The 57,671-nt window shown below is 55.2% G+C and carries 41 protein-coding genes and 1 tRNA gene (2 of these 42 running past the window's edge); 24 read left to right on the top strand and 18 right to left on the bottom strand.

The annotated features are described in order from the left end of the window. From ACVDG4_RS17320 to dnaK, 6 genes are all read right to left on the bottom strand, one after another. A protein-coding gene (locus ACVDG4_RS17320; RefSeq protein WP_447236035.1) for a hypothetical protein crosses the window boundary here: on the bottom strand, window positions 1-300 show its 5' portion. It extends 810 nt beyond the left edge of the window; 300 of the gene's 1,110 nt are visible here — the first part of the coding sequence; it begins with the start codon at window positions 298-300; its stop codon lies off the left edge, out of view. Between the two features lie 167 nt (window positions 301-467). After that, window positions 468-1,028: an ATP-dependent protease subunit HslV gene (gene hslV, locus ACVDG4_RS17315; protein ID WP_055672334.1), complete on the bottom strand. Its 561-nt coding sequence runs from the start codon at window positions 1,026-1,028 to the stop codon at window positions 468-470. Between the two features lie 98 nt (window positions 1,029-1,126). After that, entirely contained in the window at window positions 1,127-1,702 is a 576-nt protein-coding gene (locus ACVDG4_RS17310; protein ID WP_447236034.1) for an NADPH-dependent FMN reductase, read from the bottom strand. A 50-nt stretch (window positions 1,703-1,752) separates the two neighbouring features. Further along, entirely contained in the window at window positions 1,753-2,412 is a 660-nt protein-coding gene (locus ACVDG4_RS17305; protein ID WP_447236033.1) for a class I SAM-dependent methyltransferase, read from the bottom strand. 76 nt (window positions 2,413-2,488) lie between these two features. Beyond that, window positions 2,489-3,619 (bottom strand): molecular chaperone DnaJ, encoded by a 1,131-nt coding sequence (gene dnaJ, locus ACVDG4_RS17300; RefSeq protein WP_133949320.1) that lies wholly within the window; start codon window positions 3,617-3,619, stop codon window positions 2,489-2,491. Between the two features lie 158 nt (window positions 3,620-3,777). Then, the gene (gene dnaK, locus ACVDG4_RS17295; protein WP_447236032.1) at window positions 3,778-5,700 is read right to left on the bottom strand and encodes a molecular chaperone DnaK; all 1,923 of its coding nucleotides are present in this window, start codon (window positions 5,698-5,700) and stop codon (window positions 3,778-3,780) included. Between the two features lie 340 nt (window positions 5,701-6,040). Between dnaK and ACVDG4_RS17290 the strand changes: the two genes are divergently transcribed. Together ACVDG4_RS17290 and ACVDG4_RS17285 are read left to right on the top strand one after the other, a co-directional pair. Beyond that, window positions 6,041-6,853, top strand: coding sequence for a glycine-rich domain-containing protein (locus tag ACVDG4_RS17290; protein WP_447236031.1), 813 nt, complete (start codon window positions 6,041-6,043; stop codon window positions 6,851-6,853). A 23-nt stretch (window positions 6,854-6,876) separates the two neighbouring features. Then, window positions 6,877-7,500 carry an alpha-ketoglutarate-dependent dioxygenase AlkB family protein gene (locus tag ACVDG4_RS17285; RefSeq protein WP_447236030.1) on the top strand — a complete coding sequence of 208 codons (624 nt, stop codon included), beginning with the start codon at window positions 6,877-6,879 and terminating at the stop codon, window positions 7,498-7,500. Window positions 7,501-7,503: 3 nt separating this feature from the next. Here ACVDG4_RS17285 and ACVDG4_RS17280 read toward each other — a convergent pair whose 3' ends face one another. Continuing rightward, window positions 7,504-7,974: an OsmC family protein gene (locus tag ACVDG4_RS17280; RefSeq protein WP_447236029.1), complete on the bottom strand. Its 471-nt coding sequence runs from the start codon at window positions 7,972-7,974 to the stop codon at window positions 7,504-7,506. 97 nt (window positions 7,975-8,071) lie between these two features. Between ACVDG4_RS17280 and ACVDG4_RS17275 the strand changes: the two genes are divergently transcribed. After that, window positions 8,072-8,689 (top strand): GntR family transcriptional regulator, encoded by a 618-nt coding sequence (locus ACVDG4_RS17275; protein WP_447236028.1) that lies wholly within the window; start codon window positions 8,072-8,074, stop codon window positions 8,687-8,689. A 54-nt stretch (window positions 8,690-8,743) separates the two neighbouring features. Here ACVDG4_RS17275 and ACVDG4_RS17270 read toward each other — a convergent pair whose 3' ends face one another. The 3 genes from ACVDG4_RS17270 to ubiE form a co-directional block, all read right to left on the bottom strand. Then, window positions 8,744-9,820 (bottom strand): alcohol dehydrogenase family protein, encoded by a 1,077-nt coding sequence (locus tag ACVDG4_RS17270; protein ID WP_447236027.1) that lies wholly within the window; start codon window positions 9,818-9,820, stop codon window positions 8,744-8,746. A gap of 100 nt (window positions 9,821-9,920) precedes the next feature. Beyond that, window positions 9,921-11,504: a 2-polyprenylphenol 6-hydroxylase gene (gene ubiB / locus ACVDG4_RS17265; RefSeq protein WP_447236026.1), complete on the bottom strand. Its 1,584-nt coding sequence runs from the start codon at window positions 11,502-11,504 to the stop codon at window positions 9,921-9,923. A gap of 3 nt (window positions 11,505-11,507) precedes the next feature. Further along, window positions 11,508-12,299 carry a bifunctional demethylmenaquinone methyltransferase/2-methoxy-6-polyprenyl-1,4-benzoquinol methylase UbiE gene (ubiE, locus tag ACVDG4_RS17260; protein WP_447236025.1) on the bottom strand — a complete coding sequence of 264 codons (792 nt, stop codon included), beginning with the start codon at window positions 12,297-12,299 and terminating at the stop codon, window positions 11,508-11,510. A gap of 143 nt (window positions 12,300-12,442) precedes the next feature. Here ubiE and mutM point away from each other — a divergent pair, with 143 nt between their 5' ends. The 8 genes from mutM to gyrB all read left to right on the top strand — a co-directional run bounded on the left by mutM (window position 12,443) and on the right by gyrB (window position 22,419). Further along, window positions 12,443-13,336, top strand: coding sequence for a bifunctional DNA-formamidopyrimidine glycosylase/DNA-(apurinic or apyrimidinic site) lyase (gene mutM / locus ACVDG4_RS17255; protein ID WP_447236024.1), 894 nt, complete (start codon window positions 12,443-12,445; stop codon window positions 13,334-13,336). Window positions 13,337-13,436: 100 nt separating this feature from the next. After that, a complete protein-coding gene (locus ACVDG4_RS17250; protein ID WP_008193734.1) occupies window positions 13,437-14,210 on the top strand; it encodes an enoyl-CoA hydratase in 774 nt (257 codons plus the stop codon). Between the two features lie 176 nt (window positions 14,211-14,386). Beyond that, entirely contained in the window at window positions 14,387-14,653 is a 267-nt protein-coding gene (gene rpsT / locus ACVDG4_RS17245) for a 30S ribosomal protein S20 (protein ID WP_040451298.1), read from the top strand. A 616-nt stretch (window positions 14,654-15,269) separates the two neighbouring features. After that, on the top strand, window positions 15,270-15,740 hold the full coding sequence (locus tag ACVDG4_RS17240) for a rhodanese-like domain-containing protein (protein WP_306147992.1): 471 nt from the start codon (window positions 15,270-15,272) through the stop codon (window positions 15,738-15,740). Window positions 15,741-15,896: 156 nt separating this feature from the next. Then, the gene (gene dnaA, locus ACVDG4_RS17235) at window positions 15,897-17,375 is read left to right on the top strand and encodes a chromosomal replication initiator protein DnaA (RefSeq protein WP_133949343.1); all 1,479 of its coding nucleotides are present in this window, start codon (window positions 15,897-15,899) and stop codon (window positions 17,373-17,375) included. Between the two features lie 170 nt (window positions 17,376-17,545). Continuing rightward, window positions 17,546-18,664, top strand: coding sequence for a DNA polymerase III subunit beta (dnaN, locus tag ACVDG4_RS17230; RefSeq protein WP_133949345.1), 1,119 nt, complete (start codon window positions 17,546-17,548; stop codon window positions 18,662-18,664). Window positions 18,665-18,685: 21 nt separating this feature from the next. After that, window positions 18,686-19,843 carry a DNA replication/repair protein RecF gene (gene recF, locus ACVDG4_RS17225; protein WP_447236022.1) on the top strand — a complete coding sequence of 386 codons (1,158 nt, stop codon included), beginning with the start codon at window positions 18,686-18,688 and terminating at the stop codon, window positions 19,841-19,843. Window positions 19,844-19,965: 122 nt separating this feature from the next. Then, window positions 19,966-22,419: a DNA topoisomerase (ATP-hydrolyzing) subunit B gene (gyrB, locus tag ACVDG4_RS17220; RefSeq protein ID WP_447236020.1), complete on the top strand. Its 2,454-nt coding sequence runs from the start codon at window positions 19,966-19,968 to the stop codon at window positions 22,417-22,419. 68 nt (window positions 22,420-22,487) lie between these two features. On the opposite strand, the gene ACVDG4_RS17215 is transcribed toward gyrB, so the two are convergent. Beyond that, window positions 22,488-24,560, bottom strand: coding sequence for an EAL domain-containing protein (locus ACVDG4_RS17215; protein WP_447236019.1), 2,073 nt, complete (start codon window positions 24,558-24,560; stop codon window positions 22,488-22,490). Between the two features lie 325 nt (window positions 24,561-24,885). On the opposite strand from ACVDG4_RS17215, the gene ACVDG4_RS17210 reads away from it, so the two are divergent. Continuing rightward, on the top strand, window positions 24,886-25,302 hold the full coding sequence (locus ACVDG4_RS17210; RefSeq protein WP_447236018.1) for a septal ring lytic transglycosylase RlpA family protein: 417 nt from the start codon (window positions 24,886-24,888) through the stop codon (window positions 25,300-25,302). 360 nt (window positions 25,303-25,662) lie between these two features. Here the strand turns inward: ACVDG4_RS17210 and ACVDG4_RS17205 are convergent, their stop codons facing one another. Further along, window positions 25,663-27,216 (bottom strand): cryptochrome/photolyase family protein, encoded by a 1,554-nt coding sequence (locus ACVDG4_RS17205; RefSeq protein ID WP_447236017.1) that lies wholly within the window; start codon window positions 27,214-27,216, stop codon window positions 25,663-25,665. Window positions 27,217-27,433: 217 nt separating this feature from the next. Between ACVDG4_RS17205 and ACVDG4_RS17200 the strand changes: the two genes are divergently transcribed. Further along, window positions 27,434-27,510 (top strand) — tRNA-Arg (locus tag ACVDG4_RS17200). 121 nt (window positions 27,511-27,631) lie between these two features. Here ACVDG4_RS17200 and ACVDG4_RS17195 read toward each other — a convergent pair. Further along, window positions 27,632-28,858, bottom strand: coding sequence for a glycosyltransferase family 2 protein (locus ACVDG4_RS17195; protein WP_447236016.1), 1,227 nt, complete (start codon window positions 28,856-28,858; stop codon window positions 27,632-27,634). 129 nt (window positions 28,859-28,987) lie between these two features. Further along, the gene (locus ACVDG4_RS17190; RefSeq protein WP_447236014.1) at window positions 28,988-31,750 is read right to left on the bottom strand and encodes a glycoside hydrolase family 9 protein; all 2,763 of its coding nucleotides are present in this window, start codon (window positions 31,748-31,750) and stop codon (window positions 28,988-28,990) included. An 86-nt stretch (window positions 31,751-31,836) separates the two neighbouring features. Here ACVDG4_RS17190 and ACVDG4_RS17185 point away from each other — a divergent pair, with 86 nt between their 5' ends. From ACVDG4_RS17185 to ACVDG4_RS17165, 5 genes are all read left to right on the top strand, one after another. Continuing rightward, the gene (locus ACVDG4_RS17185) at window positions 31,837-33,204 is read left to right on the top strand and encodes an O-antigen ligase family protein (protein WP_447236013.1); all 1,368 of its coding nucleotides are present in this window, start codon (window positions 31,837-31,839) and stop codon (window positions 33,202-33,204) included. Between the two features lie 183 nt (window positions 33,205-33,387). Then, window positions 33,388-34,689, top strand: a complete 1,302-nt coding sequence (locus tag ACVDG4_RS17180; protein WP_447236012.1) for a polysaccharide biosynthesis/export family protein — start codon at window positions 33,388-33,390, stop codon at window positions 34,687-34,689. Window positions 34,690-34,773: 84 nt separating this feature from the next. Further along, a complete protein-coding gene (locus ACVDG4_RS17175) occupies window positions 34,774-36,267 on the top strand; it encodes a Wzz/FepE/Etk N-terminal domain-containing protein (protein WP_447236011.1) in 1,494 nt (497 codons plus the stop codon). Then, window positions 36,264-37,535 (top strand): glycosyltransferase family 4 protein, encoded by a 1,272-nt coding sequence (locus tag ACVDG4_RS17170; protein WP_447236010.1) that lies wholly within the window; start codon window positions 36,264-36,266, stop codon window positions 37,533-37,535. Before ACVDG4_RS17175 ends, ACVDG4_RS17170 begins: the two co-directional genes overlap by 4 nt. Before the next feature lie 98 nt (window positions 37,536-37,633). Beyond that, the gene (locus ACVDG4_RS17165) at window positions 37,634-38,563 is read left to right on the top strand and encodes a glycosyltransferase family 8 protein (RefSeq protein WP_447236008.1); all 930 of its coding nucleotides are present in this window, start codon (window positions 37,634-37,636) and stop codon (window positions 38,561-38,563) included. Window positions 38,564-38,651: 88 nt separating this feature from the next. Here ACVDG4_RS17165 and ACVDG4_RS17160 read toward each other — a convergent pair whose 3' ends face one another. The 3 genes from ACVDG4_RS17160 to ACVDG4_RS17150 form a co-directional block, all read right to left on the bottom strand. After that, window positions 38,652-39,299, bottom strand: a complete 648-nt coding sequence (locus ACVDG4_RS17160; RefSeq protein WP_306147979.1) for a class I SAM-dependent methyltransferase — start codon at window positions 39,297-39,299, stop codon at window positions 38,652-38,654. A 132-nt stretch (window positions 39,300-39,431) separates the two neighbouring features. Then, window positions 39,432-40,382 carry a glycosyltransferase family 2 protein gene (locus tag ACVDG4_RS17155; protein WP_306147978.1) on the bottom strand — a complete coding sequence of 317 codons (951 nt, stop codon included), beginning with the start codon at window positions 40,380-40,382 and terminating at the stop codon, window positions 39,432-39,434. Window positions 40,383-40,416: 34 nt separating this feature from the next. Beyond that, the gene (locus ACVDG4_RS17150; RefSeq protein ID WP_447236007.1) at window positions 40,417-41,772 is read right to left on the bottom strand and encodes an oligosaccharide flippase family protein; all 1,356 of its coding nucleotides are present in this window, start codon (window positions 41,770-41,772) and stop codon (window positions 40,417-40,419) included. 294 nt (window positions 41,773-42,066) lie between these two features. Between ACVDG4_RS17150 and ACVDG4_RS17145 the strand changes: the two genes are divergently transcribed. Both ACVDG4_RS17145 and ACVDG4_RS17140 read left to right on the top strand, forming a co-directional pair. Next, the gene (locus ACVDG4_RS17145) at window positions 42,067-42,903 is read left to right on the top strand and encodes a WecB/TagA/CpsF family glycosyltransferase (protein WP_447236006.1); all 837 of its coding nucleotides are present in this window, start codon (window positions 42,067-42,069) and stop codon (window positions 42,901-42,903) included. Window positions 42,904-42,987: 84 nt separating this feature from the next. Continuing rightward, window positions 42,988-44,280: a glycosyltransferase family 4 protein gene (locus tag ACVDG4_RS17140; protein WP_447236005.1), complete on the top strand. Its 1,293-nt coding sequence runs from the start codon at window positions 42,988-42,990 to the stop codon at window positions 44,278-44,280. Between the two features lie 43 nt (window positions 44,281-44,323). On the opposite strand, the gene ACVDG4_RS17135 is transcribed toward ACVDG4_RS17140, so the two are convergent. Then, window positions 44,324-50,752, bottom strand: coding sequence for an SDR family NAD(P)-dependent oxidoreductase (locus ACVDG4_RS17135; RefSeq protein ID WP_447236004.1), 6,429 nt, complete (start codon window positions 50,750-50,752; stop codon window positions 44,324-44,326). Between the two features lie 336 nt (window positions 50,753-51,088). Here ACVDG4_RS17135 and ACVDG4_RS17130 point away from each other — a divergent pair, with 336 nt between their 5' ends. The 4 genes in view from ACVDG4_RS17130 to ACVDG4_RS17115 are tightly spaced (at most 10 nt apart) and all read left to right on the top strand, a layout consistent with a single transcriptional unit that may run on beyond the window. Next, window positions 51,089-55,732, top strand: a complete 4,644-nt coding sequence (locus tag ACVDG4_RS17130; RefSeq protein WP_447236003.1) for a MupA/Atu3671 family FMN-dependent luciferase-like monooxygenase — start codon at window positions 51,089-51,091, stop codon at window positions 55,730-55,732. A gap of 10 nt (window positions 55,733-55,742) precedes the next feature. Continuing rightward, a complete protein-coding gene (locus tag ACVDG4_RS17125) occupies window positions 55,743-56,414 on the top strand; it encodes a 4'-phosphopantetheinyl transferase family protein (RefSeq protein ID WP_447236002.1) in 672 nt (223 codons plus the stop codon). Next, window positions 56,411-57,655 (top strand): glycosyltransferase, encoded by a 1,245-nt coding sequence (locus ACVDG4_RS17120; protein ID WP_447236001.1) that lies wholly within the window; start codon window positions 56,411-56,413, stop codon window positions 57,653-57,655. Before ACVDG4_RS17125 ends, ACVDG4_RS17120 begins: the two co-directional genes overlap by 4 nt. Beyond that, window positions 57,655-57,671 carry the 5' portion of a hypothetical protein gene (locus ACVDG4_RS17115; RefSeq protein WP_447236000.1) on the top strand. 1,108 nt of this gene lie beyond the right edge of the window, so the window shows 17 of its 1,125 coding nt (coding positions 1-17); its start codon is at window positions 57,655-57,657; the stop codon falls past the right edge of the window. Before ACVDG4_RS17120 ends, ACVDG4_RS17115 begins: the two co-directional genes overlap by 1 nt.

The raw sequence follows: 57,671 nt of genomic DNA, 5'->3' as shown, positions 1-57,671 counted from the left end.
AACTGCTGAGATTGCCCAAGCCGGCAACAGATTCTGCAAACCATACACCAGCCCGACCATCAGTATCCCGATCCCAAGACTGATAAAAATGTCATGGAAGCCGCGCACGAACCGCACTTCTTCGATGTCCGCGTGCGGCAATGTTTCAGCCAATGGACTGGTAACGCCGCGGCGGGTCCAGAAATCGGTGAGCCGCTCAGCCTGGTCTTCGGTCAAAATGCCCTCGGAGACGGCGGCCGCCAACCGCGCTGAATCCAGCGGGCTTTCTTTCTTAATCAATTTGTGGCTCGCCTGGCTCAAGGATCCCTCCATCCGGCATGCAAAGAAGTCTATCAATCCGAATTTTTCAAGCTCCCGCCAGCCGGTCAGCAAAGCACGGCGAAAGCACTGCAATCAGTCTTTCGATGTGACCTGATTGCTTGTGCCATGCATTGATCTGGATCGTTCAGGGAGCCTGAAAGACCTGCTTATTCGGCGGTTTCGAGGACTTCCACCGTGATGCTTTCGTTGGTGTAGACGCAGATTTCAGCGGCCACGGCCATCGCCTTGCGAGCGATCGTCTCCGCGTCGAAATCTGTGTCAGCCAAGGCACGTCCAGCTGCAAGCGCATAGTTGCCACCAGAACCGATTCCCATGATCCCGCCTTCCGGCTCCAGGACGTCGCCTGTCCCGGTCAGCACAAGGGATGTGTTCTTGTCTGCAACCAGCATCATGGCTTCCAGCTTGCGCAGATACCGGTCTGTCCGCCAATCCTTGGCCAGTTCGACACAGGCCCGCATCAACTGGCCCGGATACTGTTCAAGCTTGGATTCCAAACGCTCAAACAAGGTGAAGGCATCGGCTGTTGCCCCTGCAAATCCGGCAATCACCTCACCTTTCGCAAGCGGGCGGACCTTGCGGGCCGTGTGCTTGATAACAGTTTGTCCCAGCGATACCTGACCATCGCCCGCGATAACCACTTTGCCGCCCTTGCGGACCATCATGATGGTGGTGCCGTGCCAAACGGCAGGCTCACGCGATTCGCTCATCTAATCCTCATAACGTCTTTGGTGCGGCGCTGTATGTAAGCATCCCGCCACAGTTTGAAAAGCGACCAGAGGGAGGAGACTGCTTTCACTCGCCCCTTTCAGTGAGATAGCTCTATTCGGGTCGCGCGCAAAAGTGCATCGACCATCTTGTCGAGATTGGCGGATGCCCGCTCATCCGCGAGGTCCCCGCGGTCATTGAAGGCCGCGCTTGCCTTTGCGACGGAAACCATCTGCGGCAAGACCATTGCGCCCAGCCCAACCTCGAGGATCGTTCGCATGCCGATCAGGCCACGCATGCCTCCGAAGCCGCCAGGTGATGCCGCGCCCACAGCGAAAATCTTGCCGCGATACGCATCCCCTGGCCCTTTGACCCGGCTGATCCAGTCGAGCGCATTCTTCAAAAGCGGCGTGATTCCCGCGTTATACTCCGGGCAAGCGATAAAAACGCCGTCATGTTCGGCAAACAGCTTCTTTAGTTTTTCCGCGTTCTCCGGAACACCATCCGCCTCTTCAAGATCCCCGTCATAGATGGGCAATGGATAGTCTTTCAGCGAGATGCGCGTCACTTTCGCGTCCAGAATCGCCAGCTTCTTGGCAGCAAGAGCCGCAAGCTGGCTGTTGTAGGATCCAGCGCGTGCGGAACCGGACAAAACGAGTATTTTTGGGTTTCGCATCAAGCCCTCTCCAAAGACATTCAACCTGCTAGGGAAGCTTTAAGCTATGGTCAGTTCGCCTTCCGGTAAACCCAAACGCGGGCCGGAGGCAAGTTCTTCCAAATCCATTCCGAACTGTAGACCGAAACACTCCGTGTGAGTGGCTTCACAGGGGCTGCCAGACCGTAGGAAAACTGAACCAGCGGCGCACCGGGCTTTAAAAGCTGAAGAGCTTCTTCAACGAACGCTCGGCGGTGAGCGTCCGGCTTGTTGAGCAGCGGCAAAGACGACACGATACCGTCGAGAACATGATTGGCTTCTGCCGCTCCATGCAAAAACCCACCCGGTTTGGAAAGGGTTTGCCTCAAAGCATAGGCGTCACCTTGCAGGACGGGCAAACCTGGATACCGTCCGCCAAGATGTTCACAAAAGTCCGTGCTGTATTCAATGAGGTTCAAATCGCAGTTCGAAAACCCAGCATCAAAGAGTGCTTTTGTCACCACACCTGTTCCCGGGCCGAGCTCAACGACTTTTGAGTGCGGCCGCGGGATCAAGAAAGAGACCATTTTCGAAGCAAGTTCGGGTCCGGAGGGCGCGACAGCCCCCGTGCGAAGCGGGTTTTGTGCCCAGGAGCGGATGAACTTGACCTCATCCATAACTTTCATGCGGACCGCATCCGCTTTTTCAAGTTTGTCCCGAATGGCTTCCCGCTTGATCCCGATCCGCTTCAAAATCCACCCTCACACCAGTCATGAAATTTACATATAGGCGTGTTCGGTCAGCGTTACCAGAAGGGGAGCGCGGCGGTTATGTGCTTAAATTGTCGATGAAATCCTTGACCTTGGAGAAAAAGCCAGCCGACGCCGGGTGGTTTTCGCCCGAGGATTCCTTTTCAAACTCCGCGAGAAGTTCCCGCTGGCGTTTGGTCAAATTGGTCGGTGTTTCAACGGTGACCTGAATGTACATATCACCGTGCTGGCTGGACCGCATGACCGGCATGCCCTTGCCTCGAAGGCGGAACTGTTTTCCGGTCTGTGTTCCTTCTGGCACTTTCACACGGCTCGTTGAACCGTCGACCGTTGGCACATCGAATTGACCGCCGAGAGTTGCCGTGGACATGGAAATCGGAACGCGGCAATAAAGGTCTGCCCCGTCGCGCTGGAACAGGTCATGCGGACGGATGGACAAGAAAATATAAAGGTCGCCGGAGGGGCCACCGCGCACACCGGCTTCGCCTTCACCGGCAAGGCGGATCCTTGTGCCGTCTTCGATCCCGGCCGGAATATTGACGGAAAGGGTCCGTTCCTGAGTTTTGCGACCCGAGCCGCCACACCCAGTACACGGATCAGAAATCACCTGTCCTTTGCCCTGACAGCTGGGACATGTGCGCTCCAACGTGAAGAAGCCCTGCGCAGCCCGCACACGGCCCGCGCCGCCGCAGGTCCGGCAGGTCGTCGGACTTGTGCCCGGTTTCGCGCCAGAGCCAGAACAGATGTCACAGGTGATGCTTGTCGGGACTTCGATCTCTACGGTCTTGCCGGTAAACGCATCTTCGAGTGTCACATCGAGGTTGTAGCGCAGGTCTGCGCCGCGCTCGCGGCCACCGGATCTCCGGCCACCACCGCCCATTCCGAAGAATTCTTCGAAGATGTCCGACATTGTCGAAGAGAAATCATGGGCGCCGGCACCGCCACCACCGCCAAACCCGCCGTTTTCAAAGGCCGCATGGCCGAACCGGTCGTAAGCTGCGCGTTTCTGGCCGTCTTTCAGCGTGTCGTAGGCTTCATTGACTTCCTTGAATTTCGCTTCAGCTTCCGCATCCCCTGGATTGCGGTCTGGGTGGAACTGCATCGCCATCTTGCGGTAAGCGCTTTTGAGCGCCTTATCGTCCGCATCACGTGCAACTCCCAGAACTTCATAGAAATCACGTTTCGACATCAAGATCTCTCGGTCTTGTCCTGCCGGTGGCTGCCACTATCACTCAGCGCCATCACGGCAAAGGCGCAGGGCGCATGTGCCTGAAGTCAGGCAACTGCGCAACCGGCGCCGGAAATCAAGCAGCCAGCCGATGAACGGCTGGCTGCAAAGGTTTTAAGTTATGCAGACTTCTTGTCGTCGTCGTCTTTGACTTCTTCAAAATCCGCATCAACGACATCGTCATCGGCCTTTTCAGCATCAGCATCACCGCCTTCAGCATTCGCCTCGGCATCGGCCTGGGCCTGCTGATACATGGCTTCGCCAAGCTTCATGGACGCCTCGGCCAGAGCCTGTGTCTTGGCCTTGATGTCTTCAAGGTCTTCGCCTTCAAGCGCGGTCTTCAGATCGCCAAGAGCTCTTTCGATCGCGGACTTGTCGTCTTCGGAAACCTTGTCGCCATAGTCGGCCAAAGACTTCTCAGTCGAATGAACGAGCGACTCGCCCTGGTTCTTGGCTTCGACAAGTTCCTTGCGCTTCTTGTCTTCGTCCGCATGCGCTTCCGCGTCCTTGACCATCTGATCGATGTCGGCGTCGGACAGACCACCAGATGCCTGAATGCGGATCTGTTGCTCTTTGCCCGTGCCCTTATCTTTCGCGGACACATTGACGATACCGTTCGCATCAATGTCGAACGTCACTTCGATCTGCGGAACGCCACGCGGCGCCGGCGGCAATCCGACCAGGTCGAACTGACCAAGGACCTTGTTGTCCGCGGCCATTTCACGCTCGCCCTGGAAGACGCGGATGGTCACAGCCGTCTGATTGTCTTCAGCGGTTGAGAACACCTGGCTCTTCTTCGTCGGGATCGTCGTATTGCGATCGATCAGACGTGTGAAGACACCGCCGAGCGTTTCAATACCAAGAGACAGCGGAGTAACGTCGAGCAGAAGAACGTCTTTAACGTCGCCCTGCAGAACGCCGGCCTGGATGGCAGCACCCATGGCGACCACTTCGTCCGGGTTCACACCCTTGTGCGGCTCTTTGCCGAAGAATTTGTGAACAGTTTCCTGCACCTTCGGCATACGGGTCATGCCGCCGACCAGAACAACTTCGTCGATTTCACCAGCGGCCAGGCCTGCGTCTTTCAACGCGGCTTCCATCGGCTTGACGGTGCGCTTGACGAGGTCTTCAACCAGGGCTTCAAACTTCGCGCGGGTCAGCTTCAAGGTCAGGTGCTTCGGACCGGACGCATCTGCAGTGATAAACGGCAGGTTGATTTCGGTCTGAGACGAGGAAGACAGTTCGATCTTCGCTTTTTCGGCAGCTTCTTTCAGACGCTGCAGAGCCAGCTTGTCGTTCTTCAGATCAATGCCTTGCTCTTTTTTGAACTCGGCAGCCAGATAATCGACGAGAACCATGTCGAAGTCTTCACCACCGAGGAAGGTGTCGCCGTTGGTGGACTTCACTTCGAAGACACCGTCGCCAATTTCCAGGATGGACACGTCGAACGTACCGCCGCCAAGGTCGTAAACCGCGATGGTCTTGCCGTCGTTCTTGTCGAGACCGTAGGCCAGTGCGGCCGCTGTCGGCTCGTTGATGATCCGCAGGACTTCAAGACCGGCAATCTTGCCCGCATCCTTGGTTGCCTGACGCTGAGCGTCGTTGAAGTAGGCCGGAACGGTGATGACCGCCTGCTCGACCTTTTCGCCGAGATAGCTCTCAGCGGTTTCCTTCATTTTCTGCAGGATAAATGCAGAGACCTGGGACGGGGAGTACTTATCGCCGTTGGCTTCTACCCACGCATCACCGTTGTCGGCCTTGACGATGTCGAAGGGAACCAGCTTCTGGTCTTTAGCCACGGTCGGATCATCGAACCGGCGGCCGATCAGGCGCTTGACTGCGAAAAGGGTGTTTGTCGGGTTTGTGACCGCCTGGCGTTTCGCAGGCTGACCAACAAGACGCTCACCGTCGTCCGAGAACGCCACCATGGATGGGGTGGTGCGGGCGCCTTCTGCGTTTTCAATAACTTTGGAATCTTTGCCGTCCATGACAGCGACGCACGAGTTCGTCGTGCCGAGGTCGATACCAATGACCTTTGCCATTTTTGCCTCTCTTTCTAGCAAACCGGTGAGACCCTTAAAGGCGTCAAACCGGCTCCTCTTTGGGTTTCCGGGATCTTCCCGGATGCCGCGCCGGGGCAACTGCCCAGGATTTGGCGCGACGCTTGACCGCTATATAGGTGGATGAAACTTTGCCTGCAAGAGACCTTTTCACAGGCTTTTGCAGGCTTTGGGATATGTCGGCGATATTTCTTCCCAGAAGGTTACCGGCGACACCGCAGCTAAGCAGGTAGTGTTGTTTTCAACGGTTTCACTTCGGAATTTGTTTAGCGGCCTCGCATAAGCTGCTCCAGACCAATTTCCTGGCTTCGGAGACAGCACTATGCGCAATCCCGACCTCTGGCACCGCATATCCGAATGCCACCCGGATGATGTGGAGGCAGCGTTCCCGTTTTCCCAACGTCTGGCCCGGGACAATGGATGGACCAATAGTTTCGCAGCGCGTGTTGTTGTTGAGTATCAGCGGTTTGCCTATCTCAGCCAGATGAAGGCCGGGATGGTCACGCCCAGCGATGAAGTCGATCAGGCTTGGCACCTTCATCTGACCTACACGCGTCATTATTGGGGACCCTTCAAAGAAGCCGTGGGGGCAGCGCTGCATCACATGCCGACCAAAGGCGGTGTGGAGCAGGCTCAGACATTTCGTAGGGCCTATGAGGAGACCCTCACACTCTATCGCCAGGAATTTGGGGAGCCACCGCCCGACATCTGGCCACCTGCACATGTCCGGTTTGGCAAGGCACCGCATTTCCTGCGGATCAACACACAAGATTTCTGGGTTCTCCGCAAACCGGACTGGCTTTCGACAGTCAAAACCGCTGGCCACCGTTTGCGACGTGTTCCTGCATCTCTTCAGGGGAGCGCTGCGGTGCTGTTTGCGCTTTTCGCAGGCACCAGTTTGGCCCTCGCACACGGCACACCGGCGGGCGACACCTTGTTGGAACAGCTCCGCAACATGGTGTGGCACTGGGCTACACAGCATACGCTCTGGTTTTTCTTCGGGATCGTTGCCGTGGCGCTGGTCCTGATTGCACTGCTGAAAAAATCGACCAAAGGATCCCGTTGCGGCTCTGGCGGGTGCGGGTCTGATGGCGGTGGTGGCGGTGCTTCTGGGTGCGGCGGATGCGGTGACTGAGGTTTTGATCTATATCTACCTCTATGCAGACCATCGCCATCAACGGCCTGACCGGCCTCAAATATCTACCGGAATATTTTGGCAAAACGGCACAGGAAGCTCTCCTCGCCGACGTTCGGGAGGTCGTTGCCACAGCGCCGCTCTTTCTGCCCGTCATGCCGAAAACGGGAAAACCGTTTTCCGTCAAAATGAGCAATTGCGGTCCGCTTGGCTGGGTGTCCGACATCAACGGCTACCGCTATCAGCCAAATCATCCATCGACCGGACAAATGTGGCCTGCCATTCCGGCGCGTCTCCTTGAACTCTGGGAAGCGGTGGCTCCCTACGCTCCCGAACCGGAAGCCTGTCTCATCAACTTCTATGAACCCAGCGCCCGGATGGGCCTGCATCAAGACAGGGACGAAACGATGTTCGAAGCGCCTGTTGTCTCGGTCTCGCTTGGGGACACTGCAACATTTCGCGTGGGGGGGACCAACCGGAAGGAGCCAACGAAATCGTTCCGGCTGGGTTCCGGTGATGTGGTGGTGCTCGGCGGAGATGCACGCCTCGCCTATCACGGCATTGACCGAATTCTCGGCGGCACGTCCAAGCTCTTGAAAAACGGCGGGCGGATCAATCTGACACTCCGACGGGTGACCGCGCCTTAGGTTTCAAATTGTTTTGTAACTTGCCTCAAATCGCACCGGGAAATTCACAGAGCGCGCAATGAAGCACACTTTGTGGATCTCACCGTGGATGGCATCCGCGGCCGTCAGATCTGTGCCCTCCAGTACTGTAATTTTCGGCCTTAGCGTCGCGCTCAAGAACCGACCGGCTCCACTCCGTTCTGTTTCACCCACGGCAAGCGGTACATCCTCGTAACCTAAAACGGCGATATCTGCGTTGCTGGCCAGATGCAGATACCACAGCATGTGGCAACTGGAGAGGGCAGAAAGCAAGAGATCTTCAGGGTTATGCAGAGACGGATCGCCTCCCAGGACCGGATCATTCGAACATTGCACAGGCGGTTTCCCCTGTGTGCGAATTTCCCAGGTTCGATCATACCCTTGGTACGTTTGTGTGCCCTGCCCGCGATTTCCCGTCCAAACGATTTTGGAGACATATTCATGGGTTTTGGTCATGCGCCCTCACTAAATGTATACATTTATACATTTTGAAATTGCACAGCTTTGTCAAGTGCCTTAACTCAGTCATCAGACGGCCTTTTTCGGGGGAACGATGTCCGCAGAACACATCGCTGACAGCCTGCAGGCAGATATCATAGCGGGCCGCTACCAGCCTGGCGCGGAGTTGAAACAAGGCGAGATTGCTGAGCGGTTCAAGGTGAGCCGTATTCCGATCCGCGACGCCCTTCAGCTTCTGGCCGCCCGCGGCCTGATCGATCTTGTCCCAAACCGCAGAGCCCGTGTGATCTCGCTGACACGTGACGAAATTCGTGAAATCTATGACATAAGAGTTCTGCTGGAATGCAATTGCCTTGCAACAGCGATCGATCAGATGCGGGACACAGACCTGGAGCGGATTTCCGCAGCTTTCCGTCATTCATCCATCGATGCCGAAACCGCAAACTGGTCAGATGGAGACTGGGCCTTTCACAAGGCACTTTATTTGCCTTCCGGAAAAGCCCGCCAGATCGGCATGATCGACCAGCTTCGCCAAACCTGCCGCATCCATATTTCAGGATATGGCATCCTGCCAGACCAGACCGCTCAATGGCTTAAAGACCACCAAGACATCGTGGACGCGTGCCATATGCGAGATCGAGACAAAGCCACCCGTGTTTTGAAGCTTCACATCGAAGCTGCGGGCAGGACATTACTGGACGCCATACCGTGAGAAACCGGTTCCAGTATCACAGGGTGACGTAAGCCGGAGCCCAAGAAACAAATATCAACTGACCAGAAGTCCGATCTTTCCAGCATATCTCTTGGACAAAAACGCTTCTTGAGCCGCGACCATGTCTTTCAGCGGAAACGTTTTTGAGATCATGGGCCGGATTTCACCGCGCTCGATGTACCCAATCAGGTCTTCAAAGACTTTCGGATCCTGTCTGGTGCAGCCAAAAAACGCCAGATCCTTCAGATAGAGCGTCCGCAAGTCCAACTCGACAATCGGACCGGCGATGGCCCCAGCAACCGCATACCGACCACCGTTTTTCAAACAGTTCAGCAAATTTGGAAAATTCGGCCCTCCAACGAGGTCAAGAACAACGTCAAAGGCCGCTTCAGGCAGCTCATCCTTGCGGCCAAGGGTGGCATCCGCCCCAATCTCTTTCAAGGCTTCGGACTTTTCCGGGGTCGTGACGGCCGTGACATGGGCGCCCCGGCGCTTGGCCAGCTGAATTGCAGCCGACCCAACACCACCCGAAGCGCCGGTAATGAGAACACACTCCGCACCGAGGGAACTCTTTTGAATCATACCCTCCGCTGTTGAATACGCACAGGGAAAGGACGCCAATTCCACATCGCTGAGCTTTGAGGAGACTGCAAGGGCGTCTTCAGAATTCGCTACGGCATAGTCAGCAAACCCACCGTCGAATTCAGAGCCGAAGGTCACCAGCGGGAGATGCGCATGCTCAGGTTTCTTGGGCACCTGCATTGGCCGAACTAAGACACGCTCTCCGATGCGACCAGTATCCACGCCTTCACCAACGGCAACAACCTGCCCACAGCAATCCGCGCCTTGCACCAAAGGAAAGTTCAGCGCTCCCGACCAGCCACCATCTGTATTCGTAGCTCCGCTAGATCCCTCCGACGCAGTCGCAGCAGTTTCGCCTCGGACACTCTTTGAATACCAGCCGATCCGGGTGTTGATGTCCGTGTTGTTAACGGCCGCCGCCCCGACCCTGATCAAGACCTGTCCCGGCTCCGGGACCGGCACGACAAGATCCTCCCGCCATTGCAAACACTCAAGCCCCCCATGGGCAGTAAGCACCATGCCACTCATGCGGTTCGGTAAGTCGGGCATCGGATCTCCATGCAGATAACGAAACAACACTGCATGGGTAGAATGATCTTTCTACCTCGTCAACAATACGGGTGTTTCATCTCATGAACACGCACCGGATTTAAATGAGAGCGTCAACAGCAATCGCGCTCAGCGCAAGAGCGATCACCCACAGCGCGATGCGGCCGGAGCGTGTATGCCGGGCCTCGGCCTTCCCAATCGATTCAGCCGTTTCCTCGCTAAACCTTAGCCCTTGGGTCGTCATCTTTTCTATTTCTTCCGACATGCGGCCAATCCGGTCGGCAAACAGCGGCATATCCGTTGCAATCCGAGCTAGTGCAGACAGCGCATCCCCCGCATCCCGCACCCTGCCAACAGGCCCAAGATGCTCCTTGATCCAGGTTCCAACCACCGGCTCTGCGGTCCGCCACATGTCCAGACGCGGGTTAAGCGATCGGGCAACCCCTTCCACAACAACCATGGTCTTCTGAAGCATGATCAGTTGAGTCTGGGTGCGCATTTCGAACAGTTCGGTCACCTCGAACAATTGCGTCAGCAGCCGGGCCATTGAGATTTCACTGGCATCGTGGCCATGGATCGGCTCGCCAATGGCTCGAATCGCCTGCGCAAACAGATCGACATCCTGATCGGCTGGCACATAGCCAGCCTCAAAGTGGACCTCTGCGACCCGTTTGTAGTTGCGCGTGATGAACCCAAACAGGATTTCGGCCAAGAATCTCCGCTCGCGCTTGCTTAACCGTCCGGTAATTCCGAAATCGACAGCGACCAAGGTGCCATCCGGCTCAACGAAAAGGTTCCCTTGGTGCATATCTGCATGAAAGTAGCCGTCCCGCAGCGTGTGGCGCAGGAAACTTTGGATGACTGCTGCACCAAGTGCCTCCAGATCCTGCCCATCTTCTGTGAGACCTTCGACGTCCGACATCTTGCGGCCGTCGATCCATTCCATCGTTAGGACACCCTTGGCGGTCCGAATCCAGTCAACCTGAGGCACGCGGAACCCTGGATCCTCCACGGTGTTCTCCGCCATCTCTGAGAGGCCCGCGGCCTCCAGGCGGAAATCCATTTCCATCGCGACGGATTGGGCAAGAGTGTCGACGACCGCGACTGGACGGAGCCTGCGGGATGGCGCATGAAAGCGCTCAACCAACCGGGCGACCAGATAATAGCTTTCAAGATCACGCTGGAACCGGCGTTGCACACCGGGCCGGAGAACCTTCACCGCGACTTTGCGCTCGGTACCGTCTTTATCGCGAACGATCGCGGGATGGACTTGCGCGATCGAGGCTGCAGCGACTGCCTCGCCGAACTCAACGAAGACATCTTCAATCGGCTGGTCCAGCTGGTCGGCGACCGCTGCCCGCGCTTCCTCGTGATCAAACGGGGCCAGCTGATCTTGAAGCGCCGCGAGATCCTTTGCTGCCTCTTTGCCAACAACATCTTCGCGTGTTGCCAGGAACTGACCAAGTTTCACGTAGGATGGGCCGAGACGGTTCATTGCATCCGAAAGACGCAGTTCTGCACTTTTGTCTTTGACCGCCCGGCGCTCCAGCAGCCGGGCCATACCGATCGCAAGCCGCGGTCCCGCCGGCAGGTCGGGTAAATGCGCAAGACCGAACACGCCTTCGCGTGCCATGACATAACCAGCCCGCACAAGGCGGAAGAAAGGCATCACTGCAAATGCCATGGATCAGAGTTTCCAACCAGAATGCAATGCGGCGATCCCGCCGGAATAGTTTCGATAAGTGACCCGCGCAAAACCAGCTTCGCGGATCATTTCGGCAAAGCGTTCCTGGCTCGGAAACTTTCGGATCGATTCCACTAGATACTGATACGGTTCACTGTCGCCGGTCACCCATTTGCCCATAGCCGGGATCGCATTGAAGGAAAAGGCGTCGTAGACCTTATCGAGCCCGGGAACGTCGACCTCCGAGAACTCAAGACACATGAAGCGGCCACCACGCTTCAAGACCCGATGCGCTTCACGCAGTGCCTTGGGAATGTCCGGCACATTCCGGATACCGAAAGCGATCGTATAGGCATCGAAACTTTTGTCCAAGAAGGGCAGGTCTTCAGCGTTGCCCTGCGAGAACGTGATCAGATCGGAGAGACCTGCTTTTTCGGATCGGTCACGGCCAACATTGAGCATGGAATTGTTGATGTCGCAGACAACGGCCTTCGCAAACCGGTGAGACTTCTCAACCACGCGGGTAGAGATGTCACCTGTGCCACCCGCGACATCCAGAAGACGCCATCCGGACGCGCTGAACTTTGGCGGTGCCAGATAGGACACCATGGCATCTTTCCAAACCCGGTGCAGACCGCCGGACATAAGATCGTTCATCAGGTCATAGCGGGATGCGACCTTGTGGAAGACGTCGTCCACGAGGGCCTGCTTTTGCCCCTCGCCGACCTTTGTAAAGCCGAAACTGGTCGGCATATCTTCCGGTGTGCGGGTCTGGCTGTTAGCCTGTTGCGTCATCTGCGCGGCTCCAAGCGTCATTCATTTCCAAAATTTGGCCGGACCATAGTACAAGCGCCTTCAGAGCGCTATGTTTGCCGGCCACGAAAACACCATATGCCGCAGGCCTATATCGCGCTGCCTTACTGGAGACCAGAGAATAAATGCCTGAATTGCCCGAAGTGGAAACGGTCAAACGTGGATTGGCGCCGACACTCGAAGGAGCACTCCTGACCAAGGTCGATCAGAACCGGCCGGACTTGCGGTTTCCATTTCCCGACGACTTCGTGGAGAGACTGACCGGTCGAACTGTCACAGCCCTGTCCCGCAGGTCCAAGTATCTGCTGGCAGACACTGATAGCGGTGATGTCTTGATCATGCATTTGGGCATGTCGGGATCATTCCGCATCGAAAACGACATTGATCAGTCAACACCTGGGGCGTTTGCGCACGAGCGGAACAAGGATCCGAAACATGACCATGTTGTCTTCCATTTAAGCCTTCCGAACGACGGCAGCGCACGGATCATTTATAACGACCCGCGCCGCTTTGGCTTCATGGACCTTGTTCCACGCACAGACCTGTCCACGCATCCATATTTTCGGGAACTTGGGCTGGAGCCACTCGGGAATGCACTGAGCGGAGAGGTCCTAGCGCGTCTTTTTGCAGGCCGTAAATCCCCGTTGAAGGCCGCGCTCTTGAACCAGAAGCTGATCGCCGGTCTTGGGAATATATATGTATGTGAGGCGCTCTGGCGCAGCGGGCTCAGCCCCAAACGAATGGCGAGCACGCTTGTAACCAAGTCAGGCAAGCCGACGAAGAAAGCAGACCTGCTTGCCCAAAACATCCGCCAGACGCTTGAAGATGCCATCTTGGCTGGAGGGTCTTCTTTGCGGGATCACACCCAAGCGGACGGCACGCTCGGCTATTTCCAGCACTCCTTTGCCGTTTATGACCAGGAGAGCGCGCCTTGCCGGACACCGGACTGCACCGGCACTGTGCGCCGTGTCGTTCAGTCGAACAGATCGACGTTCTATTGCCCTATTTGCCAAAGGTAGAACTCCACCTGAAACGGCAGTCATGCCTTGCCAGACACGGGCCCGGTCGGCTACCCATGGCGCACGCAATCGAGACATCCTGCCACGGGGAGCAGACACGATGGGATACAAGAACATCCGGGTTGAAAAACGCGGCAAGGTCGGGTTGATCACCCTTGATCGGCCAAAAGCACTGAACGCACTCAATTCGGAACTGATCGCGGAACTCGGCTCCGCGCTGGATACCTACGACGCAGATGAAAAAATCGGCTGTGTTGTGATCACGGGATCTGAAAAGGCATTTGCAGCCGGCGCTGACATCAAAGAGATGCAGCCGCACACCTTCTCAACCGCCTATCAGACAGACCTGATCACCCCGTTTGATCGGGTATCACAGAACCGCAAGCCGATCATCGCCGCCGTTGCAGGCTACGCCCTCGGCGGCGGCTGCGAACTTGCCATGCTGTGTGATTTCATCATTGCGGCTGACACAGCCAAGTTCGGCCAGCCGGAAATCACGCTTGGCGTAATCCCGGGCGCAGGTGGCACCCAGCGTCTTACCCGCTTTGTTGGCAAGTCGAAGGCCATGGATATGGTGCTGACCGGGCGGATGATGGATGCGGAAGAAGCAGAGCGCAGCGGTCTTGTCAGCCGCATCGTGCCAGCCAATGACCTCCTGGAAGAAGCTTTGAAAGCCGCGGAAAAGATCGCAGACTTCTCGTTGCCGGTGGTTATGATGGCAAAAGAGAGTGTCGACCGGTCTTATGAAACAACCCTGTCCGAAGGGGTTCGCTTCGAACGCCGCGTTTTTCAAGCCATGTTTGCCCTGGAAGACCAGAAAGAAGGTATGTCGGCCTTCACTGAGAAACGTTCGCCACAGTTCAACAACAAATAATCTTGGTTCACCAGCGACAAAGCCGTTGACGGCGGCCCAAGTCAGGATTATAAGCAGCGCCCAATCGGTGGCGGTTTTCCGCCGCCGTTGTTTTTTGATCGGGTTCCATCGCCTCGGCGTTCAAGTCCCGATCGTCACCGGACAAAAGTCCCAATATACCGATCAGGATTGAGCCCATGGCCAACACACCATCGGCCAAGAAGGCGGCCCGCAAGATTGCCCGCCGGACGGCCACGAACAAAGCTCGCCGGAGCCGGGTGCGCACTTACCTGCGCAAGGTTGAAGAAGCAATCGCTTCTGGTGACCAGGCTGCCGCAAACGACGCCTTCAAAGCAGCACAGCCGGAAATCATGCGCGCTGCTTCCAAAGGCACTATGCACGCCAATACGGCGTCGCGGAAGGTTTCCCGCCTCAATGCCCGGATCAAGGCACTGAGCGCATAAATTCGTCCCAAATCGGACAATCCAAAGAACCCGGCCATCGCGCCGGGTTTTTTTAGCCGCGCAATTTTGTGGATTGCCCACATCGGCCGCGGCACCCGGACAGATTGTAAAAAATGCTTAACTTCTCTATAGCAAAGAAAATTTATATTTTTCAACGCCTTAGAGATATGTAGGCTATCCAAATCCGGTTCAAACCGGATTCGATACGAGTCAAGGTATCAGTTCCGAAATTTTTTTTAACAAAGCTCAAATCCATCCAATCAGGATGCGAAAATGGCAAAAAGTTATTGCAGTAAAAAGCGTTTGCAGCATCACCCACAGATCACACCCAATGTGGCATTTTGGGCTCATTTGGCACTGGAATCGATAATCCGTCAGAACGGCTGTTGAACCGAATGGGCTGGCTGTATATTGTCTCATTGCTGGCAGAGAAAAGACCGGCGCGACACGAAAAACAGTGCTTGGACCTAACAATGAAAAAGTCAAAATTCCACATCGCTGAGCACTTACCCAACCGGGTTGCAGATGAATACATTGATGTATTCAGTATGTATCATTTTTAGGCGCGCTCCGGACCTACTTAAACTCTCATTCTACTGATAAGAACTTTAATTCAATGGCCGATCGGCCTTTGAAAGGGGGCATTGTGTTTAGCGAATTGGGGTATGCGGGAAACGTTGACGTTCAAACTGCATTTACGGCTCTTACCGAAAATACTCAGGCAGTCCTCGTCGATGTGCGCACACAAGCGGAGTGGACGTTTGTTGGTGTGCCGGACCTGCGTACGTTGGGCAAAGAAACCATCTTTGCCGAATGGCAAAGCTTTCCGCCCAGCGGCCCTAATCCTGCGTTCGTTCAGGACCTTTCTGACCGCCTGAGCAAAAAAGAACTTGACCCGGAGACGCCAATCTATTTTCTGTGCCGCTCCGGCGCGCGCAGTCAGGCGGCTGCCCAGGCAATGACCCAAGCCGGCTACACAAATTGCTACAATGTATCTGAAGGTTTCGAAGGCGGGCTTGATGCACATGCCCACCGCGGGACGCAATCTGGTTGGAAGGCCGCCGGATTGCCTTGGGTACAGGGTTAAGAAATTCCCCTGGCAATCAGGGGAGATAACCGGGCTGTGCCCGGATTGTAATAAAATCGCCCCAAAAACGGGGCACATAAGCTGCTAAAGCGGCAAGGCGTTAGAACGAAGAACGGCTGTGGCGGACTGTTCTTCCCAGTACAGCAGGCAGATAACATGCAGGTTCAGGAGGCAGGCGGCTCCGAACAATGGACGCGGGTCAAAAAGCAACTCCGTGCGGAACTGGGGGACGACGTGTTCACCAGCTGGTTCGCCCGGGTTGATCTGGAAGAACATCAGGACGGCACTGTGCGGCTGTCTGTTCCAACCCGGTTCCTCAAGCAGTGGATCCAAAATAATTACAATGAACGTCTGATGGGGCTTTGGCAGCGCGAATGCGACAACGTCCATCGGATCGAATTGACTGTTCGTGGCGCCATTCGGCCACGTCAGGTGACGGCTGTTCAGCCGAGCCTGCCGGCAGGGGCAGCTGGTGTGCAGAACGCAGCCATCGACACACGCTCGGAAAACATTGGCGATGCAACGCATGTGACCCGCGCGCAAGCGGCAACAGCCGCCGTTGGCCGGGGTGACAGCGCATCTGACAGTGCCCGTGATGTTTTGCAGGGCGCAGCGCTTGATCCGAAATACACGTTCGAGACCTTCGTTGAGGGCGATTCCAACAACCTTGCTTTGGCCGCTGCTCGTCAAGTCGCGGCTGGCGGAGCGGTCACGTTCAATCCGCTTTACCTGCATGCGTCCGTGGGATTGGGCAAAACCCATCTGATGCAGGCCGTGGCATCGAAAGTGCGCAACAGCGGTCGTAAAGTGCTCTATCTGACGGCCGAGCACTTTATGTACAAGTTCGTTGCAGCGCTGAAATCGCAGTCCGCCCTTGCCTTTAAAGACAACTTGCGCACCATCGATCTCCTCCTCATCGATGATATGCAGTTCCTTCATGGCAAGCAGGTGCAGCAGGAATTCTGCCACACACTCAACGCCTTGATCGACGGCGCCCGTCAGGTGATCGTTGCTGCGGACCGGGCTCCATCTGACCTCGACACACTCGACGACCGCGTCCGGTCGCGCCTGTCCGGGGGGCTTGTTGTTGGAATCCAGGAGCCGGATTTTGTTCTGCGCAGGAACATTCTGGTCTCCCGCGTTGAGGCTGCCCACAAGTCCTATCCGCAATTTGATGTGCCGGACTCCGTGCTTGACTACATTGCACGGCATGTCGCCTCATCTGGCCGTGATCTTGAAGGTGCATTGAACCGTCTGATCGCGCACAATCAGCTAACCAACCAGCCGATCACCCAGGAAATGGCGGAGATGACCTTGCGCGATCTGGTTCGCTCCAGCGAACCGCGCCGGGTAAAGATTGAAGACATTCAGCGCGTGGTCTCCAAGCACTACAATGTGACCAAGGCAGATCTGCTGTCGGCGCGCCGGACGCGTACGATCGTACGCCCGCGTCAGATCGCGATGTACCTGGCAAAGGTCATGACACCGCGCTCGCTGCCGGAAATCGGCCGCCGTTTTGGAAATCGGGATCACACGACAGTTTTGCACGCGGTGCGCAAGATTGAAGAAATGGCCCGTGCCGACTATGCGCTCGCGCAGGAGATTGAACTCCTGAAGCGCATGCTGGACGCCTAAGACGAATAGACTGTCTTTTCAGCCAAAAAAGGGGGGCGTTCCAAGCGAGCGCCCCCTTGCTTTTAGAGCCGGTTGAGGGCAGTGTCTTTCCCCCGCTCCCTCACCGGAGCCCATAAGAATTCAGTCGACCGGACGTTCTGTCTGGTGTTTCACGAGTACGGATGTAGCGTATGAAAGCGACCCTCGAGCGGACCGACCTCCTCAAGTCCTTGACCCATGTGCACCGGGTGGTCGAACGCCGGAATACTATCCCGATCTTGTCCAACGTTTTGCTGCGTGCCGATGGTGGGGCCTTGAACCTGAAGGCCACCGACCTGGATCTTGAGATTGTCGAAACCGTGCCGGCCATGATCGAAATGCCAGGTGCCACGACAGTTCCAGCGCACATGTTCTATGACATTGTCAGAAAACTGCCGGAAGGGTCCCAGGTTGTTCTGGAAACGACCGGAGACGACACCACACTGGAGATCCGGGCCGGCCGTTCGAAATTCACCCTGCAGATGCTGCCGGAAACCGATTTTCCAGATCTGACCGCTGGTGATTTCAGCCACGGCTTCACCTTGAGCGCGTCGGACATCCGCAAACTGATCGATACCACGCAGTTTGCGATCTCCACCGAGGAAACCCGGTACTATCTGAACGGGATCTATCTGCACACTGTCGACGCTGCCAACGGCCAGCAATTCCGAGCTGTTGCCACCGACGGCCACCGTCTGGCGCAGGCAGAGGTCGCCGCACCCTCCGGCTCCTCCGGCATGCCAGGCATTATTGTGCCGCGCAAGACAGTCGGCGAAATCCAGAAGCTCTTGGAAAATCCGGAAGCGGACGTGCAAATTGAGTTGTCGGACACCAAGATCCGCATCACAACAGATACGGTTGTTCTGACATCGAAACTCATCGACGGCACCTTCCCGGATTATGGCCGTGTGATCCCGCAAGGGAATGACAAGGAAATGCGCGTTGACCGCGATGAATTCAAAGAAGCGGTTGATCGCGTCTCGACCATTTCATCCGAGCGCGGACGTGCTGTGAAGTTGGCACTTGGCGATGGGCGCATGGTTTTAACCGTCAACAACCCGGATTCTGGCAGCGCGACGGAAGAGCTGGCTGTGGAGTACGACTCGGATCCGTTGGAAATCGGCTTTAACTCCCGATACCTGCTCGACATTGCAAACCAGCTCAGCAGCGACACGGCCCTGTTCCGTCTGGCAGATTCCGGATCCCCGACCCTCATTCAGGACAATACAGTCGACGACTGTTTGTTTGTTCTGATGCCAATGCGGGTCTAATCGCGCCAACGGAAACCGGTCATGACTGCACCCCGGTCGGCACGGCTGACCCGTCTAACCCTGACCGGCTTCCGTAACTATGCCACCATGGGCATCGGCTTGTCGGCAGGCATGGTGGCCTTTGTCGGCGCAAATGGCGCCGGCAAAACAAATATCCTGGAAGCGATCTCCTTTCTGACGGCGGGGCGCGGACTGCGCCGGGCGGCTTTGACGGATATTGCCCGCGTTGGCGGCGATGGGACATGGAGTGTCTCTGCCAAGATCTACCTTGATGATATGGAGACAAGTCTTGGGACCGGAGCCACTGCAGGTGTTCCCGGGCGCAAGGTGCGGATCGATGGTGAGGATATGCGCTCCTCGGAGAGCCTGCTCGACTATATGCGGGTGCTTTGGCTGGTTCCGTCAATGGATGGGCTGTTTACAGGCCCCGGATCCGACAGGCGCCGGTTTCTCGACCGCCTGACCCTTGCAATCGACCCGGCGCATGGGCGCCGTGTCAGCGATTTTGAAAACGCCCTCCGGCAGCGCAACAAGCTGCTGGACCAGGGTGGGTCGGATGCTTACCTCAGCGCCCTCGAACTTCAAGTCGCAAGCCTCGGGACAGCCGTCTCATTTGCCCGTCAGGAAACCGTCGGCCTGCTGAAGCAGATGATTGACGGCCAGCCCGCTGAAAACTCGACCTTTCCGCAAGCAATACTCTCGCTCGAAGGCACGTTTGAAGCCGAGACGATCGGTATGAGCGCTTCAGATCAGGAAGATCATTACCGACGGCTTCTGGAACAAGGGCGGTGTAGGGATCGCGCGGCAGGACGCACTTTGACCGGACCGCATTTGAGCGATCTGAAAGTCCGTCATGCCGCCAAGGACATGCCTGCAGCTCAGTCCTCTACCGGAGAACAAAAAGCACTCTTGATTGGGCTCGTTCTGGCGCACGCTGAACTCACGGCAAAAGTCTCCGGAATGACACCGGTTTTGCTGCTTGATGAGGTCGCCGCCCATCTTGACCCGGACCGCCGGGCAGCACTTTTTGAACGCCTGGATGCCCTCGGCGGTCAGGTGTTTATGACCGGCACCGATGCCTCCCTCTTCGATGCTTTGCCGGTTCATTCCGAAGTGTTTGAAGTGGGCAACAACGAAGCCCGGCTGATCCGGGCTTCCGGAGCCCATAAATCCGCCTGAATCTTATGGTTTTCCACTATATTCCCGCCCTGAACGGGCCTGCAGCGAGCGTGCAGTTGAACGCCTGTTGGAACACCGTATAACGTGGCCAAGAAACAAAAACCGATTGGTGAATGATTCGCATGAGCGATATGTCTACGCCCGAGCCTGGCGCCACTCCCGAAGCAGAAAATGGTGCCGAATATGGCGCCGACTCCATTAAGGTTCTGAAGGGTCTGGATGCGGTCCGCAAACGCCCCGGCATGTATATCGGCGACACCGACGACGGGTCGGGCCTGCACCACATGGTCTATGAGGTTGTCGACAACGCGATTGACGAAGCCCTGGCAGGTCATGCCGACCACGTGACCGTGACGCTGAACCCCGATGGGTCGGTGACGGTTTCCGACAACGGCCGCGGTATTCCGACCGATCTTCACCCTGAAGAGGGGGTTTCGGCAGCCGAGGTCATCATGACCCAGTTGCACGCCGGGGGTAAGTTCGACCAGAACTCCTACAAGGTCTCTGGCGGCTTGCACGGCGTGGGTGTCTCCGTGGTGAATGCGCTGTCCACGAAACTGGATCTGCGGATCTGGCGGAACGACCAAGAACACTTCATGACGTTTGCCCATGGCGATGCTGTGGGCCCGCTCGAAGTTGTCGGACCAGCTAACGGAAAAAAAGGCACGGAAGTCACCTTCCTGCCATCCCAAGAGACGTTCACCAAGACAGAGTTCGATTTTGCAACGTTGGAGCATCGCCTCCGGGAACTTGCTTTTTTGAACTCCGGTGCCCGCATTATCCTGACCGACAAGCGCGGCGTGGAAGATGTGGTTGAAGAACTTTATTACGAGGGCGGCCTTGAAGCCTTTGTCCGCTACCTCGACCGGGCCAAACATCCACTCATCGAAACACCGATCGCGGTGCGGGCGGAAAAAGACGGCATCACTGTCGAAGCCGCCATGTGGTGGAACGACAGCTATCACGAGCAGGTTTTGTGCTTCACCAACAACATCCCGCAACGGGATGGCGGGACGCACTTGGCCGGCTTCCGCGGCGCGTTGACCCGCCAAGTCACTGGCTACGCTGAATCGACCGGGTTGATGAAAAAGGAAAAGGTCTCCCTGTCCGGTGACGACTGCCGCGAGGGCCTGACCTGCGTCCTTTCGGTCAAGGTTCCGGACCCGAAGTTCTCGTCGCAGACAAAGGACAAGCTGGTTTCATCCGAAGTCCGGCCGGTGGTTGAAAACCTGATCTCCCAGACCTTGAGCGAATGGCTGGAAGAAAATCCGGCACCGGCGAAGACCATTGTCTCCAAAGTTGTTGAAGCAGCGTCTGCCCGGGAAGCTGCGCGTAAAGCCCGTGAACTCACACGGCGCAAGGGCGCGCTGGATGTTGCGTCTTTGCCGGGAAAACTTGCCGACTGCCAAGAACGTGATGCTTCCAAGGCCGAACTCTTCCTAGTGGAGGGAGATTCCGCGGGCGGCTCGGCAAAACAGGGCCGGCACCGGGAAAATCAGGCGGTTTTGCCGTTGCGGGGTAAGATCCTGAACGTTGAGCGAGCCCGCTTTGACAAGATGCTCTCTTCCAACGAGATCGGAACGCTGATCACTGCCCTTGGCACCGGGATCGGCAAGGAAGAATTCAATATCGAAAAACTGCGCTACCACAAGATCATCATCATGACCGATGCTGACGTGGACGGCGCGCACATCCGAACCCTGCTTTTGACCTTCTTCTTCCGGCAAATGCCCGAGCTGATCGAGAACGGCTATGTCTATATCGCCCAGCCTCCGCTCTATAAGGTCAAACGTGGTCAATCGGAGCAATACCTGAAAGATCAGGAAGCGCTCGAGAATTATCTCATCGCGCAAGGTTCGGACGACACCTCGTTGAAGCTTGCAAACGGCGAGGTCCGAACTGGCCAGGATTTGCGGCAGGTCGTTGAGACCGCGCGAGCGATCTCTGACATCTTTGACGGCCTGCACTCACGTTACAACCGGGATGTGGTCGAGCAAGCCGCCATTGCGGGTGCCCTCAACACCGAAATCCTGGAAGACCAAGGCAAGGCTGATGAAGCTGCTGCCTATATCGCCCGGCGGATGGACATCCTCGCCGATGAGTTTGAGCGTGGCTGGACCGGAGAAGCCCGCGACGACGGCAGTCTGGTATTCACCCGCACAGTCCGGGGCGTTCAGGAAGTCGCGACGATCGATGCAGCATTGCTCGGCTCGGCGGACGCCCGCCGACTTGCAGCCCATGCCGACCACCTGAACGAGGTGTATGGCAAGGCAGCCGTCTTGCAGCGCAAGGATGTTCCAACAGAGATCCGCGGCCCGCGCGCGCTGCTGCAGCACATTTTTGCCTTCGGGCAAAAAGGCATCTCTCTGCAGCGGTACAAGGGGCTCGGAGAAATGAACCCTGACCAGCTTTGGGAGACTACACTGGACCCGAACGTACGCTCGCTCCTGCAGGTCAAGGTGCGTGAGGCCGACGATGCCGACGACATCTTCACAAAGCTCATGGGCGATGAGGTTGATCCCCGCCGGGAGTTCATTCAGGACAACGCCTTGGCGGTTGCCAACCTGGACATCTGATCGGTTACTACGGATATCAAAAAGCGGCCAAGGCCGCTTTTTTTAGCACTCACTATCATCGGCACACATTAAGCGGCTTCGGGCCACGGCTCCGGGCGGCCGAAGTAAAAACCCTGTGCCGCTTCGATATCCAACATTCTCAGGAAGTCCGCTTCTGCTTTGGTCTCGACATGCTTTGCAATCGTCTTCAGCCCCAGCTCCCGGGCGGCTCCCACCAGTGCCTTTAACAAGCCGGCTTTTGCCGGGTCCTCGAGGGCCTCTTGTGCAACCCCCGCCGCCAGTTTGACCCAGTCGACCCGCAATCCGGTCAACCGGGACAGCACTGGCCAATGACCGGCGAAATCATCGATCGCGGTCTGGCACCCCAGATCGGATACAAACTTGATGAAGTAGGAGATGTCCGCCGGTTCGCGCAGAAAGTCTTTTTCCGAAATCTCGAGGCAAAGACGGGAGGCGAGCAACGGGTTGACTGAAAGCCGTTGATACAGGCTATCCCGGAAGCCTGCATCCCTTGCAGATTCAGCCGACACATTCATCGTCAACGTGGTGCGATTTGCGGAGCGCTCAGCAGCGTCCAAGACCTTGTCTAGGGTCCAACTGTCGACTTGTGCGATAAAGCCGGACCGTTCCGCCGCGCTGATCCAGGCCTTTGATGACAAACCCTGCGACCGATCTCCCTGAAGACGCAACAATATTTCTGCTCCGCACTTCTTGTTCCGGCTCAAGCAGATAATCGGCATGGAATAGAGTGCCAGTTCACCGGCCTGAAAACTGCCTGGCTCCGGCAAAACGCCGACGCCTTGCCCAACCGAACGCCAGTCTTGCGGCCGCACCGTGTGAACTTGGACCGAATGCCCCCCGAAACGCTTGCCGCGCAGACACGCCCGGTCCGCCAATCCAAGAAGCGCGGCACCATCACAACCTTCAACCGCAAACCAATCCGCTGCATACGCTACGCCGACCGATCCACCGATTGTGAAAACCCGATCAGAAACCTCCAGGCGGATCCTTGCAAAAGCGTCCAGTATTTCCCCGGCAACGGCCATCGCGGCCTCTTTATTCACCGCAGGGAGCATGCCGGCAAATTCGTCTCCACCAATTCGGGCAGCCGTGCCGAACTCGCCCAGGGTTAGAGCCAGACTTGACGCTACCCTTTGCAGCATGTCGTCACCTGCGTCATGCCCCCCGAGATCGTTGACCTTCTTGAATTCATCAAGATCGATGTAAAACACAGCCAAGCCGCTGCTTTCATCACGCGCCAGTCGTTGTAGCTCGGTGTCCAGCGCCCTTGTAAACGCCCGCCGGTTTGCCAGACTTGTAAGCGGGTCCTGATAGGCCAGCCTGCGGTTCTCAGCGATTTCATGGGGGCAATCCACATTCCTGCGAATGATTGCCATCATGCCGGCATCATCACCGCCAACATCGGCTGGCAGAGGAACCAGCCTGATTTCGCACATCTTTCTATCCGCATCGGTACCCGGCATGGGCCCGGTTTGCGGAATGTAGAGTGTCTGAACGACGTCAACCGAACACTCGCTCAGCTGAGCGGCAAGGTCTTCTGCGTTATAACTGCCACCAATCGTCTCCAGTATCCGCGCAGCACGCACCTCAGCTGGATCCACGGCATCAAAGATCAGCACCTCGTCTGGGAAATGCTTCAGTGCAACGCCATTGGGGAGAGAACCCTGCGCCTCCAAACGCGCCAATGAAGCCTTCACAGCTTTCAGATTGTCCGGCTTTTCACGCTCATCCGCGATGTCCTGCTCGAATTGAATGAGCACTGCCGGTTGGTTGTTTGCGAAAGAGACGAAAGATGTGCAGAGAATCTTGCGGCAAAGTACGGTTCCGCAGCGAAATTCCAGTGTGCCGTTGGACTGGATCGGCACTCCACTCAAAGAGGTGGACAGCGCGACTTGAACCCGGTCCCATCCATCAGTTGTCATCATATCAGTTAAAAACTGATAAGGACCTGGATCTGCGGCGGTCTCGCAAAGGTCCAGCAACTGGCTATTTTGCAGAATAATTCGGCCATCCAAGCCGACATAAGCAGCAGGGACCGGCATCACTTCCAGTAGATCAGCGTAAAGCGTCGTCTCGTCGAGCTTCTCTGAGGCCGTGACCTCCATGTTCGAAGCACGCATTAATCCTTGTCTGATCTGCACCAGATCATCCCTCTCAAACAAACAACTGAGGACGCAGAAACTGAAATACTAAGGCGTCAGATTCGATAGCCTTACCTAGCATATGTATCCGGGGGATTTTCTCGCACTTTCGTTACCCACAGGACTTCGTATTAATATAGTTAATTTGATTTTACTATTTTGATATATATTTTTATTAAAATTTTACTCAATTCAGTGCCGATGTAGTATTTGCCACAGTTTCATCATGCCTTCGCGTTAAGAGAGCCGTTCATGTCGAAACGCGGCGGCACAGAACCGCCTGTTGATAGTACGGGATCAGTTCATGCCAAAACCAACCTCGCTCAAAGTGCGGAATTCCGTTTTTACAACGCTTGTCCTCAGCAGTATCGCTTGGGCTGCTCCGACAAAGGCAGAGGAAGCGTTTGTTCAATGCGGCAAGGCCTCTTGGTACAATCTGCGGGGCACAACAGCCAGCGGAGAGCAGGCGGACCCAAACAAGCTGGCGGCTGCGCATCCAAGCCTGCCTTTCGGAACACTGGCAACGGTTACCAATCTTAAGAATGGCAAGTCGGTTGTGGTTCGCATCAACGACCGTGGTCCTTTCGTGAAACGCCGCATCATCGACGTGACGCAGGCGGCCGCTCAAAAACTCGGTTTTGTACAACAGGGGATTGCAAAGGTGAAAGTGACGAGCACCACACCTTTAGCTGGAAAAAACACTCCGGATAACTGCCAATAAAAACTGCGGAATGACGCGTATCGGTCAATCTAATGACGCTTCATTCACGTTTTCGGAGAGCTTCAAGGCTTTCATATAACTATATTTTTTTGACTTCGAGGTACCACCCATAACGATCAAGAATGAATAACGATCAGTCGCATCTCGGTAAATCAAAAAATAAAATATTTTACGGTAATGACATTACCCCGGTATGCCGCTAGAGTTGCGCCCGTGGTCGATGGGGCCACGTGCACAGTAACTTTTTTCGCGCAGTCTTTAATGGCTGCGCGTTTTTTTTGTTCACGGTTGATGGCCGAGAAATCGTCCATGCGATCAGTGAAAGTTTTTACTTAATATTTACCATGTAATTTTTGCTAATTACACCAGTTCGCCAGCATCAAGCTTTTCCAGGAAAGTCTTCGCACTGTCCAAGTATTCCTGCTTCGTCTCATCCGACATCCGCCGCCAGGTCGCATAAGGCTGGCCAAGCCGCGGGTTGGATCCCAGGTCGTCGGCATGCCGATCAAGGAAGTCCCAGTAAAGCGCGTTAAACGGGCACGCCCCTTCCCCGGTCTTTTTCCGCACACTGTAATCGCAGTTCTCGCAATAATCGGACATCTTGTTTATGTAATTGCCGCTGGAAATATAGGGCTTTGAGGCGAGCAATCCGCCGTCTGCAAACTGGCTCATGCCGAGCGTGTTTGGCAGTTCGACCCACTCATACGCGTCTGCGTAAACGGCCAGATACCATTCGTGGACCTCGACTGGATCAACACCTGCCAGAAGCGCGAAATTACCAGTCACCATCAACCTTTGAATATGATGGGCATATGCCTCTTCCAGCGTCTGTCCCACGGCTTCTTGAACACATTTCATGGACGTTTCTCCTGTCCAATAAAATGCTGGTAGTGGGCGCTTTCCTTTCAACGCGTTTTCGCGCGCGTAACCGGGCATTTTCAACCAGTAGATCCCGCGGACATACTCTCGCCAGCCGAGGATCTGACGAATGAAGCCTTCAGCTGCATTCAAAGGACATTTGTCTTCGTAATATGCCTCTTCAACCTTCTCACAAACAGTTCTCGGGCTGAGCAAACCGGCATTTAGGTAGGCAGAGATGACTGCGTGATACAGAAACTTTTCACCTCTTAACATGGCGTCCTGGTAGGTTCCGAAGTTCTCAAGTGCCACCTTCAGAAAATGATCAAACGCCTCTTCGGCCTGTGCGCGAGTGACCGCAAACCAGAACGGTTCCAGTTGGCCGATGTGGTCCTCAAACCGGTTTTCGACGAGATCTAAAACCTCTTGGGTTATTGCATCCGGCTTGAACTGAAGAGGCGCCGGCATAAAGAGATCTTGCTTGGCGGGCTTTCTGTTTTCCGCATCATAATTCCACTTGTCTCCGACGGGTTTGTCCCCGTCCATCAGCAGCCCGGTTGACTTGCGCATCTCGCGGTAGAAGTTCTCCATGCGCAGCTGCTTTCGGCCGTCGGCCCAGCCGCGAAAGGTACTGGCATCGCAGAAAAACCGGCTATCTGTCTTAATCTCAACCGGCAGACCCAGAACGTCTTGCCATTGTCTCATGTTCTCAAGAACGCGCCATTCCCCAGGCTCTGTGACCACGACACGTTCAGGCGCAAGCCGTCTGACCGCCCGTCTGACCTCTCCTTCAAAGGACCCGGAATTGTCCGTGTCTTCCAACTGTACGTATTCGACAGTCCAACCGGCGTCCCGCAGCTCCTGCGCGAAGTGACGCATGGCGGAAAACAGAAAAACAATCTTCTTCTTGTGGTGCGGCACATAGGTGGCCTCTGCCATCACTTCAGCAATAAGAATTGCATCAACTTCTGGATCCGCCTGGCGTAAACTTGAGATATCGGCAGAGAGCTGATCCCCGAGGATCAAGATAAGGTTGCGGCATGTCTTTGCGCTCATGTGATCTCACGTCGCTCGTTGATGGTTCCTAACCATACGCAGCAAACGCTTGAGCCTATCACCTTGGGCGGGTTTTTCTGTGCAACGGGACGCGTGCAGCTTTGGGATTAGAGCACGGAGTGAAGCTGTTGCTTTTTATCAAAAAGCCGTTGCCTCTTTTCGCGGTCTCTTGTATCAGGACCTTCTATCCGCCGCGCGGTGAACGCGCGCCTGACAAGCACCCGTAGCTCAGCTGGATAGAGCGCTGCCCTCCGAAGGCAGAGGCCAGAGGTTCGAATCCTCTCGGGTGCGCCATATTTTTCGTTCTTATTGCTTTGTAACCGTAGTTTTCCAGTCGTCGATCTTCAATCGATCTTTCGTCATCTAATCCGCTATGGAAGTCGAACGTATCCGTTCGCTGTTCGGAGAAATAACCTTAGTTCTCGGAGCTGTCAGCGTCTCTTTCCGTGCGGGCCCAACCAGCCCTTTTTGGTCTGAACACAGCCACTGGATACTTGGCGATGCGCACAAAAACATGCGCCACAAGTCTGAAGAGGTTTCGTGCAGGGATGACATCCCGGCCATACCCCCACCAAGCCGCCAGTGTCGCGATCAAAAAAGCCACCATCGTTCCACAAGCCATTCCAAGGGGCATCAAAGGCAGCTTCAAGAGGGCCGTCAGGATCAAAGCGCTCAAGACTGCGGCACCTTGCAGGAAGATAAGGATCGTCAAGGGAGGCACGAGAACACTCGCGGTCAACGCGGCCGCAGACCACCGGCCCTGAGCAAGGTGTTTCGGCAAACGCGACAAAGCCCCCCCCATGAGCGAGAGATGACCGCGTACCCACCTGGATCGCTGGGTCGTGGCGCCCTCGATCGAGTGCGGCAGAGGGCTCAGGATGATCGCTTCATCGCAGAAAATTGGAGGGGTGCCTTGAGATGCGAGATCCAGACCCAGTTTCATGTCTTCCACCAGATGCCCATGCGCCAGATCAGCCTTTGCAAGAACGTTCCAAGGAAACGCCATACCACTGCCAGTCAGGAGCGAGGGACCGTGCAAATTGCAGACACCGAGCAGACGAACCCAGTTTTTGAGACGGAAGGTGAAGACCGAGACTTTCTGCGCAATCGTGTCTTCAGACTGAGTCATCAGATACCGCGCCTGGACAGGACGCCCCAAGTGGCCCGCCACCTGCCGGATCCTGTCCAACGCCGAGGCTTCGGGTACGCAGTCGGCATCCAAAATCACCACGCAGCCGGGCGGGTTTTGCTCGAGTTGGCGAACACCAAAATCAAGAGCGAATCCCTTCCCGCGGTGATCCGGATCATTTCGCTCGATCACTTCGACCCCGTTCCGACGCGCAACCGACGCGGTGTTGTCGGTGCAGTTGTCGGCAACAACCAGGATCCGATCAAATGGAAAAAGCCCCTTTTGGCTTGCTTTCAAGGTTTCCGTCAACCCCGCTTCCTCATTGTGCGCCGGTATGAGAACAACCATCGGAGCGCGCTCTTCTGAACACTGAATTTGCCGCTTTGGCAAAAAAACGGCTGCAAGAACTTCAATGCAATAGACAACTGTCATGACAAGTGTGATCGACACCCAAACCAAAAGCCCGGTGTAGGTCACAGCTCCCAACAGAGTTATTGTATCGGTTGCCGGCATTCGGCAGGCTCCTGCAAAATTAGCGGATGAAAAGACATAAACTCCAGCAACTGGTAGTCACCGCAAGGCATCTGCACTGTCATAAGCGTTGGCAGTCATCCTGTCTTGCCTTTGATGGGGCTGATTTGCCTAATCTGCATCGCCTTGCCCATCGAGATAGAGTGCCAGTGCAGCGATCGGACCGATCGTCTGATGCACTGTGTATTCCTGCTGTATGATCACATCTGGAAACTCTATTAGGTTTTCAAAATACGGAATTGCAAACCGTGATGGTTCAACCTTGGTGTTTTGGGACTGAGATGTCAGTCCAACCTCCGCAAGCGAAGACCACGACGGTCCGAAGATCCATCCATAGGCGAAGGCATTTGCCGGAGCCCAACCGTAGATAATGATCCCCGGCGGGGCTTGAACGCCCATCGCACGATGATCTTCATGAAGGGGATGCAGTATTTGCCGTGCTCCCACTCCGGTCATAAGGCTCATCCCGGTTTGGTTTGCACCAAGCAGACCATTCAGGGTTTCGAGCACAAGCCCAGTTATGGCGTTGTCTCCTGTCAACATGTGCGTTCGCATAGCCAACTGCGCTATTCCAGAATCTGGCGGACCGCCCTGTCCCCATCCCGCAGGAGCGTAAGGGTGTTTCATGCTGGGATAGGAGTTCGTTTCCTGGGCCTCCAGTAGAAGCGTCGTTTCTGATTTGAAGAGATTTTCCAGCGTCTTGCGTATGCCTTGGTCCGTTTCCGAGCTGTTGATGTAGTCCCAGGCGGCATCGCTCTTTTCCAGATACAAGTCCCATTGTTCCCTCAGCCGTTCTTCTGCGGCTGTTCGAAATCTCAGCTCTCCAGTTGTGCGATAGAGAGAACTGGCAGCAACAACGCGGAGCGTTTCAGCTTCCTCCTTCAATTTTATACGTATTTCGGGCCAGCCTTCAGAATCTGAGTAGCCTCCGGCAACCAAACCCGCGACCGCATCAGCGTAAAAAGCATCCAGGTCGGTAAATCCAGCCTCGGCAGCGTCCCAGGCCCGAGAAGCACTGTCCATGTAGACAGCGGCAAGATCCGGTTGGCCGTAGGCTTCCAAATGCCGTGCAAGGCTTCCAGCGATTGCCGCATATGTGTAGGTGCTGCTGATGTCAGGTGCATATGTGAAAACAGGGAGGGTTTCCAGAAAACTGGCAGTGCCCAGCATTGGATGTCCAGCGCTTTCAATTCCGCCCCGGACTGTTCCATCAGGACCTTGCAGTCTGCGGAAAAAGTCGATCGTCCATATGGCTTCATGAAGGAGGTCCGGTAGGTCATCGGTGCCGGCATAAAGCTCTGGATCCAAATACTCTGAGGATTTCGGAATGCCATAGGATGTCCTCAGGCGGTCCGCGGGCAGATAGTCGAGAAGATCAAGAAACAGGCGGGACACGCGAAGATGCACAATATGACGATCCCAATCACCGGCATCCATATAGCCTCCCCAATAGTTGGCCCCGGCCAATTTTCCATTGCGCCATGTGCTGTTGGCCGCATCCTCAAACGGCACAAGCCCCAACGTGCCGTGGCTGGAGAACGACAGAGGCAAGGTGCTTTCGGCGATTTCCACATTCAGACCTGGAACGAAAGCAGCCGGCCGCTTAAAACCAAACCGCCCATCCAGCGCGATCCCGCTGCGATGATTGTAAAGCCCTCCAAGTGCTGATCTGCCAATGTCTTTCCAGTGGTCTGAAGACACCTGGAACACATCGGACACGCCGAGCCCATCCACACGAATCCGGTAGCTCCCGTTCTGCTTTGGCATCCAGTCGCTGTAATCCATCTCAAAAACGTAAGTGCCGGCCCGGTTGGCCGAATAAGCGCGACGTGCGGTGGCACCTGGAGCCACTGTGGGTGGCAGCGCAGACTGACTGTCGAGAATTTCGATCGTCTCCAAAGAAACTGCACCGACTGTGGCGAATACCGCGGCAGCATCTTCGGCACCGGACAGCCTCTGTAGCACGATACGCTCGCCAGTTTGAAAATCGTGGCCTGGCACAGTGATTGACGCAGCCCCGGATGTCTCGATCCCGGTTACAGGTATCGCTCGCTCTTCGAGTGCCGCGTAATCAATTAGCGGCGACCCCAGTCCATTCCATGGCTCTTTCGCGTCCGGCAACGACTTGAGTTTCATATCGGCGGAGTACACGACGGACCCTGCTTCATCCAGAATTGAGAAGCTGGCGAGACCGTAACTGCGGAAATCAATCGCGCCGGCACTTGGGCCTCCTGGAACCCACAACGCGAGATACGCTTTTTTTGAGTGATCTTCCGGGGAGTGTCCTGCCTGTGTGGACCGAATGCCTAGTGCACGTGTTATTGACGGGTCATAGGTGAACGTGGTCTCGGAAAACAGGTCACCAGGCCAGCTAAGGGTGTGTGTCCCGGGCTCCAAAGGATGGCTCATTTTCAGAAACACCTGGTGTTTCATCGCCGCTGCCGTCTGGCTGCGACCGGATGATGACCGATAGAAGCCGGAATCGTAGGGAAGCGATTTCCTGTAGACAGACGTGATGGCCGGCTGGCCGTTTAATCGGTATCCGTCGGCCTGATCGACAACCGCTCGGTCGAGCAACTCAGCCGGTGGCGTGTCGGCCAACCTGAGATGGCGCCGCTCGGGACCGATCACCATCCCCCAGGTGTCGTCATGCGCAATCCAGGCCCCCACCGGTTGGGGGAGCGAACTTTCAAGCTCAATGATCGCACCACGTCTAAAGTTGGGATCTTTGATCTCAACACTGAGCATATCGGGCGTTGCAATCGTGACTTCCGCGATACGTAGATCTTTCGCAAAACCAGATCCTGTGGCCATAAGAAGCCAGACAATTCCCAGCCATAGTCTCAGACGAAAAACCGGGAGCACATCATCCATTAACAGAATCTCGTTATTCCAAAGCGGGGTTCAGGTAGTATCAGCTGAAATGACAAAAAAAGCCTGAATTAGGGTCGGTGCGAATAGTGAAGATAGCGTTCGTTCTCATCGTTTTGTGTTGCACGCTGCCGCTAGCGCTTCTGGTGCGGCGGTATGAGATCCTTACGCGCATCTTCTGGATTTCCTTTGGCGCCGCAGCTTTTTTCATGACCACCATACCGCTACTTGATATCGGCGTTATTAACGCCCCCGATGGTTGGGTTGGTTTTGTTTACGGCATCGAGATTTCGATCGTCGATTACCTAGCGGTAGTGGCGTTTTTCATACTTCCACGCCACCGCACCTCTTGGCTGCTTTTCTTGCCGTTCGTTGTTTTCACGGCCGTTGCAGCAACATCAGTCCCGAACGCTGCCAACCCGACAGTCGCGTCCTTCGGGGTCTGGCAATTTGCCAAAATGGCATTTGTTGCAGCAATCGTCGCCCGTGCCTGCGCGTTTGAAGAGGTGCCCTATCTTCTCCTGCGCGGTATGGCCCTTGGAGTTATGGCCCAATTGGTCGCGTCCCTGTGGCAACGGTTTGGGTTAGGGTATACTCAGGCTCCTGGCTTGTTCTTGCACCAAAATACCCTTGGGATGATCGCTCATTTCGTCCTTTACCCGTTTCTTTACATGCTCCTCACCCAAAGCCGGGGCACGATCTGGAACGGTCTGATTATTCTCACCGTCTTGTGCTGCATGCTGCTCACCGCTTCCCGCGGAGCAGTCGGATTCACGGTGATCGGCATAGCCCTCACTTTCATGATCGTCGCTCTGACCGGTCTTACCAACCGTATCATGGCAGCCGCCGCCCTCGCGGGGATCGCAGCTCTTGCGCTTGCACCGGCAACCTATCTTGTTTTCGAAAAGAGATTTGAAAGCGCTGCTCTAAGCGAAGATGTTTATGACGAGCGCGCAGCGTTCAACAGGGCCGCAGACCTCATAAGGGACGATTTCCCTGCAGGAGTTGGCTTCAATCACTACACCTATACACTCAAGCGGTATAACTATTCCCAGCTTGCCGGTGTTCATCAAAACGAAGGCAACATCAACAACATCGTCCATGACGCTTACAGGTTGATAGGTGTAGAAACCGGACGGGCGGGCCTGCTTTCATTCTACGCTTTGCTGGCAGTGCCATTGGTTACCGCATTTTTTGTTGGTTGGCGCCGCCGCTTGATGCCCGATGGCGGGCTACTTCTGGGGTTTGGCACGGCAATGCTCATCGCCTACCTCCATTCTCTGTTTGAATGGATTTTCCTAATCAAGCAGGTGCAGATCGTGTTTGCCATCGTAGTTGGAATGACATTTGGCATTGCTAGCCGTCGATATGCGGACGAGACGTCTATACAGACCAAGGTTGCAAGCGAAAATCCAGTCGCCACCTTCACGTTCAAAGCGGGGGCTTTGAGCAAATAGGCACGGCCACAATTGGCTCTGGGTTGGGCGAACGGGTGTATAGGTTTCCGTAACCATAGAAACCGATATACTGTCACAATTTTCAATGGTCAGATTTCATTTGGCCCGTTTTTACAAATTTGAACTAAATCTGACACTCAGAGTGCTACGATCAAACCAGACGTACATGTGGTGGAGTAGGAATTGCGGCTTTATCCGAACACAACAGCACGGCGATTTCCACTGCGGATAATCGGTGTTCTATTGGTGCTGTTTCTGGCGCTACCGATATTTGCTTTGGGCGGATCGATTCCGACAAAGGCTGACGAATACCGCCTCGGTATACAGGACAGGCTGCGCATCTATGTGGCGGAGTGGCCCGCCCTTACCAATGAATTTGAGGTCGGCGCATCCGGCAGTGTGGTGTTACCCATCGTGGGTGAGGTGGATGCAGCCGGGCTTGAACCGCGGGAGCTCGCCACAGAAATCGCTAAACGTCTCCAAGAGCAAGCCAAACTTCGCTCACTCCCAAATGTGGCTGTCGATATTTCCGCTTACCGGCCGTTTTACATTCTTGGAGCAGTCACATCGCCGGGCGAATACGCGTATCGGCCTGGGATGCTGGTGCTCAACGCTTTGAGCATTGCCGGGGGCGTTTATCGTCCGCCAAGTCAGTCAGAGTGGGGCCTTGAAAGCTCTGCCATCAATACATTGGGTGAATTGCGAACCCTCAGAAGCGAGGCGGCCGACCTAGAAGCGGAAAGGGTCCGTTACGAGGCTCAAGCAAAAGGGGAAACCGTGTTTCCGCCGCTCCCAGAAGATGCGCCGCCAAATCTTACGCGTGCGCTCGCCGAGCAAGCTCAGCTGTTTAAAGCCTCACTGCAGCGTTTTAATAATGAAAAGAAATCACTGACAACGGCAATTACCCTCTTTAAAGGCCAGATCACCCTGCTAAATCAGCAGCTGGAAGATGCCAAACTCAAGCTGGATTCCTTTCAGACAGAGCTGGAAAAAATCCAGGACCTGATCAAACAGGGCTACGGGTCACCCCGTTTGCTGCCGCTCAATCGCGAAATAGCAGACGGACAGCTAGAGAAAAAGCGGCTTGAAGTGGAACTCCTGCGCGCAGAACAAGAACTCGAAGCCGCGCGGATCGAGCTTAGGGATCATGAAGCGAACTATCTAGACGACGCCGAAACGCAACTTGTCCGTATAAGGTCCGAGTTGCGCGCCAATCAGGAGCGGGTCAAGACACGGGAAAGCCTGGTGAATTCCGCGAGTGGCTTCACAGACCGCCAGCGGCCAAATAGTGAGCTCAGTTTGCCCCAAAGCCTCACTTTCACGATCATTCGGACGGTCGACGGTGAAGTTCAAACACTGAACGCTGAGGAAACGACAAGCGTCAACCCCGGCGACATTGTGAAGGTCGCACGCTTTGGAGACGACGACCTGTCTGGAGCCATACCTCAGAGAGTGTCATCTGGCAGCCTTCGGCTTGGAGAATAAGACAAAGTGGACGTTTCTTCTCTTCCAAAAACAGCCGTCAGATCGCTGCCAGTGTCAAACGGATCGACGTATGACTGGCAATGGATGGCGCGCGCTTTAATCGAGCGCCTATGGGTAGTCATTCTCATCCCGGCAATCTTCGGCGTACTGGCAGTCAGTTATGTGCTTGTCAGGCCTGCGACGTTTCAGGCAACCGCGACACTTGATGTCGTGAACTTGCGCCTCTTGCCCGGCGGGGGTTCCGGGGTGTTTCTACCTGAAGCGCAAGCCTTGCCGACGTTTCTCGATACCCAGCAACAGATCATCGGGTCCACCTCAATCATTATAGCTGCAATCGAGACGCTGGAAGGCACAGCGGCAGATAATGAAGCCGATGACGTGAAGACCGTCTCGGATATTGAGGAATTGGAAGCCTTCCGTCAGAGGCTGATTGTTTCCCGCATCGGGCAAAGCAACCTGATTAACATCAGCTTTCGGTCCGACGATCCGCAAACATCAGCAAACACTGTAAATGCAGTCGTTCATGCGTATCTGGCAAAACTGGAGCAGGACCGGTTGGAAACCGCGGAAGCGGCAAGCGGCTGGCTTCAGGAGCAACTTCGCTCTGTCGGACCAAGAGCGACGGTGGTGTCGGCAGCCTACCCGCCCATTCACAAGAGCAACACCCGAGGTCTGCTTATCATTGCCGTCGCTGGTGTCATAGGTGGATTCATCGGTCTATTTGCAGCCCTGATATTGTCTTTCTTCGACACGCGCATTCGAAACCCGGAGCAACTCGCAAATGTCATTGGTCAGCCTTGCCTTGGAGTAGGCAAAACCAGTTCCCGCACGAAACAGAAGGCTGGAACTGCGGACAACAAAATGGAACTCCGGCCGGCTTCTGCCAAAGTAGAGGTTGATGACTCAGCCTTGTTTAATGTTGCATCGTTGATACAAAGTTCGACCTCTGAAACTGGCAGCCGAATGCGCTACATTGGGGTTACTTCGCTGCAAAAAGAAAGCGGCAGCGCTTTGGTCTCCGAACAATTGGCTCGCCTCATTTCAACACCCGATCATAAAGTTCTTCTGGTCGACGCAAACGCATATAGCAGTGCCACTTCGTCAGAAAACCGTGTCACTGATGGCGAACGCGGTCTGATCGACATCATTATGGGCGACGGCGAGCTGTCCGAAAAAGCTGTGAAACGGGAACCGGAGACCGGTCTCTCGACCATTTCCATTGGCACAGTTAAAAACTCTCAACGAGCTGGGCAGTTGATCTGGTCAGACAAGTTGCGGGAATTAAAGCCCTCATTCCGGCAGTATGATTTGGTGGTTTTCAACTTGCCACCATTGTTTGCGTCAACGGACGTGGGCGCGGCGTCGAAGTACCTTGATTCAATCATTTTCGTCGCAGAATGGGCAAAGACATCACAAACGGATCTGGCGACCGCGCTTGCACTAAACCCTTCAATTCATAAGAAAATCATTGGCTCCGTACTGATAAATGCCAAAGAGAACCCATTGATCTTTTTGTTTTCTCCGCTGGCAAACTTCTTACGGAAACAAAGGACTTTTCTATCCGGTACCGCCAAGTGACAGCGCAATCGACGCATTCCCCCAAGCCTGACAACGGTGCCATCGGTTACATCCTAAACACATATCCAGTTCCGAGTGCGACATTCATCCGGCGGGAGATTCACGCACTTGAAAATCTCGGGTTCAAGGTCACACCGTTTGCCTGCCGGCGTTTTGCCGGTGGCCTTGTTGATCCGAAGGATCGGAGCGAGGCTGCGCGAACTGAATATTTGCTTGATGGAAAACTTGCCGACCTGCTTCTGGCGTCCATCCGAGAGATTTTTACAAACATTACCGGCGTTTGGCGCACCCTGCCGATTTGGAAACAGCTGCACTCGAACGCCGAAGGCGGTTTCGTCCGGCACGCAGCTTACTTGATGCAAGCCGCGAGCCTCCGCCAAAAGGCGAGCCGGTCCGGAATCCGTCATCTTCATGCACATTTCGGAACCAACGCCACTGCCATTGCGATGCTGGCGCATTCCCTGGGAGGACCAAACTACAGCTTCACAGCACATGGCCCGAATGAGTTTGAAAATCCGGAGGCTCAGAGTTTTGCGCTGAAGATCCAGAATGCGGCCTTCGTATTGGCTATTTCGGATTATTGCAAAAACTTGCTCTCCAGCTTCACCCAAAGGCCTGAAGACAATGAGAAAATTCATATTGCGCGCTGCGGAATAAAACTGGATGACTATACTCCGCAGCCCCCCGTCAGCGCCACAAACAACACCTTTGTCTGTGTTGGACGGCTGTGTCCGGAGAAGGGTCAAGTCCATATTCCGTTTGCCGTTTCAGCTTTGAAAGCGGATTATCCCGATATCAAAGTCATTCTGGTTGGCGACGGAGAGAGCCGCGCTGATGTGGAAGCTGCGATCGAAGAACATGCGGTAGAGGACCATGTCGTCTTGCACGGGTGGGGCTCAAACTCGGAAGTCCAGGACTTCATAAAGTCGTCACGCGCCCTTGTTCTTCCCAGCTATGCGGAAGGCCTTCCGATCGTCTTGATGGAAGCTTTGGCCCTGACCAGGCCCGTTATTACAACAACCATTGCCGGCATACCGGAACTGGTAAATGCCTCATGCGGATGGCTTATCGAACCAGGCGACGAAAACGCGTTGGCGGAAGCCTTTCGCTCGGCCCTGTCAGCCGATCCCAAAACACTCCAGGAGATGGGTGAAACAGGGCGCCAGCGCGTCACCGCCATGCATGATATCAGTGATTTGGCACAGGCCCTGTGCGAGCACCTCAAATCACATGAACATGACAACGTCCGTAGGACACCGCACATCTAAAGACTCAAGCGCATACGTCTTGCATTCCATTTTTCACAGTTTGCAAGACATCCGATGTCAACACAGAGATACTGGCCGCTGTTTTCATGGAGAAGAACTTGTACGCAAACATTGCAGCATGCGCCGATACAAAGGTCCTTCCAGGTTTGGCCGTCACTATTCGCTCGTCATTGGAGCACTCAAGTATACCTTGCCGCATCCACGTTTTAGCTGATCGGCTCTCAGAACAAGATAAACAAAAGTTGTCTAATTCCTGGAAACCCCATCCGATGTGCGAGGATGTAGTATTTTATGACATTGACTATCAGAATATCTCTAAATTCCGCTCAACTATGTATCTAAAGTCAAAATCTGCCTATTCGCGATATTTTATTTCTGACTTTTTGGGAGAAGAATCAAAATGCATTTATCTTGATTGTGATCTGTTGGTGCTCCGCGATTTGGCTGAATTGAACGCAGCCAACATGCACGGGAAGACGATAGGTTCTGTTCGTGATATTTCCGTACGGACCGCTGATCCTCACCTCTTCATTGGTGAACGGCTTCAGCTCACTAATCCATACGACTACTTTAACAGCGGTGTTTTGATTATCGATCTTGATCGCTGGCGGAAACTTGATGCCAGAAACCGTTTGGTCGATCTGACGCTCGAACGTGCTGACACTTTTCATTCGCAAGATCAGGACGCATTAAACGTATTTTTCGACGGCGACACCGAATTTCTGGATCCTGTCTGGAACACGTCACAATACGAACGGCCGGATACCGTGGAGAACCGCATCATACACTTGATAGGAACGGTGAAGCCTTGGCACGCGAGATACAAAGAAAAATTGAGCGACCCTTATCATCGAACCGAGATCTGGGACCGCTTTTATGATGTGTTGGATCGCACAGCCTACGCTGGCAATCGGCCCTGGGATCCAGCCGGATTGGGTGTTGTAAAGGAAACCATTGAAAGCAAAATCCCGAAAATGGATATGGTTACTGGCAAGATCAGACGGACACTCCAGAAGTTTTTGAACTGATCAGATTAAAGGGTTAAGCGCCTCGGCAATTGTCAAAGACGTCTCTGCACGACCAGCATCAATGAACTATTTCGTTTGTTATGGACCGTCATGGCGCTGAACTGCGAAACGCACTGTAGCTTTTGGTGAACCCAAATTTCCGCTCAGTCCATATCGCAGCATCTGGGAAGAGTGCGAGCATCTCCCCTCGCAAAACAACCGTGGTGCCCAACATCATATTCGTCCAAGCCGGCAAGCTTTTGCGCCAACGCTTCATGAAAAAACGGCGTACGGATTCAGGGTAAAACCACCAAAAAAACATGTGACAATGCGCTTCCATAGGAAACCAGATTGAAGGTGTCTGCACCCAGTACCTAGGCGCCAGACGGCGGACTTCTCTGGCCATCTCAGACCGTTTTGTCTTGTCTCCGACATGTTCAATAACGCTATTGGAAAAAACGATATCGAAGCTGTTGTCTGCAGCAAATTCGACGTTGCATGCATCCCCTTCAACCAAAGTGATGCGATGATGGGACTGTGGCACTGTTCGCGGATTGTATCCTGGGAGATTTAAGATCGTTATATCCAACGGAATCGGGCAATTCTCCCAAAACTCAGGCACACCGCCTAAATCCAGTACGCGTTCTCCATTTCGTATTCCCAAGTGACCGATAAAAGCCTGCATCCGGTAATTGCGCGTCTGTTTTGTGAACTTTTTTTTCAATGGCTCGGTAATGCGCGACGTCACAAAATGCATTTCCCAATACCTCTAAAGACCAACATTTGCATGAAAACCAAAAGACAAATTTCGCCGTTAGATTAACCCCAGCCAGGCTCTTTCAATTTTTGTCGCTGAAAATGGCAAACAACTACGATCTGCACACAAGCACTACTTATATTCAATTATTTTGCTATTTCGCATCAGAAATCTGTTCCAATAATGTTTTAGGACACCTTGAAACTCGGCAAACTTTCCGATCAGTTCATAAAACCCAATAGCCGCAGGACGGCCCGCCCGAAATGACCGGAGCATCAGCCGAACAAGCTGCAGCGGATAGAGCAAGAACAACAGTAAGAACGCCGGATGGATCATCCCGGCAACAACAGTAACACTTGGCAACGCGCCCCCCCAAAGAACCGCCCGGAAAACGTTGCGTTGCCAGATCCTCTTCGGTGAGTTCCGGTGCCGCCAAGAAACCTCAGCGAATGCGTGCCCTGCTCGAACCGAGCGTTTCCACCATTGGGAAAAACGCTGCAAGTCGGCATCGTGGAGGGTCATTTCGGCATCAAGCCGCCAGATCCTCCAGTCCTTCTCCCGCAACCGCAGGCACATCTCTGGTTCTTCACCGGCGATCAAGTCATCACGGTATCCGCCAGCTTCGTCGAAAGCTGCCCTGCGGATCAGGCAGTCTCCACCGCACTCCTGCCGCTCGCCAATCGGAGTATTCCATTCTAAGTCGCACATAGCGTTGTAGATGGTGGCGTCGGGAAATTGTTCCCGCCGACGACCAAAAGCAACTGCGACTTCGGGGTGATTTTTCAGAAAATCCAAGCTGGCATCTAACCAACCGGCATTCAATTGGCAGTCACCATCCATGAACTGGATGAAAACGGTATCCGGGAACTGTTGAACAAGCCTGCGATAGCCTGCATTCCTAGCACGGGCTGCCGTGAACGGGCGGTCTGCTGGCAGAGTTTCAACTTGAAAACCTGCTTCCTTAGCCCAGCTGACGCTATTGTCTGTCGATCCGGAATCGACATACACCACCCGATCAGACACCCCCTGAAGGGATTTTATGCAGTTCCGGAACCGCTCCCCTTCGTTGCGGCCAATGATCACGATCCCAATTGTCATCTGCGCTGGCCTATCTCCATTACACTCCGCCAGCGGAAAGGAGCGGTAAAACGGCGTCGAGCGAGGAGCCGTAACCCGCCGCACTCCTGCCCCACATCAATCCTGCCGTCGCTACGACAACAATCGCAGTCATCGCCAGATCATGCAAAAGAAAGGATGTCTTTTCCCGAAGAGACCCAATTGCAAGCGGAAAATACCGAACGACCTCACCAACCGCCAAGCCGATCAATGCCCCAGGAAGTCCCATCCATTGATAGCCAATGGGAAGCAAAAGAAGAATTCCAGCCAGCTTCAAAGCGTTTGCCACGACACCGTAGACCGGCTTACTGAGGCCCAAGAGCGTGTATTCTGAAAAAGCGGATAGAATTGCGCCCCAGGTTCCGATGAGAAGCATGGCCAGGATCCAGCCTGCATCGGAATAGCGCGGATCGTATATGATCCACACCGCCGCATCGGAAAAGGCGATGCCACAAGCAACCCCGAGGGCCGCGAGCGTCAATAGTTTTGTTCTGAGTGCCAAAAGGCCTGATCTTATCTCAGTACGGGTAGCTGCATGCTGCGAGGAGACCATGGGGAAGATAAGCGAATACCCCAGCCTTCCGGCCAAAAATGCCGGTAGGTCTGCTATTGTTCGGGCGATGGCATAGATGCCGACAGTCGCCAAAGGAATGGTCTTTGCCAAATACAGTTTGTCGAAGTTCATGCAAAGAAATGACAACAAGGACGATAAAAACATCCATTTTCCGAAGGAAAAAATCTCGCGCACATACACCCGGTTCCACTCAAACCAGTTTCGCGCTCTTGGTAAGAGATAGCTGAGCCCGACCCGAAACACAGCCGCGAAAAGGCCCGAAATCAGGATCGACCAGATTGTCGGGCTCATGTAGGCGAAAAAGATGATCAAAACCGCCGTCACAAAATCACATGACAGCTCGAACATATTCGCACGTCCAAACTGCAAATTCCGCTGCAGATAAAAGATAGACGTCGAAGACAGACCAAGAAAAATGATCGTTACCGCGCTCAGCTGAATTGCAGTTGCCGGTATGTCATATAGATTTGCCAACGGGTAGGCCGCGATCGACAGTATCGAACACAGAATGAGAGACCTGACAAATTGCAATGTCCAGGCAGAGTTTTGGAAAGACTGATCATCAGCGTTTCGGCTGCGGACGACATTCTGTGCAATGCCCACGTCGGTCAGCAGTTCGATGCCTGATCTGAACGTTGAAAGCACCATTGCGATGCCGAAGATTTCCGGCGTGATAAGGCGCGACAACACCACATTGGAGACGAAACGTATTCCTGTCGTTCCACCAAAGGAAGCGATTGTCCAAATCGCACCGGTCATCGCTTTTTTTTGCGTAATCGCCACTTGGGCTAGGCCCCTCGAAAAACGGTTGAGATCGCCTCATAGATCGAACGAGAAGCTCCGTCACACATACGCATGCATTTTCCAACTCGTTACTTCATGGAACTGTGCTTTTCGGTCTAAAACCGAGGTAGCAAGTTGTTAAGAATTCATTCGCGATCTGATTGAAGATGGCTCAAAGACTGTATATCTTTCAGCAGGTTAAAAAATTGATCTTTTTTGATCAAAAAGCAGACCCGCCTGCAGTTTGTTAATCTCGATCACATATACGCAACATATTGAGATTTCTGAGATTTCATGATCGCAGGATTCAACCGACATCCGACGAGCCATATGCCGAACCGTTCTGAGCAAAAACCTGAGGATTCGCTGACCGCAGCGCCTGCCTCGCCGTTCTCCAAACTACAGTTCATCGGATTGGAATTCGATATTGGCAAGCAGGCCGACTGGTTGTCGCTCATCTTGAATTCGAAGCCTCAGACGTTCGAATATTTCGTCACTCCAAACGTCTATCATGTCATCCTTCTGGAACGCGATGACGAGGTGGCATCGGCTTATAAAGACGCATTCTGGAAGGTCTGCGACAGCAAGATCTTGAGCCGCCTGGCGAATTCCCAGAAAATGAATCTCAGGGTTTATCCTGGTGCCGATATTGTGCAGGACCTTCTGGCGGACCCCAAAGCTCAAGACTTGCGTTTTGCCGTTGTCGGCCCCGATCTCTCCCAGATAGAGATACTGCGAAACAGGTATCCGGGGGTGGATTTGCAGCACATCCCGTCTGGCTTCATGGACCGAGGCGCACAAGATTGGGAGAAAGCTCTGACAGCTACTGAGGCCTGCGATGCGGACATTTTCCTGATTTGCCTGTCTTTTCCGAAGCAAGAGTTTTTTGCCCAGGATCTGAAACGCCGGGGCAGTACTGCAGGTATCGGCCTGTGTGTCGGTGCGAGTATTGATTTTTTGACTGACCGGCAAAAGCGAGCACCGGAATGGGTTCGCGCCTGCGGAATGGAGTGGGCTTTCCGTTTGTTGGCAAACCCGAAACGGATGTGGCGGCGTTATCTTTGGGATGGCCCTAAAATCATCTGGATGTTTTTGAAATGGCGGCACAAATCCGCCACTACTATGAAGTAATTGGTCTTGGTTCGAAACCGATCAGAATCCGCGTGTTAGCAGGATTACAGCTAAAAGACTAAGTGTCCGTCCCAGGAGTTATAATTGAAGAAACCCCGTGTTCTGATCCTTGCTGATGATTGTAATCCGGATTGGCCATCGCTTCCGGTTGTTGGATACAAGTATGCACTTTCCCTGGCAAAATTCTGTGATGTGACCATCGCCACCCACGTCCGAAACAGGGAAAACATCGAAAAGGATCCGCGCTCAAAAGGCGCCGACTTCCGCTATGTCGATAATGAATACGTGGCAAAACCAATCCATCGCTTCTCAACCTGGGTCAGAGGCGGCGGGAAGGTGGCCTGGTCGCTAGGAACGATTTTTCACTATCCGACATACCTTGCTTTTGAGTGGGAAGTTTGGAAAACCTTCAAGGACGAGCTGCAATCCGGCGAATTTGATTTGGTGCACCGGATCACACCCATGTCGCCCACAATGCCCAGCTATATCGCGGGCAAATCGCCAGTTCCGTTTCTCATTGGTCCCTTGAATGGCAATTTGGACTGGCCAAAAGAGTTTCGCTCCGAGCAAACACGGGAAAAAGAACGGGCGCGGGTACTCCGGGACTTTTACAAATACCTGCCCTATTCTTCTGCAACGTACAAAAATGCCGCACTGATCCTGGCTGCTTTTGATCATACCGCAAGGGATTTGCCAGAAGGAGCGGCCTCGAAGGTTGTGAGCTTTCCTGAAGTCGGCTTCGACCCTGAATGGTTTGACGCAACGGACCGGACGCCAGCATTTTCCGGAGAGGGACCGTACAACTTTGCATTCATCGGGCGGCTGGTACCCTACAAAGTTCCGGAGGTGGCCGTTCGGGCCTTTTGTGAAAGCGACATCCTGGCAGAGCACAAACTTCACATCGTTGGCGACGGCCCCGAAAGGGAACGGCTAGAAGCGATCGTCGAGCAAACAGGGCGGAGCGATAGCGTCATCTTTCACGGCTGGATAGAGCAGAAGGACGTCGGCCAGTTCTTCCGATCCGTAGACGGGTTCGTTTTTCCTTCAATCCGCGAACTTGGCGCGGGCGTGGTGGTCGAAGCAATGGCGTCAGGCTGTGTGAATTTCGTCACCAATTATGGCGCGCCGGGTGATCTCGTATCTGAAGATCGCGGCTTTCGAATCGAATTGAACACACTCGATGCGATGGTCGCCGGCTATCAGCAGGCAATGGAAGAGGCTGTGACCAAACCAGCCGACCAGCTTTCAAAGGCCAATTCAGCCGTAGAGTACGCTACAGACTGCTTTACCTGGGATCGCAAGGCAGCGCTGACTGTCCCGTATTACGAAGACATGATCGCCGGCCGGCCAATTACAGACCGCCGGGATTACTCCTGATCTGCGACAGGACCAGTTTTCACTAGCACCACCTGATCCAGCATCACTCAGCCGCAATCCCGGCCTTGTCAGAGCCAAGTGCCGCCGCCGTCCTTGCTTCCAAGGATTTTCTCATTTTACTGGCAAGCACCTGAATATTCGGATTGAGAACCATGGAATCGTGATCCCCTGGCACCTCAACAATCGACAGTTCTGAAACAAACGGCGACCAGCCGTTGTCTTCGCGAAGAATGTTCAGACCATCTTGAAGGCGGCGGCCACCGGAAATTTTATAGAGAACCTCAGCTTTTGGCCGGTACAGGACAACCGGCCCGCTATATGGCCGAACCTCATAGGCATCATGCGCCCGCATGAAAGCCCCACGGATCCGTTCGTTGTTAAAGCTTTCTGCGGTTACTTGATCCCTAGCCGCATTCTGTTGAGCTTCTGTTCGAGCACGCCACTCTCTCCGGCTGCGCAACCAAACACTGAAAAACTTGGTCTTATTCTTTTGAAGATCCTGCCACTTGATCATCACGCGATCGACGAGCGACAGGTGAACTTTCTCAGGGACAGGCGTGTCCAGCAGAATGACTTCGGCAACCTCTTCCCCTTGTGCAGTCAGCTGCTGGGCCATTTCATAGGCAACGATCCCACCGCCTGAGAACCCGCCGAGAACATAGGGACCGTGCGGCTGGGCTTGACGGATTTCGGCGAGGTAATCCCTCGCCATCTCTTCGAAGGTTTCGTGGGGCTCTTGATTTCCGAAAAGGCCACGGGCTTGTAACCCGTACACCGGTCGGTCGCGCCCCACGAGCAGGGCGAGCTGGCGTAGGTTCAAGATATTCCCGAACATGCCAGCACAGATGAACAAGGGCGTCGCCCCCGTTCCTGGTCCCTTGCTCATCGAGACCAGATGCACCGTTTCATCGGCTTTTGCAGTTTGTTCGGGTTTCGCCTCCGCAGAGACATCTCCTTCACTTACGACACCATGCGAGGCCAGCAACTCGGCGCATTCGGCAATTGTCGGAGCGTCGAACAGGACGGACATGGGCAGATCGACGCCGTAAGTCTGGCGGATCATCCGGAACAGACGGACCGCGATGAGAGAATGCCCACCGATATCAAAGAAATCATCGTGAACACCGATCTTCTCAATTCCGAGCAGCTCGGACCAGAATTCGGCCAGCTTGATCTCACGCGGGTTTCGAGGTGCCTCGTAGGCGCTGTCAAGGTCCGGACGGTCAAAGAGCTGTCCCTCCTGGACATCTCGCGATTGCGCCTCGGCCTCGGCATTTTTTATGAGCAGATCCAGCGGCATGGTCGAGATGATCGGCTGTGTTTCGCCGGTCGCCAACGCCCTTTGCAGGGTCGCAAATCCTTGCTCGGGTGGAATGCCCTGCTTGACTTGCGCCGCCAGTTTGTAGAGCGCGGCAGCATCCTGGCTTGCCCCGGTTTTCACATCCTTTGCAAACCCGGTGTCATTTGACAGGCGTTTTACTGTCAAACGATCAGCTTCAAGTACAACCGTCCCATCCGGCCGCATGACGGTAATGTCAAAACTGCCGAAACCGTCGCCGTAAGCATTCTCATCGACAAATCGGACATGGGCGATCACATCGGATGGCAGCGGTTCATAAAGGCGTATCGCAGAGTAGGAAACGGGCGCCCAAAGAACGCCTGAACTCTTGAAGCCTTCGATAAGTTCCATGGCACAGCCGGTCGCAATATCGAGAAGACCGGGGTGGGCAAGAGTTGTTTCCGTGTAATCTGTCTCGAAGCCAGCCGGGGACGTCAGGCGTGCCAGCGCTTTACCGTGCCCAAGCGACAGACTGCGCAACACATCCCATCGCGGTCCGAACTTGATATGATGCGCCTGAGCCGAGGGTATCGTTGCATTGTCCGGTGCTGTGCGCACATCGGTCCAGCGCAGCTCAGCTTGAAGGTCTTCAAGTTGCACAGGCAGTGGGACGGATTTTAGCGGACAAACCAGAGCTTCGGCGTAAACCTCGATCTCGGCGGACGGATCATCTGTTTCAGTCGCCGCGACAATGGCTTTCAAGATGCCATTTCCCTGGGCTTCGAACCGGACGCGTACGTACCGGGGTTGGCCGTCGTCCACACTGAGCGGTTTGAAGAACACAAGATCGCGGATATCCGGACGCTGATCCAAATCCAGTTCCGAATAGGCTTGCGCGATCAGCTCGATGTACCCGGTGCCCGGCAGGATCGCATCGCCTGAAACGAGCCTGTGCTCATTCCACATCCAGTGCTTTTGCGTGCTGGCCGTGAATTCCAGCCAGCGCGTGCTGGAAGCATCAGTTATCCAGCGCTCGAACAAGGGGCCCTTGGCCGCCCCAAACGTTGTTGCCGTCTTTGAAACAGCCGCCTCACCCGAAACCGCGCGCGCGGCCAGACCAATCTCGCTCCAGATACCCCAGTGAACCGCGACCGTACTGCGGCCCCTGTCCTCGCTCTTGCTCTCGGCATAGGCGTTCAGAAACGCATTGGCAGCGACGTAATCAATCTGGCCAATGGGCGCAGTGTCCGTGCTGGTTGACGAGAACAGCACCATCAGATCCAACGGCTCGTCGGCAAACGCCATGTCCAGAACGCGCGTGCCCTGAACCTTGGGCGCCAGAACCTGCTGTGTATTTTCAAGGGTCTTCAGTTGGACGAGATCATCATCGACAATGCCGGCTGTATGAAGCACGCCGTTGATTGCCCCAAACCGGGCCTTTGCTGCGGCAATAGCTGCGCCAATCTCTTCCGGGTTGGTAACATCAGCTGGAACATAAAGCACCTTCGCACCCAGCGCCTCCAGCTCTGCAAGGCGGGACAGTGCTTGGACACCCGGATCCTCACCGGAATGCGTCCGCAGATAGGTTTCCCGATCCTGCTTCTCCGGCAGGCTACGGCGTCCGACCAAAACGATGTTGGCATCATGGTCTTCAACAAGGGCCTTTGCGAAAATCATCGCCAGATCGCCAAGACCACCGGTAATGAGATAAGTGCCGCCCTTTTGGAACTGCCCTTCGAATTGCCCGTCTTCCAAGGGCAAACGCTCATGGATACGCTGCCACCTGCGGCTTCCCCTATGGGCCACAATCTCACTGGACGCTTTTGCGAAAAGCTCGTCCCACAGATCGTCGAGCGCTCCCTCGTGCTGCTGGTTGTTCGCAGCCGCTGAGATTTCCAAGTCAATCAGGCGAACCGAGAGGCCGGAAAGCTCTTTTGGCAAGACCTGAACCGGACCGAGCAGCGTCGCCTTTGCCGGATACACGATAAGCTCGTCCCCAACGCGCATCATCCCGTTTGTCAAAACGGTAAGGTGCGCTTCTTCGAGGGCAGATTGCTCATCAAGCGCCTGGGCGAGGTAAAGCAGACTGTAAAAGCCGTCTTCCTGCATTCGTTCAAAGAAGTTGGAACCGGGCCGGTGGCTTTCGTCCTGGGTCAACAGCCAGCCGTGCACGATGTTGCCGGGAAAGGGGCCGTCCTCTAGGATCCCGGTTACCAGGGCGTCATAGCCCGGTCTGCCTTCCTCACTGCACAGTATGTAAGTGTGCGGGTCAACCTTGGCGAACACATCGCCGCGCTGCACGGTGGTCACCTGATGCCCTGCGCTCTTTAACCTGCCGGCAAGCTGTTCTCCGGTGCCGGTATCATCGAGAAAAACCAGCCAGGACCGAGGCTCCTTGTCTGCGCCTGTGACATAATCTGGAACCGACCGTTTCCAGGCCGGACGGTACCCCCAGTCCCGCATGTCCTTTTGGAGCAAGAGAGGAATATCCGAACCCGCCTGACCGTCCTGCCCAACATTGCGTTCGACAAAATAATGCTGCCGCTGAAACGCATAAGGTGGCAGCGAAACGCGTTTGGGGTCAAAGTCCCGCCAGCAACGCGCAACATCCGCCTTCAAGCCTGCGGCCCAGCATCGTCCGGCGGCAGTCAGGAAAGACAAACGGTCATCTGCATCATCGTCGGCATGCGGCAGCGTATTGAAGACCTGATTGGCGGCCACATCCGCTTGCAGCTTGGCCAGCGAGGACAGGGTCTTTCCCGGACCAACCTCGATGTAAACCCGGTTCGGATCTGCACTTAGGCGGGTCATGCCGGCGCCGAACTGAACAGTCGAGCGCAGATGCCGGACCCAATAAGATGGATCACGGGCCTCCGCATCAGTGAGCCAGTCTCCGGTGAGATTGGACAAGATCGGGATCTGCGGCCGATTGAGTGCAATGCTACGCAAGTACTGTTCAAACTCGGGCAGGATCCCCTCAAGCATCCGCGAATGCGCCGCTATATCGATGGCGATCCGGGTTGCGTCGATGTCTTTTTCAAGGAGCGCCTCCCGAAATTCTTCCAGATCTTCGTCCCGCCCGGAAACAACACAAAGCTCCGGCGCGTTTACGGAAGCCATATCGAGAGATTCCGGCATCAGCGCCCGGACTTCGGTCTCACTCAATGGGATACTGAGCATTCCGCCCGGGTCGACTGTGTCAAAGAGCTTGCCGCGGAGATGAACGAGGCCAACAGCGTCGCGATAACTGAGGACCCCAGAGATACAGGCAGCTGTATTCTCGCCCATGGAATGGCCGATCAATGCCGTCGGCTGAACGCCCCAGCTCATCCACAAACGGGCCAGAGAAACTTCCAGGATCAAGATGGCCGGCAATTGCAGGGACGGCGTCAGGAACTCCTCGGCCGCCTGCCCAAGATCAGAGCCCTCCGGCGGGAACCAAAGCTCCCGGATCCGGGCGGCCGTCTCATTGGGAAGGAAAGCCAATCCTTCATCGACAGTCTGGCGGAAAGAACTGTCTTCCTGATAGAGCCGCCGAGCCATGCCGGGATGTTGCGCCCCGCCCCCAGGAAAGAGGAACGTTGCGGTGCCGGGATGATCCCCTGCCTGATGATGGGCAAGCCTCTTGGGCTGTTCACCGCGCAAGACGGAAATCGCATCGGCGCGCCCCCGCACTGCTGCGATCTGACGGTTTTCGAACGGCTTCCGGCCATGAAAGAGCGTTTCGGCCATGCTGGCCAAAGGCAATGACGGATCATTTTCCAGGGCATCCGCAAGACGGGCGGCCGTGTCTGCTAGACCCTTTTTTGCCTTGACCGACAAGAGAATGAGTTGAGGCTCATTGTCAAACTGCCCACTGTCGTCGGCGATCATCGGCGCCTTTTCCAGAATGACGTGGGCGTTTGTTCCGCCAACGCCAAGTGAATTGACAGCGGCCCGCTGAGGGTAGACGCCTACTGGCCAGGGGGTCAGCGTGTCATTGACGACAAACGGGCTGTTCGCAAAATCGATCGATGGATTGGGCTTTTCGTAGCCGAGGCTTGGCGGTATTTCGCCATTCTTAAGCGCCAATGAGGCCTTGATCAGGCTGACAACACCGGCAGCGGTATCGAGGTGACCAATGTTAGATTTCACGGAACCGACACGGCAATAACCGGTTTGGCTGGTGCTTTGACGAAACGCCTGGGTCAGGGCTTCTATTTCAATCGGATCGCCGAGATATGTGCCGGTTCCGTGACATTCGACATACTGAATGGTGTCGGCTTCGATCCCGCCGAGCGCCTGCGCCTCGATGATCGCTTCCGCCTGTCCGGTCACGCTCGGTGCAAGGTAGCCTGCCTTGCTGTGACCATCGTTGTTGATGGCAGATGCCTTGATCACAGCATGGATATTGTCGCCGTCGGCAATTGCGTCCTCGAGACGCCGCAGGACAACAACCCCAACGCCGCTGCCAAAGATCGTGCCAGCGGCCCGATGATCGAACGGTCGGCAATGTCCGTCCGGCGAGAGGATTTCGCCATCCTGAAAGACATACCCGCGGCGATGCGGCAGTTCGATGGTCACACCGCCGGCCAGAGCCATATCGGATTCGCCGTTCAACAAGCTTTGACAGGCGTAGTGGACCGCAACAAGCGAGGTTGAACAGGCTGTCTGGACGTTGACACTCGGGCCTTTGAGATCGAAAGCGTAAGAGGCGCGGGTCGCCAGAAAGTCCTTGTCGTTACCGGTATGGCGAAGCAGGAACATACCCACCTGATCCATCAGCTGCCGGTCACTGCAGACGTTGAAATAGAAATAGCTGCCCATGCCACAACCGGCATAAACACCAACAGGACCTTCGATGGTTTCCGGCGGACGCCCGGCATCTTCGATTGCTTCCCAGGCACACTCGAGAAAGTGCCGGTGCTGCGGATCCATGATCGCGGCTTCCTTAGGACTCAACCCGAAAAACTCCGGATCGAACAGCTCCATATCTGGAATATCCGCCGTCCGGGGAATGTAATTCGGCTGTGCGGCCTTCACCGGATCTTCGCCAGATGCTTCGAGTTCGGCGTCGCTCAGCGTGCGCACCGATTCAACACCGTTTCTGAGATTTTCCCAGAATTCGCCGGTGTTCCGTGCGCCTGGAACACGAAGAGCCATCCCGACGATTGCAACATCGTTCAGGCCGGCATCGGTTGATCCTATTGTCATTTCAAGTTTCCGGAAACGGGACTTCGCCTCAAATTATTAAGCGGACCATACCTGTAAATATTTAGCATAGTGTTAGGCCAACTGAGAGAGGCATACGAAAAGCTGGTTTCACGTGACCCGAGCTTGATTACCAAAATAAGCGTAAATTTCGGGATCAAATCTTAACAAATATTAATAAATGAACTTTCTAACGCGTGTATTATGAAAATTCGGACAAACATCCGTAAATTCTCGGATAAATTAACGGGTTCTTCGAGGGTATATGCAAACTAGTCTGCGTGCGCTTTTACAAAGAATTTGCTGCTGTCCAGTTATGCGTCATCCAAGGGAACTTAAATGCTCGATTGTCTCCTGATAGGCGATGAATCCCTTCTCGTTCAGTGTGGTGAACACCTGAAAGAACGTGGTCACCGCATTGTTGCGGTCATATCCTTCAACCCGGCAATTCGGAATTGGGCGTCGTCGCACGGCATTCCAGCAGCCGAGTGGGGCAGCTCTCTTGAGGAAACCACAGCAGACTATCACTTTGACTGGCTGTTTAGCATTGCCAATTTGAGGATGCTTCCCGATACCGTTTGGCAACGGGCGCGATCCGGTGCGGTGAATTTTCACGACGGCCCGCTGCCTCGATACGCAGGCCTCAATGCGCCAGCCTGGGCCATCCTCGATGGTGAGCAGCGTTTCGGTGTCACCTGGCATGAGATAGTGTCGGGTGCAGACAAGGGCCGGATCTACACACAAGCTGATTTTGACATCAGCCCGGACGAGACCAGCCTTACCTTAAATGCCAAATGCTTTGAGGCCGGGTACGCAAGTTTTATCGATCTCATCGCCAAAATAGACGGCAATACGCTCTACGGAATTGCGCAGGATTTTTCAAAACGCAGCTACTTCGGAAAAAACAAGCGTCCGACGCTTTCCGGAACACTCGACCTGTCCCGGACAGCAGAGGAGCTGTCGCGGCTTTTCCGGGCCCTTAGCTTCGGAGAGGGGTACGCGAACCCGCTGGTCGCGCCAAAACTGCGAACCAATCGCGGTCTTTTCAAGATTACCAAGCTCGATTTAGCGCCGCCCCGCACTCCAAATGGGCCCGCAGGCACTGTTCTGCATATCGGTCCAGACGGCGTGCTTGTTGCTACCGGCGACCAACCGATTTTGCTTGACGGTATTGCGATTGGCTTGCACGCAAATCTGGCACAGTCCGTAACACTCAATGAGCAATTGCCTGTCTATTTTGTCGAAGAAACGGCTGTCCTTGATGCCGCAGTTTTCGATGCTGTCCGTCATGAAGACGCCGACATTGTCACGATCAAAACGCTCGAGATACCGAGCCTTTTCGGGATCAAGGACGATGTTGAAAGGGGGGCTTCGCCAGAAGTCATGTCGCTGTCCCTTCCCTCCTTAATGGCGCCGCAAGACACGATTGCGGCAATCGCGCTGTTTATCGGGAGGTTCTCGGGACAGGAGAATTTTGGTCTCGCTTATCTCGGACCAAAGAGCGCGGCGGTCGCGGACCGGTTTCCTGGCCATTTTTCGGAAAGCCTTCCATTTCCGATCAATATCGATTGGCAGCGACCCTTAAGCGCCGTTTGTGACGACACCAATGCCAAGCTGGTGCAATTGCGGGACAGGACTGCTCCCCTATCCGATCTGATCTCCCGGGTGCCCGGGGTGGCGCGGCCGGCATATACAATCGGAATTGTTGAAACCGACGCAGCAAACACGCGGCCGGAGCTTCTGGCCGACTGTGCGCTGACATTTAGCGTTTCTGCCCAGGGCAAATCTGCGCTGATCTTCGATCCATCGCGGGTCTCCGCCGATACAGCAAAACAATATGCCAAGCGCGTTGAACTGGTTGCCGCTGTCCTGTCTGACAAGGAACAAGTGGCTGCAGATGTCGCCATGCTGTCCGCCGACGAGCGCGACCTTGTACTCAATCGTTGGAACGCATCTGCCACGGATGTGGATCTGGAAATCTGCGTTCATCAGATGATCGAACGTCAAGCGGAGGCAACGCCGGACGCTGCGGCAGTTGCCCTGCACGATCAGTCCATCAGCTACCGGGAGCTGAACGATCGCGCAAATCGCGTTGCCATCGAACTGCAAACGCTCGGGGCAGGACCAGACAAGCTTGTCGGATTGAACATACCCCGGTCCATCGAGATGGTCTGCGGCGCACTTGGTATTTTAAAATCTGGTGCTGCTTACGTTCCGCTCGATCCCGACTTCCCGAAAGATCGCCTGACCTACATGGTCGAAGACAGCGGTGCAGCGGTCATCCTGTCCAGCCGCGCACTTCCGGAGCCGCTTGCTGCGCCCGGAGTACAGACCGTGTTTATCGAGGATGTTCTGTCGCGTGTTGCCTCAGCAGAACAGCCGCAGACCGGCGTTCAATCAGACAACCTCGCTTATGTGATCTACACGTCCGGCTCGACCGGCCGGCCGAAGGGGGTGATGGTCGAGCATCGGAATGTCGTCAATTTCTTTGCCGGAATGGACGATTGCATTGCAATCGATCAGCAAGAACAACCGGTATGGCTAGCTGTCACAAGTCTTTCTTTCGACATCTCCGTTCTCGAACTCTTCTGGACCTTAACCCGCGGCTTCAAGGTCGTCATTCATTCCTCTGAAACGGCAACCTCGCAGGTCAGCACAACACTTGACGCGCAAGGCTCAGGGAAAACGGCAAGCGTCGATTTTGGGCTGTTTTTCTGGGGCTACAATGAAGGCGTCGGCCGCGACCTCTACAAGCTGCTTTTGGAAGGCGCAAAATTTGCCGACGAAAACGGCTTCACATCGGTCTGGACGCCGGAGCGCCACTTCCATTCCTTCGGTGGTCTTTATCCCAATCCGTCCGTTTCAGGTGCGGCAGTTGCGGCCGTCACCAAGAACCTGTCCATCCGCGCCGGCAGCTGCGTACTTCCCCTTCACCACCCGGCACGGGTTGCCGAGGAGTGGTCTGTGATCGACAACCTCAGCAACGGCCGGGTTGCCCTTGCCTTTGCGTCCGGCTGGATGCCCGAAGACTTTGTGCTGCGCCCGGAAAACAGGCCGCCGAACAATAAGGCGGCCATGTACCGGGACATTGAGACCGTCCGGAAACTCTGGCGCGGCGACGCCGTGGACTTCGAGGCCGGCGATAAGACCGTCAGCGTCGTCACGCAGCCAAGACCCGTTCAAAACGAGCTGCCGGTCTGGCTGACAACAGCTGGAAACCCGGAGACGTATCGGGATGCGGCCCGCAACGGGGCCAATGTTCTGACCCACCTTCTCGGGCAATCTATCGACGAGCTGGCTGGCAAGATCAAGATCTATCGGGACACCCTGATTGAATGCGGCCGCAATCCGGATGACTACAAGGTCACCCTGATGCTGCACACGCTTCTCGGAGAGGACCAGGATGAGGTGATGGACCGCGCGCGTGGTCCGATGAAGGAATATCTGCGCAGTGCGGCAGCGTTGATCAAGCAATACGCCTGGGCGTTTCCGGCCTTCAAGAAGCCGGAAGGCGCCAACAATCCGATGGATATCGACCTGCAGACGCTTTCAGAAGACGAGCTGGAAGCAATCCTGGAGTTTGCGTTCCTGCGCTACTTTGAAGACAGCGGGCTGTTTGGAACGGTCTCTGATGCGCTCAAGCGTGTCGAACAAATCAGTGCCATCGGTGTCAACGAAGTTGCCTGCCTGATCGATTTTGGCGTGCCTCAGGACATCGCCCTAGACCGTTTGAAGCCCTTGGCCGAGGTCATCCGGCGCGTAAACGCAGGCGAAGTACAAATGCCCGCCGAGCAGACACCGCCGGCCGGCGCGGGCCTCGCTGCGGACCTTGCGCGCCACAACGTCACCCACATGCAGTGCACGCCGTCCATGGCACGTATGTTCCTCACCCGCGAGGAAGACCGCGCGGCGTTTTCCAGCATCCGTCATCTTTACGTCGGCGGGGAACCGTTCCCGGGGTCGCTTCTGAAAGACATTCGGACGTGCACTTCAGCCTCGGTCACCAACATGTATGGCCCGACCGAGACAACCATCTGGTCATCGACGGCAGAAGTGGGTGCTCCTGAGCAGACCATTCCGCTAGGAAGGCCGATTGCCAACACGCAACTCTACGTGCTTGATGCCAGAAATCAGCCTGCAGCTCCTGGCCAACCCGGTGAACTGTTTATCGGTGGTGAAGGCGTAACCCGCGGATATTTCCAGCGCCCGGAACTGACTGAAGAACGTTTCCTGAAAAACCCGTTTGCCCCTGGCAGAATGTACCGTACCGGGGACCTCGTATGCCGGCTAGAAGATGGCAGCCTGCAGTTTCTTGGACGAACGGACCACCAGGTCAAAGTGCGGGGATACCGGATCGAACTTGGTGAAATCGAAGCCCGAATTGCCGCGCATCCCGGCGTGGTCGAGACCGTTGTGACTGCACGCGAAGACCGGGTTGATGATGTCCGGTTGGTCGCTTACGTCCGGACGCAGTCCGGATCGCTCGACGAATACGCGTTGCGCTCAGAGCTGCAAGACACATTGCCGGAATACATGGTTCCCGCTCATTTTGTCGTGTTGGAGGCTTTCCCTCTCACACCAAATGCAAAGATTGATCGGAAGGCTCTGCCGGCGCCTGATGCAACGGTTCGCGAGACGACCCAAAGCACTTTTGTCGCGCCAGAGAGCGACATGCAAAAATCCATCGCGGACGCGTATCAGCGCATTCTTGGTCTGGGTCAGGTGGGGCAGAACGACAACTTCTTCAACCTTGGCGGACACTCCCTGCTTGCGGTCCAGCTCCACCGGGACCTGAAAGCCAGTGTGGCTCCAAATCTGACAATCACCGACATCTTCCGTTTTCCGACCGTTGGCGGCCTTGCCGGACACCTAATGGACGGCGGACGCGCTGACGATCGTCTCGGAGAAGTTGCCAGCCGGGCGGCCAAGCGCCGCGCGGCGCTGAGCGCAAGGCGGCAAGCGCTCTCCGGGAACCGGGGGTGATTGCTCCGCAATGCTTTGGGCTCTCTTTCCGGACCGGATTCAGATCGCCGCGGGTGACCCGCGCGGCGGAAAACCGACCGGATATGCGGATGAGGAAATCCATGTGGCCAACGCGGTTCCCTCACGCCGATCGGAGTTTTTTGCCGGACGAGCATGCGCCCGCAAAGCGATGCAGGACCTTGGCTTCCGGCCAACTGCTATCGGTATGAGTCCCGATCGCAGCCCGATCTGGCCGCCCGGCCTGATTGGTTCCATCAGCCACTGCAAAACAGTGTGTCTTGCGGCGGTCGCCCGGCAGACGGATGATATCCTGTCGATCGGGCTCGATATTGAGCCCGATTCACCTCTCCACGAAGACATGTGGGATACCATTTGTACGTCGAGCGAACGTAAATGGCTTGCCCGGCTGCCTAGTAGCCAGAGGGCTCGCCAGGCGCTCCGAATGTTTACGGCCAAAGAAAGTGCTTACAAGGCGCAGTACCCGCTCACGCAGGAGTTTTTCGAGTTTGAAGATCTGGAGATCGCATTTGATGGCCATGATTTCTTCGCAGTGCTCCAGCGCAAAGTCCCAGGCTTTGCCAAGGGGACAGAATTTCGGGGACGCCAGGTGATTTACAACGGGCATGTCGTGTCAGCGGTTTGTGTCGACTCTGATCAATTCAAGAAAGGCGTTGTGTCATGAGCGGATGCGCAGACCAGCGCGGCGGATGCGTGCTTTTCGTCACGGCGGTGCGGTTGCGCAGAGGACCCAATGGATTACAGCTGGATGACCAGACCTGTGCCGGGCTCGCCAGATGGGCCGAAAGTTTCGGCCATGTCACTTATATGGGAATTGAGCAGCCGGCCGATTTAGAAGACGATACCTCAGTCACTTGGATCGATATTGCCGACCTGGACTTCCGCGACCGGCTCACGGTCGTTGCTCTCCCGTTTGCCTATAAAATCGGACGATTTTTCAAAGACTATAAATCAACCCGGAAGATGCTTGCCGAAGAGATCGCCAAGGCAGATCACTTGTGTTTCACACTCGGATACCTGTTTGGTGACTGGGCCGCCGTGGCCGCTCTTGAAGCGATAAGGCAAAACCGGGACTATGCCGTTTGGTTTGACCGGGTCGAGCACGATGTCATTCGCAGAACGCTTCCCGCCATACCGCTCAAGCGGCGGATCAAGGAAGTTGCAACGCTGCCCGTGATGGTCCGGTACCATCACTATCTGATCCGGCACAGCAATCTGGGTTTGTTTCAGGGGCAAGATACGCTGAAGGCCTATGCGGACCATTCGACAAATCCGCATTGTGTTTATGACGTGCACACGCAGTCCACTGACCTCATCAGTGCGGCAGTTCTGGAAAAAAAAGCCGAACGCGTGCAATCCGGCGCCGCTCTCAAAATCCTCTATGTAGGGCGAGCCTCGGAGATGAAGGGGCCGCTCGATTGGGTCGAGGCCATCGCAAAGCCGATCCAATCGGGCGTTCCGCTTCAAGCAAAATGGGTTGGCGACGGCCCTCTTCTGGCAGATATGAAGCAGAGGGTTTCAGCGCTAGGGCTGGAAGACCAAATCGAATTGCCGGGGTTTTCATCTGATCGTGAGGCCATACTCGCAGAAATGCGAGATGCCGATCTTTTCGTCTATTGCCATAAGACACAGGAGTCGCCCCGATGCCTGATTGAGGCGCTCGTCTCCGGGTGCCCGATCGTCGGTTATCAATCGTATTATTCAGATGACCTTGTGAGCCAGAACGGCGGCGGCGTCGGTACGCCGCTCAATGATCCGGCTGCATTAAGTGCGACAATCCAAGATCTACATGAAAACCGAAGCAAGCTGGCGCAGCTGATCAAGGCAGCCGCAGCCGACGGATCACGGTTTGATGAACAAACCCTCTATGCCCACAGGGCAGACCTCATTCGAGAGTATGCTTAATGACACGCTTCCAGTT

The sequence above is a fragment of the Roseibium sp. MB-4 genome (genome assembly GCF_053005265.1).
The sequence above is the reverse complement of the archived record's forward strand: the minus strand, read 5'-3'. Positions and strand labels throughout refer to the sequence as shown.

Coding starts and splice junctions, on each gene's coding strand:
- hslV (WP_055672334.1), bottom strand. CDS start 1,028: ATGAGCGAATCGCGTGAGCCTGCCGTTTGGCACGGCACCACCATCATG.
- ACVDG4_RS17310 (WP_447236034.1), bottom strand. CDS start 1,702: ATGCGAAACCCAAAAATACTCGTTTTGTCCGGTTCCGCACGCGCTGGA.
- dnaJ (WP_133949320.1), bottom strand. CDS start 3,619: ATGTCGAAACGTGATTTCTATGAAGTTCTGGGAGTTGCACGTGATGCG.
- dnaK (WP_447236032.1), bottom strand. CDS start 5,700: ATGGCAAAGGTCATTGGTATCGACCTCGGCACGACGAACTCGTGCGTC.
- ACVDG4_RS17290 (WP_447236031.1), top strand. CDS start 6,041: ATGCGCAATCCCGACCTCTGGCACCGCATATCCGAATGCCACCCGGAT.
- ACVDG4_RS17285 (WP_447236030.1), top strand. CDS start 6,877: ATGCAGACCATCGCCATCAACGGCCTGACCGGCCTCAAATATCTACCG.
- ACVDG4_RS17280 (WP_447236029.1), bottom strand. CDS start 7,974: ATGACCAAAACCCATGAATATGTCTCCAAAATCGTTTGGACGGGAAAT.
- ACVDG4_RS17275 (WP_447236028.1), top strand. CDS start 8,072: ATGTCCGCAGAACACATCGCTGACAGCCTGCAGGCAGATATCATAGCG.
- ACVDG4_RS17270 (WP_447236027.1), bottom strand. CDS start 9,820: ATGCCCGACTTACCGAACCGCATGAGTGGCATGGTGCTTACTGCCCAT.
- ubiB (WP_447236026.1), bottom strand. CDS start 11,504: ATGGCATTTGCAGTGATGCCTTTCTTCCGCCTTGTGCGGGCTGGTTAT.
- ubiE (WP_447236025.1), bottom strand. CDS start 12,299: ATGACGCAACAGGCTAACAGCCAGACCCGCACACCGGAAGATATGCCG.
- mutM (WP_447236024.1), top strand. CDS start 12,443: ATGCCTGAATTGCCCGAAGTGGAAACGGTCAAACGTGGATTGGCGCCG.
- ACVDG4_RS17250 (WP_008193734.1), top strand. CDS start 13,437: ATGGGATACAAGAACATCCGGGTTGAAAAACGCGGCAAGGTCGGGTTG.
- rpsT (WP_040451298.1), top strand. CDS start 14,387: ATGGCCAACACACCATCGGCCAAGAAGGCGGCCCGCAAGATTGCCCGC.
- ACVDG4_RS17240 (WP_306147992.1), top strand. CDS start 15,270: ATGGCCGATCGGCCTTTGAAAGGGGGCATTGTGTTTAGCGAATTGGGG.
- dnaA (WP_133949343.1), top strand. CDS start 15,897: ATGCAGGTTCAGGAGGCAGGCGGCTCCGAACAATGGACGCGGGTCAAA.
- dnaN (WP_133949345.1), top strand. CDS start 17,546: ATGAAAGCGACCCTCGAGCGGACCGACCTCCTCAAGTCCTTGACCCAT.
- recF (WP_447236022.1), top strand. CDS start 18,686: ATGACTGCACCCCGGTCGGCACGGCTGACCCGTCTAACCCTGACCGGC.
- gyrB (WP_447236020.1), top strand. CDS start 19,966: ATGAGCGATATGTCTACGCCCGAGCCTGGCGCCACTCCCGAAGCAGAA.
- ACVDG4_RS17215 (WP_447236019.1), bottom strand. CDS start 24,560: ATGCGTGCTTCGAACATGGAGGTCACGGCCTCAGAGAAGCTCGACGAG.
- ACVDG4_RS17210 (WP_447236018.1), top strand. CDS start 24,886: ATGCCAAAACCAACCTCGCTCAAAGTGCGGAATTCCGTTTTTACAACG.
- ACVDG4_RS17205 (WP_447236017.1), bottom strand. CDS start 27,216: ATGAGCGCAAAGACATGCCGCAACCTTATCTTGATCCTCGGGGATCAG.
- ACVDG4_RS17195 (WP_447236016.1), bottom strand. CDS start 28,858: ATGCCGGCAACCGATACAATAACTCTGTTGGGAGCTGTGACCTACACC.
- ACVDG4_RS17190 (WP_447236014.1), bottom strand. CDS start 31,750: ATGGATGATGTGCTCCCGGTTTTTCGTCTGAGACTATGGCTGGGAATT.
- ACVDG4_RS17175 (WP_447236011.1), top strand. CDS start 34,774: ATGGCGCGCGCTTTAATCGAGCGCCTATGGGTAGTCATTCTCATCCCG.
- ACVDG4_RS17160 (WP_306147979.1), bottom strand. CDS start 39,299: ATGCATTTTGTGACGTCGCGCATTACCGAGCCATTGAAAAAAAAGTTC.
- ACVDG4_RS17145 (WP_447236006.1), top strand. CDS start 42,067: ATGATCGCAGGATTCAACCGACATCCGACGAGCCATATGCCGAACCGT.
- ACVDG4_RS17135 (WP_447236004.1), bottom strand. CDS start 50,752: ATGACAATAGGATCAACCGATGCCGGCCTGAACGATGTTGCAATCGTC.
- ACVDG4_RS17130 (WP_447236003.1), top strand. CDS start 51,089: ATGCTCGATTGTCTCCTGATAGGCGATGAATCCCTTCTCGTTCAGTGT.
- ACVDG4_RS17125 (WP_447236002.1), top strand. CDS start 55,743: ATGCTTTGGGCTCTCTTTCCGGACCGGATTCAGATCGCCGCGGGTGAC.
- ACVDG4_RS17120 (WP_447236001.1), top strand. CDS start 56,411: ATGAGCGGATGCGCAGACCAGCGCGGCGGATGCGTGCTTTTCGTCACG.